This is a genomic window from Streptococcus mitis (assembly GCF_009496155.1).
In the GTDB taxonomy this organism is placed as follows: Bacteria; Bacillota; Bacilli; order Lactobacillales; family Streptococcaceae; genus Streptococcus; species Streptococcus mitis_BQ.
Map to the genome: position 1 here is coordinate 1 of NZ_WIJP01000006.1, position 57,671 is coordinate 57,671.

Sequence of the window (57,671 nt, forward strand, 5' to 3'; positions counted from 1 at the left end):
AGGTGTCATTTTGTGCCAGAAGCTGTTCCAGTTCTTGTTTCATATAAAGTTTACCTTTCAGTTATAATTTAGCGAAGGACTGATAGGATTCCTTTATTATGAATATAATAAAGGAAGGGTACCCTTCGGGTTTTTCAAATTTTTCTGACTCTATTATAGCATATTTTGAGTCGGTTCTCACAATCTTCTTGTTACTTACCGACTCCCAATTTCTTAAAAAAACTAGAGATAGAAGCAAGCTATATTCTTTTAATAATTTTAAGTTAGATTGGAAGCAAGTTGATGAGAAAAACTTTGAGATGTTTCATGATTCGAGTAACGATAAAATTCCTAAGATGCACTTGTCTGCTTGAATATTCAGATGAAGTAAAATCTTTGAAAGTAGCAATCAACCCACAAAACCTTTGGGTATTGATACCAGAATGGGGCTGCACCGAAGTTGTGGGATACCTACCAGCAATCAACTTACCAGTGTTTATTAACAATCTAACCGTTAAAAACGGCGTTATTGATTTTGCGGTAATAAATTTTGAGTAGTTCATCAAATACACTGAACTTTATGAAATTAACACCACAGTAGAAATCAATCATCAAATGGGTATATTGCTGTATAAAAAGTTTGGCTAACTGCTCAAAAAAAGTATCAGAGGTATGGATATTATACCATAAGGAACAAATCTTGTTTTGCCTTACCTATTTTTGCATCTGTGATTATCAAAATAATCCAATTTCCTCAAAATAATAGTATAATAGAGGTAGAATTTAGAATCGAGGTACACCTATGGCTGTAAAATTTACAAAACGAGACGACTTGGACAAGATGTTTGAAGAGTTTGCGAAACTCCCTGATTTGAAACAAGTCACTTTCCCTGATGACAAAGAGAAAAAAGCCAAAGCAGAAAAGAAAAACTAGATGACTGCTTTCCAACAACTCCCATCTAGTGTGCTTCAGACTGGAGCCATTTTTCTCTCCATTATCATTGAAGCTCTCCCCTTCGTTCTGATTGGAAGTATTGTTTCGGGGCTGATTGAGGTTTATATCACACCTGACAAGGTTTATCATTTTCTCCCTCGAAATCGTTGGGGGAGAATCTTTTTTGGAACCTTTGTCGGGATACTTTTCCCCTCTTGTGAATGTGGAATCGTCCCTATTATCAATCGTTTTCTGGAAAAAAAGGTTCCCAGTTACACAGCCGTTCCCTTTCTTGTGACAGCACCTGTTATCAATCCCATTGTTCTCTTTGCGACTTATTCTGCCTTTGGCAACTCCTTCCATATCGCCCTATTGCGAGCTCTGGGTTCCATTCTTGTAGCTGTGATACTTGGGATTTTTCTAGGATTCTTCTGGCAAGAACCGATTCAAAAAGAAAATCGTTTGGTCTGTCATGAGCACGATTTTTCCCATTTGAGTCCTGCAAAAAAAGTTTTTCAGGTCTTTGTGCAAGCTATAGATGAATTTTTTGATACAGGGCGTTATTTAGTATTTGGCTGTCTCTTTGCTTCTGTGATACAGGTCTACGTTCCAACTCGGATTCTGACCTCTATCAGTGCAACCCCTATTTTTGCCATTCTGCTTTTGATGCTTTTAGCCTTTCTTCTCTCTCTCTGCAGTGAGGCGGATGCCTTTATCGGAGCTTCTCTTCTCTCGAGTTTTGGTTTGGCACCAGTTCTGGCCTTTCTCGTCATTGGCCCAATGCTGGATATTAAAAATATTCTCATGATGAAAAATTACTTGAAAGCACGATTTATCAGTCACTTCATTACGATTGTGACTCTCGTCGTCTTAGTGTATTCTCTCTTGATTGGAGTCATCCTATGATTCGATTTTTAGTTTTAGCTGGCTATTTTGAACTGACCATTTATCTCCATCTGTCAGGCAAATTAAACCAGTACATCAACATGCACTATTCCTATCTGGCCTATATCTCCATGGTACTTTCTTTTATCTTGGCAATTGTTCAATTGTATATTTGGATGAAGCAAGTCAAAACCCACAGTCATCTGAACAGCCGATTAGCGAAGGTAACGAGTATTGCTCTTCTGGCCATTCCGATTATCGTTGGTTTAACTTTTCCAACTGTTAGCTTGGATTCTCAGACTGTTTCTGCCAAAGGCTATCATTTCCCCTTATCAGAAGGCACGGATCAAGCCATTCAGACGATTGAAGGGACGACAAGCCAATATTTGAAACCTGATACCAGTTCTTATTTCTCAAAAACAGCCTATGAAAAGGAAATGCGAACGGCGGCGGATAAATACTTGTCCCAAGATAGCATTCAGATCACTAATGAAAACTATATGGAGGTCATGGAAGCCATCTACGACTATCCAGATGAGTTTGAGGGTAAGACAGTCCAGTTCACAGGCTTTGTCTATAACGACCCCAGTCATGCTAATAGTCAATTTTTATTCCGCTTTGGCATTATTCACTGTATCGCAGACTCTGGTGTGTATGGCTTGTTGACAAAAGGAAATACCCGTCAGTATGAAAATAACACCTGGATTACAGCCAAAGGAAAACTGGTCAATCACTACCATAAAGAACTCAAACAAAACCTCCCAACCTTGGAAATCGACAGCTTTACCAAAGTCGATAAACCAGAAAATCCCTATGTTTATCGCGTGTTTTAAAAGATAAAAAGACAAAACGAACAAGCTCTCTTCTGAATGACAGAAAAAGAGCCTGTTCGTTTTTGTTGAGTCTAGGTAGACTTTGATTCTATATTAATTATCACTATTCAATCACTACCTCATAAAGAAGAATAAGAGAACCACTCATTAATCATACTAGCGATTTCTTTGGGTGCTTCAGTATAAAGCTCATGGCTAACGTTTTCTAGAATAATAGTATCAAAATAATCTGGCAATTCTTTTAAGGCTTCCTCTCTCCATGTAGCTTCATTAGGATAGCGAGGACTGATAAACAAAGTATCTCCCACCTCTCTCTTAAAAGCTTGGATTTTTCTTCGTAGGCTGAGTATCGCTTCTATATTTTCATAATTTATAGCTAACTCATATCTATTATACTCCGCATTCCAGTGATAAGACTGTCTTACAGCTTCCTCCATATTTTCTGACCAATACTTTGCTTCAGATTTCTCTTTAGAAATAAGAAGAGCTAAGTCTGAAACGACTTGAGATTCGATATAGTTTTTAGTTTCCTCTAATTCCGCATCTAAAGTTAAAATCTTATCTAAATCTAGATAGCCACCATCCAAAAGAATCAGTTTCTTCACTTCTTGAAATTCCGATGCGAGATAACGAGATAAATCTCCTCCAAGAGAATGCCCTATCAGACAGATAGATTCCTCCTCTACAATCTCATTTTTAAACCATGATTTCAATTCTGTTTTATCTCGAAGATGCTTTTTATATGGATTTAGAAAGTAAACCTGCGAATCTAGTTCTTGAAGAAAATCCTTGCTATGATAGACATTGCTTCCCAAACCGCCAATAAAATATTTTTTCATTCTCTACTTAATACTATGCTTATTCATCTTTTGTTCAAAGATAGTTGTGATAATCTGACGCAATTCTTCGCGTTCTTTTTCTGGAATTTCACCACTTGTTTGAGCTGCAGCGTAGAGTTCAGGGTGTTCAATTGAAATGCGTTTAATCGTACGTGTCGTAGCATGTTTTCTGACAAAAAACGGAATTCGCTTAATCAAGTCTTGTGGTACTAGCGCAAGAATCTTCTCAGCAGTTTCCTTGTCACTAATCTTAGACGTCGTAAGTCCCTTCTTAATCATTTCCTGTTCTTTTTCTGTAAAATCTTTTAATTCCATTCGATAAATCCTCCTATTTTCTTTACCTTAAATTATATACCAATTGTAGAAAGACGACAAATAGTCTGTTTGTAAAATCTTCTCTATACTACAACTTTCCTGTCGCTCATAATTGCTCTTTAATGAAAAATCACAAATCCTTTTGGAGAAATCACAAGCTGATTCTCCGATTCTTGGCAATTGCTTCCTAGTGCTACGGTTTCTTTCTCTACAATATAATCTTCTTTTGATTGGTTAAAGACGGCTTTAAGAACATGGTCTTCGTATTTCCATTCCAAGGCAACTACATTTTGTTTGATTTCTTTTAGACTATACTTACCATTCTGAATAGTTGATAATACGTGTTTGCGAATTTTGATTAGATTCTTCATGAAATTCAGCATATCATTGTCACTTGAGGCACGCTCCCAAGGCATACAACGACGACAATCTGGGTCTGGACCGCCAGTCAAGGCTAGCTCGGTTCCATAATAGATGCAGGGTGTTCCTTTTTGTAAAAAGAGAAAGGCTAGAGCTGATTTAACCAGTTGAACATCCTCATTGGCCGTCCACAAGATTCGTTCTGTATCATGAGAATCCAAGAGATTAAACATAACCTCTGAAATCTGCTGTTTGTAATACATAGATTGGCCATTGATTTCATTGATGAACTGGTCTGTCTTCTTAACACCTCGTAAGAAATAGTGCTTGATGCTATCAGATAAAGGATAATTCATGACCGCATGGAACTCATCTCCATTTAGCCAAGGCTGAGCCGTATGCCAGACTTCTCCTAAAATATAAAGATCAGGCTTTTTAGCTAAAACTTCCTTTCGAAAATCCTTCCAGAACTGATGGTCAATCTCATTAGCTACATCCAAACGCCAAGCATCAATATCAAACTCTTCAATCCAATAAGTCGCAACCATTAAAAGATAGTCCTTGACCTCTGGATTGGCAGTATTTAGCTTAGGCATATAGTTCTCGAAACCAAAAGCATGATAGGGTAAATCTCTCTTATTGGCTAGCTTTTCAGTTGTCACTGGGAATTGTTGAATATGGAACCAATCCCTATAAGCAGACTGTTTACCATTTTTGGCAATATCTTGCCATTGAGGAGATTGCGAACCAATATGATTAAATACCGCATCCAGCATGATTTTCATACCTCGCTGATGCGCTTGCTCGACCAGCTCCCGAAATGTCTCCTTATCTCCAAAATGACGGTCAATTTCAAAGTAATCTGTCGTATTGTACTTATGATTGCTAGTAGATTCAAAAATCGGACAAAGATAAAGTCCAGTAATGCCCAAGTCTTGCAAATAATCCAGATGGTCTATAATCCCCTGTAAATCACCACCAAAGAAATCATCACTCTTTGGTGTGACAGATGAATCCCAGTCTAAAGTCCCTTCTGGGTTTAATAGAGCATTTCCATTGGCAAACCGCTCAGGAAATATCTGATACCATACCGTATCTGAAACCCAGGCAGGAACTAGGCATGCATCAATCTCATGTATATAAGGCAACTTAAATCCATTTCCAATAGCATGAAGATTTTCTAGAGAATTTTCCACACACCCTTTATCGCCATGCAAAATACTTTGACCTTCTGTATCCGTGAGTTCAAAGAGATACTGGATACGTGCAAAGTCAACTGACACTTCAACCTGCCAATAGTCAAATAAGGCGTCAGAAGTTATCTTGGACATTTCCTTTGTATCCTGATAAAATTCCTCCATAAAGATAAAAGGGTCACCATAATACAAGTTGATGCTTTCGATGTCCCCTTTCTTAGTTCGAATCCGAATATGAAGTTTCTTATCCTTATAAAGATAGGCATACTCCGACTCTGGTCTGTGGTAAATGGCTGTTAATTCCACTGTATTTGTCTCCTAGTTTACTTTCATCCGTATACAACGCAAACGTTTTCACAATTGTTAATCTAGTATACTACTTTCGTATTTTATTTGCAAGGTTTGTCCATAGTTTCGAGTGGTTTAGTTCTATAAATAAAAAAGCAGCCAATCTTACAACTTGCTACTTTTCAAATGATGATTTACAAATGTCTTTCCAGCCACTCAATTTTTTTAAAATCCTTATTGTTATTGTGCTCATTTCGATAAGAATCTTGGGAAGAAGCCTTGTAAATACTTAAAAACTGTTCTAGATTTGGAATGCGAAAAGTGATGTTTTCGAGATGAATCAACTCTATATCCGATTCCGAAACTCCTGCAAAATCAGGTAAAGAATCGATACTTCCGAATTCAACACTCAGACCATCTTTTTTGAATTCATGCTCATGAATATCTATTAAGGCATAGTCTAAGTGTTTCATCACTTTCATTATCTTGTCCCACTCATAAATTCTGAGATGATCAGGTGCTTCCCAACCTCTAGGGTCACCAGGCACATGAATGTCAATGTCAGACGGCTCCCATTCTTCATTTGATCGGTATTCAAACCCCAAAGACCCCATGAGCGTCGGAGTGATTCCGACTTGGTTTAAATGAGAACAAATTGTTCGAAATTCATCAAATAGAGAATTCATTCCTCCTCCAATCGTTGATATAGAACTTAATTTCGTTGTGAATAATAAACTAATTTTTACCTTCTACTCTTTCGGTTTTGAAAATACTTCTACTCGCTGAGCTAGGACTTTGATTTCTACAGGTAGGTTATCCGATTTATCGCCGTCAACATCTGACTCCAATTCACTATCTGAAGATATCTTAATATTACGCGCTTTGATATACTCGATATTATCATTTGCGACAACATCGCCTTTCAATAAATCAGGAATGACTGATAATTTGGAAAATATTGAAGCATCTTTCAGAATCAAAATATTAGCATAGCCGTCTTTGTTTTCTTCAAAGATTTTCTTATCAGCGAAGTAATTTGTCAAGAGAACCAAAACATGGCTCGCTTCACCAACATAATTTCCATTTTCTGTCTCCACCTTAATGTTAAAGACCTGATCTGTCATGACAGACTTCATGGTATTAACAGCATAGGCTAAAATACCAAATTTTGTCTTGTCCTCAATCTCCACATTGTGAATCGCCTCAGGCAAAGAACCGATACTAAAGATATAACCAAAATAATTGTCATTTGCTTTACCGATATCAATCTTGTTGGTTAAGTTGAAATCCAGTTCATCAATTGCGCCATCGATGTCTTGATTGATTTCCAACAGTTTTGTAATGAGGTTACCCGTACCGCCTGGGATAATCCCTAACTTAGGAATGTAGTCTCTCTCAGCAATACCCGAAATGACTTCATTGACAGTCCCATCTCCACCGAACACAACCACTGCATCGTACTGCTCACGTGAAGCCTCTTCAGCAAAATGTGTTGCATCCAGTGCTTTTTCAGTAATTTTGGTTTCCACGTGCTCAAAGTATTCTTTTGCTTTATTTTCCAGCTTATCTTTGTAATCCAAAGCCTTCTCGCCACCAGAAGTAGGGTTGATAATTACCATTGCTTTTTTCATTGATTTTCTCCTTAATCTTCGTTAGAAATCTTTATATTTCATTATATGAAACTAAATGTACCCCTATTATACAATGAAAATATAGAAAAGAGAAATCTGACGTACTGGAGATTAATACGCTTTTATTCTATTTTCCCATCGTATAACTACATCCTTTAAGTGTTCATCCAAGTAAGAATAGGCCTTTTCCTTTATCCAATAAGGAATACCATAAGCTGCCTCTGCCACCAAGTGAGAAGGCGTTTCTACTTACCATACTCTTTTATTTTATCAGTATATTCAGTCAAAAGATTTTTTGAATAAATTTTTTCATTACTTGAATTTCTAACTTCTTCCCAAAGAATAGATGCAACTTTTAACTTGTTTGAGTAGTTACGACTATTTTCGTCTGCACAGAAATCCTTTAAAAATTGATTCCATTGACAAACTGAATGATCATACTTGGCATAATCTGAATTTCCATAATAAACTTTTAGCATATCTTGGATTGTAAAATTCAAATCGTGTTCCTTTTTTACTTTTCTCCAAGCAGTCGCCATATCAGCAGTAAATTTAAACGGTGAAACCTCTGTTAAAGTTGCGAAATATTCTCTAAAGTGTGAGTTAAAGGAGAATCCACATTCAAGTAAGGGCGTATTTAAGGTGACGACTTCTACTTGTTTCTTTTTCCTTTTTATTGATGATTTTTTAATCAAATTCCCCTTAAAGTACTGCTCAATAATATGATTGAGTTCTTGTTTAGTACCTCTATATTCAAGTCCTAATGACTTGCATATGTCTGAAAGTTCATCCCGATACCAATAGTATTTATTGAACTCATAAAAGGATGTAATTTTATTAAAATCAGGTCCGTTTTCTATCAATATTTTACCTCCTTAAAACCAATTTAGGTTGTCATCTCAAAATAATGGGGTTTTAGTTTCATTGTTTTGAGGATTAGCTACGTTTCTCTAACAAACTTACACATTCGGCATGTGATGATATTTTACTTTTATACTAGTAAACAAAAGGCAATGAAAATTATTTTTAAATGATATTGTGGAACGGAAAGATTATTACCACTTCCAAAAGAAACGACATCCATTCTATAATTTAAAATCTTTTTCCTTACTAATTCTATTACTAGCCAATATAGTATAAATTAAATAACCAACAAAAATAATAATAAAAATAACATTAATTTTTAATACAAAATAGAGATTTAACAAATTTGCGAACGCATGAAAGAGAATACAGTAGCCCACAGATTTCGTTTGACGGTAAAGAAGGCCTAAAACAAAACTTAAAAATAATGTATATATAAAAAATAAAATAAAAGAAAATCCTTGATGACTTTCTCCAACTATAAACCATAAAGGCAGATGCCAAATTCCCCAAATGGATCCTACAATCAAATTAGATTGCCAATAAGTATATTTTTTATCAAGTAACGGTTGTAATATTCCTCTCCATCCTAATTCTTCATGTCCACCACCAAAAAAAATTAGTTGTATAAAGAATAGTGGCATCAGATAAATTGACACTCCATTTAATTCTAAGGAAGATATAGAAAATAGTATCAAAATTGCTAACATATGAATAATGAAATAAATACTACTATTTTCTCTCTTATTAAATAAAAAATGTTTAAATTTTATATTTTTACTTTTCAAATAAGATCCACTTGCAATAGCTGGGCCAAGTGCACCAACTATATGTAATGTTCTCCCAATAAACGTCTCTAATCCCAAAATATTAAATTGTGTAAATATAGTAAGAAGCCCCCAAGCTATATAAGTAATTCCAAATGTAAAACAAAGATAATTTTTCAAATCCTTTTTTTCAATTTCTGTCATTTTATCTTCCTTATTGATTCATTCCAAGGTTTCTAAGCTTTAACGAGCAGAGCAACACACTCAACATAATGCGTCTGCGGGACTCAAAAGGTTTGGGGAACCTTTTGAGGATTAACTACGTTTCTCTAACAAACTTACACACTCGACATGATGCGTTTGCGGAAACAAGTCCACTGGCTGGACTTTCTTCAATTCATAGCCTAGCTCTTGGTAGAGTTTAATATCACGCGCCATGGTTGCAACATTACATGAGATATATGCGATGCGGTCTGCTCCTGTTTGACTACTTGCCTTGATAAAGCTTTCGGTTAAGCCCTTGCGTGGAGGATCAACCAAGATAACGGTTGGCTGAATCCCTTCTTTAAGCCAATTTTTCATAGCATTTTCAGCTGTGTCACAGACATAGTGGGCGTTTGAAATATTGTTCAGTTGGGCATTCTTCTTGCTATTCTCAACCGCTTCTGGAATCACTTCAACACCATAGACTTCTTTGACGTGTTTCGCAACAGAGAGACCAATCGTCCCGATACCAGAGTAGGCATCAATAACCACATCATCTGATTTTAATGCTGCAAACTCAATGGCTGTTTGATAGAGCTTCTCCGCCATTTCAGTATTGACTTGGTAAAAAGCTGGTCCAGCGATTTGGTAGTCATTTCCCAACATCTGGTCAGTGATAAAGTCCTGCCCATAAAGGGTGCGCCATTCCTTACCAAAAATTGCATTAGTATTTTGGTCGTTGATATTTTGCATAACAGACACAATCTCTGGGAACTGCTTGATTAGTTGTTCAATCAATTGCTCCACTCGGAAAATTTTAGGACGAGTTGTCACCAAAATAACCATGATTTGTCCTGAGTAGTGACCACGACGCACCACAAGATTCCGAATCAAGCCAGCTTGTTCCTTTTCATCATAAGGTTTCAAATCATAACGGCGGAGCAAGTCGCGTAGGGCTACTACTACCTCGTCAATTACAGGATCTTGTATAAAGAAATCTTCCAGTGGCATGAGGTCGTGGGAATTCTTACGGAAAAATCCAGTTTCCAAAATACCATTTACTCGACGAACAGGCACCTGCGCCTTGTTACGATACTTAACTGGATGTTCCATACCTAGCGTTTCAGTAACTTCTACATCTGCAATTCCAGCAATCTTGTAGAGACTGTCCTTGACTTGCTTGGTTTTAAATTTGAGCTGTTCTGGATAGGCAAGATGACCTAAATCAGCGATTCCTGAACGCAGGTAAGCCAAATCTAGATCTTGATTACGGTGTGGTGATTGGACAAGGTATTCTTCTACTTTTCCGAAACCAATCTTTTTATTAACCTTGAGAACTCGCATGAGGATTTTTTCACTCGGTAAAGCATTCTCAACAAAAAATACCAAACCATCCACCTTGGCAACTCCTGCACCTTCATGAGTCAAATCAATAATTTCAACTTCTACAATATCATTTTTCTTTAACATTCTCTTCTCTTTCTATTGGCCGACAAAAAAGACGGCAACGTTACTGTTACCATCTATTATACCATGAAATTTCTTAAGAACCAAAACTCTTGAAGAAGTTGACAATGGCTTGCCAGAGGGAGCTTAAAAAGTTCCCGCCGTCCTCTATCGCCTTATCCGCATCAAAGTTAAGGTTGATATTTTTAAAACTGTCGCCAGCTTGTGAAACAATACTTTGTTTAAGGTCATTCAAGGTTTTAGTGAAATCTGCATTGCTGAGGATATCACTTTTTGAGAGATTTAAAGCAAAATTGATGATGATATTGATCTGGTTTCCTGTTATAATCTGATCAAGTTTGTAATTTTTTAAGGTATCTTCAACGATTTTACGGACATCTTCCTCTGTCAGATTTCCCTTACTTTCTTTAGCTTTGGCGAGTCCTGACTTGATATCGGCTAGGGCAACGTTTAATTTATTAGCATCATAGCCAGTTTTGTCCTTGTTTTCAGCATTGATATCTGACAAAGCCTTTAGCTCTTCTTGAGCCAAATCTTTATTGGCTTGCGGCACCTTGGCTCCATTAGCTTCTAGCGAATAATAAATCCCGGCTAAGGCACTCTCACCTGTTACTGGAATGGGTGCTGCTACAGTGATTTTGGCGTGTTCCACACCCAAGGTTACTGCTGCATTTCGGTACATATCCTGCGTCACCTTAGTGATGTTTTCTGGTGTTTCAATCTTGACCTCAAGTGGTGATTTGTCACCTAACTTTTGAATCTTGGCTGATGAATACAATTGTAAGCTAGAGTCATTGGCCACATTCATAATCTTAGAATAGACATCAGGTGTCATGGTCTTGAGTTCTTTGGTGTCTGTTGAGGCATTGTAGCCTAGTTTTTTAAGGGTTTGATTTTTTTGATCTTCAGACAATGATGAACCTAGGACATATTCAGGTTGGACATAGGTTTCATCAATGACTTTTTGAACATCAGTTGCTGCATGGGCGCTATTCATAGCTGTTACTGCCCACAAGACCGCAGCACTGGTCAGAAAAAGTTTCTTTCTCATAGGGAATTTCCTCCTTTACCTTTCTAGAGTAATATATCTATCTTAAAGAAAACTTATAACAAAAACACCTGGGCTAGCCAGATGTTGAAAAGAGAGTAAAAGTTTTGATGATGTAAAGGTTGAGTTGCACCTGTCTAGAATAATAATAGTTTCCTCCATTTACATAGAGTTCAGCACCGTGAAAAATGGAAATGGGGTGAATATAACTATAAGTCTTTCCAGTGGTATTGCCAAGCAAGGGAGCAACCGTCTCACGAGAGTATTGTTTGGCCAGTGCTAGGGTGTTTTCCTTGCCATTTTGGGCGATAAAATCGATATAGGCAGGTCCAAAATTATAGGCTTGAACAGCCGTCCAGACATCCACCCCCTTCTTCTGGGCCAGATAGAGATTATCTGTCAGAGTTTGAACGCCTTGCCGAATGCTAGAGACATTATCATTGATGGTATTGGTGGAACCACTTGCAGACTCACTAGACTGCATAACATCACCTTCTTTTCCTTTTGTTTCGGTATAAATCATAGCGAGCACAAGCTCTTCGTTTGCTGGGGTGTCTTTTTCACTCAAAATTTCTCGCACCATGGGTTGATAGGTCATGACTTGCTTGACATCTTGGTGAACGCGGTAAGCTTTATAGCCAGCAAAAAGGAAGACTGCTAGTACAAGCACTCTTCGAATTCGTTTAAACATTATTTACTTTGGATATCCTCGATATTTTTGATTAAGATAGAGTAGGTTCCATTATCATTTTGGATAAACTCAACAGACTCGGCGTCTTGATAGACGTTATTGGGAACGATGAGCTCAATTCCATTTGACAAGGAGAGTTTTTGGTTTTCAAATTTCTTTAATTGGCGACTGGCATCAATTTCATCAAATTGAACAGGTTCTGGTACAGCTTCCTTGACTTGATCAATAAAGCTCAAACGAGCCGTCAGATTGTTATCAAAAAGGTCATTGGCCAATTTTTCTGGTGACAATTCATTGCTTTCTTCTAGGTTGTTGAAAATGGCTGATTTGACCTTAGATTGAAATTGAAAATCATCTGTGTTAAAAGTCTCAGCAATTCTCTGGGCCGTTTTTTCCAGCTCCTTGATAGATTTCTTAGGAGAAATCTTAGGAGCGACAGCAAGAAGATTATCTGAAAAATAGTTCAAAAAAGTCCCGTTGTACTTGATTCGTTTTTCAATCAGATGGTACTTGCGACTCTGAAGATTGACCACCAAGGCCTCATCAGCCCCTGTTCCAAATCCAGGCAAGTTATTTTGAGTTAGCTTGATTGGATTATCAACTTCTCCACCGAGGTGGGTCAAGGTCTCCCGCAGGGCAATTCGTAAGAAAGCGAAATGTTCTACACCTTCTTTAGAAAATTGCACAAAAATCAAGTCATTAGTCTTGAGATTTTCTGAAATACTGAACTCTTCTTTCCAGAGATTAGCCAGTGTTACCGAAGTCTCCAACAAATCGTCTGTGATGTGATTGAAGAAGGGATTTTCTTCTTCGAAAATCCCAGTCTTGGCTTCATCTGAATACACACGTTCAATTTTCTTGCGCAGGTATTCTTCGATTTTTGGAGTGATATTGAGAAACTTATCCGCTAGAAATAGCTCGGTATCATCCGGGCTAAACTGATGGATAATGGCTTTCTTAATATAAATGTCCATAAAAGTTTTAGTCCTCGTATAATGGGAAGGCATCTGTCAATTCTTTAACTGCACTTCTCACTTCTTCTAAGACAGCTTCATTTTCTGCATTTTTAAGGGTTTTAATGATTAGTTCAGCCACTTTGCGACTTTCTTCTTCACCAAATCCACGTGCAGTAATGGCCGCAGATCCAATACGAATCCCACTTGTCTTGAATGGCGACAAGGTTTCGTATGGGATTGAGTTTTTATTTAGGGTAATATTGACTTCATCCAGCAAGTTTTGAGCAACTTTTCCGTTTTCTACAACCTTAGTCACATCAACAAGGAAGAGATGGTTTTCAGTCCCTCCAGAAATGATACGAAAATCAGGGTCTTGCAAGAAGACATCTGCCATAGCCTTGCTGTTCTTGATGACATTGGCAGCATATTCCTTGAAGGCTGGATCCAAAACTTCTTTGAAGGAAACAGCTTTAGCCGCCACAACGTGCTCCAGAGGACCACCCTGAATACCAGGGAAAATAGCTGAATTGATTTTCTTAGCTAAGTCTTCATCATTGGTCAAAATCAAACCACCACGAGGTCCACGAAGGGTTTTGTGGGTCGTTGTTGTAGTGATATGAGCGTATGGCACTGGGCTTGGGTGAAGACCAGCTGCAACCAAACCAGCGATATGGGCCATATCCACCATAAGCTTCGCACCAACAGCATCAGCAATTTCACGGAATTTTGAAAAGTCGATAATTTGAGAATAGGCTGAAGCACCTGCTACAATCAGTTTTGGTTTTACTTCTTGGGCTTGTTTCAAAATAGCATCAAAGTCCAAGAGTTCGGTCTCAGGATCCACACTATAAGAAACAAAGTTGTAGGTTTGACCAGAGAAGCTGACAGGAGCTCCGTGAGTCAAGTGACCACCTGCTGCCAAATCCATCCCCATAACGGTATCACCAGGCTCAATCAAGGCCATGTAAGCTGCACAGTTAGCTTGACTTCCTGAGTGTGGTTGGACATTGGCAAATTTAGCACCGAAAATTTCTTTTGCGCGTTCAATGGCTAGAGTCTCTACCACGTCTACCACATCAGTTCCACCATAATAACGGCGTCCAGGGTAGCCTTCGGCGTATTTATTCGTCAAGATAGACCCTTGAGCTGCCATAACTGCCTTGGAAACCACGTTTTCCGAAGCAATCAACTCAATGTTGTTTTGTTGGCGTTCTTCTTCTTTGGAAATAGCATTCCAGAGATCAGCATCATATGCTTTAAAATCATCTTTGTCAAAAATCATAGGTCTTCTCCTTTATAGTGTGACTGGTCCTTTAGTTTGTTTTACAACAAGAAAATAAACTAAAAGATGCGAATAAACCGTTTCTGCACTTTATCACAAGTATAACCAACTTTTTCATAAAATGCATGAGCACCCAGACGATGATCGGCAGAGTTCAAGCGGATAAACCCATAACCGCGTCTTTTTGCTTCTTGTTCCAACCCTTGTAGTAAGCTTTTACCAATACCTTGACCTTGTACTTGAGGTGAAACTGCTAAGCCTAAGATGTTAAATCCTGCTTTAGAATAAAGGGATTCATAAACCTCAGCGTGGACATATCCAAGTAAGGCATGACTAGCTGCATCCTCATAGCCAAGTATAAAATGATGGGAATCCTGAGACAGTCTAGCAAGTTGACTAGCCGTTTCCCCTGGACTAAAAGAATAACCCAAAGCCTCTTGGTTAATCTCGCATATAGCATTTATATCTGTTTCTTGCAAATCTCTTAGCATCTCATTCCTCCTCAAAAGAAATCTCTGGCAACCGAGCAAGAATATCTTCTCGCTTAATGGCCCCTTGGCGTAAGATTTTCACCTTGTCTCCAGACAAATCCAAAATAGTCGAATCCTGTCCAGTTAGAAAAGCATCGTCTTCCAGCCCCAGAACCTCTTGGTCAAAATCCTCTAGAATTTGATTAAAGCTCACTCCACTTACCTGACCTGAGATATTGGCAGACGGTCCAATCAGAGGACCTGCCTCTCGAATCAAATCAAGGGTAACGGGATGACTAGGCATCCGAAATCCAACAGTTGCAAGACCAGAATTGACCCAATAGGGAACTCGGTCATTAGCTTCGAGAATAATGGTTAAGGGACCTGGTAAAAAGGTCTCTACAAGTTTTTGTAGATAAGTTGGCTGATTCTTAGAAAAGTGCAAGATGTCCTCTAGAGAGGCGATATTGAGGTTAAGCGCCTTAGCTCTTGGACGACGTTTGAACTGGTATACATGATCAACTGCTTTTTCGTCTAGAGCCTTGGCAAAAAGACCGTAAACTGTCTCAGTAGGCAGAACAACAGCCCCTCCCTTTTCTAATTCTTGTCTAATCTTGTTTATCATCAACTACAACCATCCTATCTTGACCAAATTGGTCCTTGAGTGTTCGTACTCTTTTTTCAGGAAGGTATTTCCTAAAAAGCTCAGGAACACTTTGACCTTGCTTGTATCCAATTTCAAGGTAAATCTTACCACCATCTTTGAGATAGTCCTTTGCATCTTCCGCAATCCTACGGTAAATAGCTAGGCCATCCTCGTCTGCAAAGAGAGCTAGGTGAGGTTCCGAATGCAAAACATTCAAACCGACCTCTGACTCATCTTCACGAGAGATATAGGGTGGATTGGAAACAATTATATCATATTTTTCAGAAATTTCTGTAAAACAGTCAGATTTTTTTAAAAATATTTGAAGATTTTGATTTTTAGCATTTTCGCTAGCTAAATCTAAAGCATCTTGAGAAATATCTGCTGCTGTCACTGACCAATCTGGTCTAGCTTTTGCTAATGCAAGGGCAATGGCTCCACTTCCTGTTCCAATATCAAGAACCGAAAGATTTTCTTCATGATTTTCATCCAGAATAATCTCCACTAACTCCTCTGTCTCTGGACGAGGAATCAAAACCCGCTCATCAACTTTTAACTGCATGCCATAAAAATCTGCATGACCGATGATGTACTGGGCTGGTTTATGAGCTGCTAATTTGTGGTAAATCTCTTCTACAAATAATTCTTCCTCTTTTGTCACTTCTTGCTGTAGGGCAAAAACGAAATCTGTAAAAGAAAGATTTTTCAGGCTACGATAGACAAAAGAGAGGCTTTCTGCTTCCTCTCCTTGTCTTATCAACTCTTCTTCAAAATCTGAAAATAATTGAGCTAATTTCATTATTTGTTTAATTCTTCTAATTTCTGTGTTTGGTCATAGAGCACCAAGGCGTCCACAACTTCATCCAATTTACCAGACAAGATGGTATCTAGTTTTTGGAGAGTTAAGCCGATACGGTGGTCTGTGACACGGTTTTGTGGGAAGTTATAAGTACGAATCCGTTCTGAACGGTCACCAGTACCGATTGTTGACTTACGCTCAGCGTCTTGTTCGTCTTGTGCAATCTGAGCAAAGTGATCAGCAACACGCGCACGGATGATTTTCATGGCTTTCTCACGGTTCTTCTGCTGAGTACGTTCTTCCTGCATCTCAACCTTGATATTGGTTGGCAAGTGAACGATACGAACTGCTGTCGCAACCTTATTGACGTTCTGTCCACCAGCACCAGAGGCGTGATAGATGTCAACACGAAGGTCTTTTGGATCAATATCATATTCAACCTCTTCAACTTCAGGCATAACAAGCACTGTCGCTGTCGAAGTATGAACACGGCCTTGACTTTCTGTCACAGGGACACGTTGCACACGGTGGGCACCTGATTCGTACTTGAGTTTAGAGTAGACTGACTGACCTGAAACCATGGCAACCACTTCTTTAAACCCACCGACACCATTCATAGAAGCTTCCATGACTTCAAAGCGCCAGCCTTGGGCTTCAGCATACTTTTGGTACATGGTTAAAAGGTCTCCAGCGAAAAGTGCTGCTTCATCACCACCAGCTGCTCCACGGATTTCTAGGATGATATTCTTGTCATCGTTTGGATCTTTAGGAAGGAGCAAGATTTTTAGTTTTTCTTCGTATTCTTCTTTTTCAGCCTTGGCATCTTTGAGTTCTTGCTTGGCCATTTCTTCCAAATCCGCATCTCCGCCTGATTCCTTAATCATCTCTTCAGCATCAACGATGTTTTGAAGGACTTGTTTGTATTCTCGGTAAGCCGTCACCGTATCACGGCTTGAAGCTTCTTCTTTTGAAAGCTCCATGAAACGCTTGGTGTCAGAGACCACATCTGGGTCACTCAGCAATTCTCCTAATTCTTCATAACGGTCTTCTACAGCTTGTAGTTGATCATAGATGTTCATTTTTTCTCCTTATTTCTCAATTGTTAAATCATAGATTGCCACTACTTCGTTCTCGGATATTTCCCCAGTTTCTTTAAATCCATAACTGAGGTAACAAGATCTTGCATGTTCATTTTCTGGTTCATAAGACAACCAAAGTTTATTGGCTAAACCTGCTGGCGCTGTCCGAACATAGTCTAGCACATTATCCATTACTGGTTTAAAATATCCTTGATCTTGAAAATGCTTGTCAATCATGAAACGAAATAGTAAATAATTTCCATTACTAATTCCGATTTTTTTGTCATAAGCTAACATCGCAAAACCTATAATTGCATCATTATCATAAACTGCCAATGGAGCTACAAAATCTCCATTTTTAGTGTAGACGTATGCTTCAGCTAAACTAATTGCGTTGGTTGCAATGAATTGTTTTTGATATTCCTTGACATCCAAATTCAAAACATCAAAATAATTTTCCATTGTAACATCTCTTAGTTCAATTGTCATAGTTTTGCTCCTTGTTAGAGGTTATCATTGGCGCAAAATAATGTTTACGACAAACCGAGATATAGGTTTCATTGCCACCAATCTGTATCTGCTCTCCATCATAAACGGGCAGTCCATCCTGTGTTCGCAAAACCATAGTCGCCTTTTTCTTACAATACTGACAGATGGTCTTAATCTCATCGATTTTATCTGCTAAAAGCAAGAGGTATTTGGAACCTTCGAACAATTCATTGCGAAAGTCATTTTTCAAGCCAAAAGCCATGACAGGTATGTCTAACTCATCAACAACACGAGCTAGATCGTAAACATGATGACGCTTAAGAAACTGGGCTTCATCGACCAACACACAGTAAGGTGTTTCTGGTAAATCACGGATAAATCCAAAGATATCAGTCGTTTCCTCAATCGCAAGAGCAGGGCGTTTCATGCCAATCCGACTCGACACATAGCCAACACCGTCGCGAGTATCAAGAGCTGAGGTCATAATGACAACACCTTTTCCTTGCTCCTCATAGTTATAGGCCACTTTGAGAATCTCAATCGTCTTACCAGAGTTCATGGTCCCATAACGATAATACAACTGTGCCATGTTTCTTGCTTCACGTCCATTTCTAAATTTTTGCTACATTCTAGTATATCATAATTTTCTTAAGCTTTAAACGGCAAAATGTGGTAAAATAGAAGAAATCAAAAACTAGTGGAGGAAGCTATTATGCCATTTGTACGCATCGATTTATTTGAAGGACGCACGCTCGAGCAAAAGAAAGCTCTTGCTAAGGAAGTAACGGAAGCGGTTGTCCGCAACACTGGAGCCCCTCAATCTGCTGTCCATGTCATCATCAACGACATGCCAGAAGGAACTTACTTCCCACAAGGGGAAATGCGCACCAAGTAAGCTAGCTTAAGCAGAATTGCTTAGGCTTTTTCAATCTCCAAGTAGCATCCATTGAAGAAATAGCCTAAATTTGTTACAATTTGAAAAGAGACTTGGGAAAATTTCCAAGAAAAGAGCTATTAATTAAAGGAAATATTATGATTACACGTGAATTTGATACCATCGCTGCCATCTCTACTCCACTAGGTGAAGGGGCTATTGGTATTGTCCGCCTGAGCGGAACAGAAAGTTTTGCTATTGCGCAAAAAATATTCAAAGGAAAAGACTTGAGCAAGGTTGCCAGCCACACTCTAAACTACGGTCACATTGTTGATCCTCTGACTGGGAAAATCATGGACGAAGTCATGGTTGGAGCCATGAAATCTCCAAAAACCTTCACTCGTGAGGATATTATCGAGATTAACACCCACGGTGGGATTGCGGTGACCAATGAGATTCTCCAGCTAGCTATCCGTGAAGGAGCTCGATTGGCTGAACCTGGTGAATTTACCAAACGTGCCTTTTTAAACGGTCGTGTAGACTTGACACAGGCTGAGGCAGTGATGGATATCATCCGTGCTAAGACTGACAAGGCCATGAACATTGCGGTCAAACAATTGGACGGTTCCCTTTCTGAGCTGATTAATAATACCCGCCAAGAAATCCTCAATACACTTGCCCAAGTTGAAGTCAATATCGACTATCCTGAGTATGACGATGTTGAGGAAGCCACTACTGCCGTTGTCCGTGAAAAGACTATGGAGTTTGAACAATTGCTAACAAATCTCCTTAGGACAGCACGTCGCGGCAAAATCCTCCGTGAGGGAATTTCCACTGCTATTATCGGACGTCCCAACGTTGGGAAATCAAGCCTTCTCAACAACCTCTTGCGTGAAGACAAGGCAATCGTCACTGATATCGCTGGTACTACACGTGATGTCATCGAAGAATACGTCAATATCAATGGTGTTCCTCTCAAATTGATTGACACAGCTGGTATCCGTGAAACGGATGACATCGTTGAACAAATTGGAGTTGATCGTTCGAAAAAAGCTCTTAAGGAAGCTGACCTAGTTCTACTAGTTCTAAACGCTAGCGAGCCATTGACCGCCCAAGATCGCCAACTCTTAGAAATCAGTCAAGAGACCAATCGCATTATTCTACTTAATAAAACAGACCTACCTGAGGCCGTCGAAACCGAGGAACTTCCAGAAGATGTCGTCCGCATTTCAGTTCTTAAAAACCAAAATATTGATAAGATTGAAGATAGAATCAACGACCTCTTCTTTGAAAATGCTGGTTTGGTTGAGCAAGACGCTACTTACTTGTCTAATGCTCGTCACATTTCCCTGATTGAAAAAGCAGTTGAAAGCCTGCAAGCTGTTAATGAAGGTCTTGAACTGGGGATGCCAGTTGATTTGCTTCAAGTTGATTTGACTCGTACTTGGGAAATTCTAGGTGAAATCACAGGTGATGCGGCTCCTGATGAACTCATCACCCAACTTTTTAGCCAATTCTGTTTAGGAAAATAGGAAAATCCATGATCGTTGTTGCGGTCATGGATTTTATTGTCTTCATTAATAATCTGGTCTTAAAACCCCTGTTACAGTTGCCTTAGTCGCTTCGTAGTCGCCATCTACGACAACTTTGATAATACGTTTGGCATCTTCTTCTGGTGCTGGAACTAGAGGTAGACGAGTTGGTCCAGCTGCAAATCCCATATAGTTCAGAACGGCCTTAACTGGAGCAGGGCTTGGATAAGAGAAGAGGGCATTAACCTTAGGAATGAATTTACGCTGAATAGCTGCGGCTTTCTTCATATCACTCTCGGCAATGGCAGTAAACATCTCGTGCATTTCATCCCCATTTGTATGAGAAGCAACAGAAATAACCCCATCCGCACCAAGGTTCATGGCATGGAAAGCATCTCCATCCTCACCTGTATAAATCAAGAACTCCTCTGGCTTGTGCTCAATCAAGTAAGCCATATTAGCCAAACTAGTACATTCTTTAACACCGATAATATTTGGATGGTCAGCCAAGCGAAGCATGGTTTCTGGAGTTAATTCTACCACTACACGCCCTGGAATATTATAGATAATAATGGGTAGGTCAGAAGCATCTGCAATGGCCTTAAAGTGCTGGTACATTCCTTCTTGCGAAGGTTTGTTATAGTAAGGTACGATAGCAAGCCCAGCTGCGAAACCACCAAATTCTGCTACTTCTTTGACAAACTCAATAGAGTCACGTGTATCATTGGTACCAACACCTGCAATCAAAGGAACGCGTCCATTGACAATCTTTTGTACAGCCGCAAAGAGTTCCAACTCCTCATCGTGGGTCAAGGTTGGACTCTCTGCAGTCGTTCCTGCGAGAAGAATACCATCCGTATGATGCGCCAATAAATGCTCAATCAAGGCTGGAATGGCATCAAAGTTGATGGAACCATCCTCGTGGAAAGGGGTAATAAAGGCTGTGATGATTTTACACTCTTTTAAATCTTGATAAGACATGAAAACACCTCTCTATTTCAAAGAAGGAGTTCATCTGAACTCCTAAACGATATGACTATTTTAATTCAAATTTCAATTCAGCTGTTGGACGAACCAATCCACGTTCGTGCAAAGTTTCAGCAATCTGAACTGAGTTCCAAGCAGCACCTTTGAGAAGGTTATCTGAAACAACCCACATGTGAATTCCTTTTTCTGCATCCAAGTCTTTACGGATACGACCAACAAAGGTATCACGTGAACCCACTGCATTGATGGCTTGAGGATAGATTTGATGGGCTACATCATCTTCAAGAACAGCACCTGGGAAGGCTGCGATAGCTGCTTTTACTTCTTCGATTGGAGCCACTTCTTTTGTTTCGATATAAACTGACTCAGAGTGGGCTGACAAGACTGGAATACGCACACATGTCGCAGATACTGCAATACTGTCATCTTCCATGATTTTCTTCGTTTCCTTAGTCATCTTCATCTCTTCGTAAGTGTAATCATTGTCAGTGAAGACATCGATTTGTGGAAGAGCATTAAAGGCGATAGGATAGTGTTTCTTGTCCCCACCTGAAGGCAAGATTTCCGCATGCAAATCACGTGGTTTCACTCCATCATTCAACACTTCACGAAGTTCACGTTGTGTCTCAAGAATTGCTCCCATACCAGCACCTGAGACTGCTTGGTAAGTTGAAACGATGATACGATCCAAGCCCCATTTTTGACGGACAGGTTCAAGCGCCACCATCATTTGGATTGTTGAACAGTTAGGGCAGGCAATTATACCATTGTGGGCATCAAGTGCATGAGCATTGACCTCTGGAACAACCAAAGGAACATCTGGATTTTGACGGAAGTAAGATGTATTATCTACTACTACCGCTCCAGCTTTAACTGCATATGGTGCATACTTAGCTGATGTAGAACCACCTGCCGAAAAGAGAGCAATATCAACTCCTTCAAAAGCTGTTTCAGTCGTTTCTTCAATCGTAATATCTTGCTCTTTAAACTTCAAAGTCTTACCTGCTGAACGTGCAGAAGCAAGTAAACGGATTTTATCGATTGGAAGTGTTGATTCTTCCAACATTTTTATCATCTGAGCACCGACAGCACCTGTCGCGCCGACTACAGCAACTGTATATCCCATAAATAACCTCTTTCGGAATTTTCTAAAAATTTCTATAATAGATGTATTATACTACTTTTTCCATGAATTGCAAAGCTTTTTCATCAATTTTTGGAAAATAAAAATCCCCGGTAACTTCTCAAAGTAACTTCCATCTCTCTCCCAAAACTGGAAGTTACTTTGAGAAGTTACCTTTTTTGAAAAGTTTGTGTTTGTATTTTGTCTTGATTTCCGCATCAAAAAGAGAGAATCAAGTTGATTCCCTCTCTATGTTAGTTTTTACTTATTTTCCCTATAGGAAAGCTAGAATCTATTAAAAACTTCCTTTTTCCGTGAACTTCCCCATCTTTCGATAAATAGAATCCCCACTAACAAAAGGATAATCAGGCAAGGAAGTAAGACCATCCCCATGCTCCAATTTAGATTGACATTATCAATCAGCTTAGGTAATCTTCCAGATAAAATCTCCACTGAACGTAAGTAAGTAAAGGGAATCAGATGTGCAATCCTTTGAAGAGGCTGGATTGTTTGGATGCCAAACAATAAGCCAACAATCCCAATGAGTGAAAGAAAGAGGACAGGCATTTTTTGCTTGAAAAAGTAAGCAATCAAGTACACTACTTCCACAATGATGATAAAAGCTAAGAAAGCTAGTAACAAGCCAGGAAATAACATATCTTGTATCTTTCCAATAGTTACCTCTTGATTCACTAAGCTATAAATCGGGTAGGGATAATCTAACTGTCCAAAACCACTTATCAGACTTCCCACTAGAAAAGAAAATCCGCTGATTCCGATAAACAACACAGTTACATAACCCACTCCAACTCCAAGAGAGGATATTGCAAATGTCACTTTTGAAAAAGGATATAACTGAGCTGTATCCAGATGATTTTGATATCTTTCTGCGAACAGTTGCGTTAGCATAAAAATAATAGCAACCACAAACAAGCTTGGGATGATAACCTCTAAAATCCAGACAATCTGATCAATCCCGTAGGTCGGATAAACTAAATTGTGCGCTTTTATGTTCAAGGGATATAGGACTTGGTAAGTCTTTCGTTCGCGGTCAACCGCCATTTTTAAGTCAGAACTAGCAGTCGGTTCCTTTGATAAAATTTCATAACTCTTCTCTACATCTTGCCACTGCAAATAGTAGGCTTCTTTCCAGCGTCCTTCTTTTAACAAAGCCAGAATTTCTTTCTTTTGCGTCAAAAGATTTTTTTGCGAGTCTAAATTTTCTTTAGCAAACTGGTATTCCTCCGAGCTGGTGTCAGATATTTGGGAGAGTTTCTCTTCATATTCATTGATGACTCTCTCATCTTTTACAAGACGGGTTTCCAACTCGCTCTCCAAGCTGACGGAGTTTGCAGTCTGACTATTAAAATAAAAGGTAACACCGAGTCCAGATACAAATAAAGCTAAGATAATCCAGTTTAAGCGACTTTTGAAAACTTTTTTTAATAAAAATAGACTAACATCTTTCATAAACTAAACCTCTTCTATTTGCCCCTGATGAATGGTTACTACTCTATCGCAGACATCAAGCAACTCTTCCTTATAGTGGGAACTTAAAAGAACCAGCTGTTCTTGTCTATCGATTTGTGCTAGCCTATCAAAAAACTTCTGACGATAATACTCATCTAAACCATTTGTAATCTCATCCATAAGCCAGCATTTCGCCTGACTGAGGAAATACATGGCAATCACCAAGCGTTGCTTCATACCTAAGGAATACTTGCGGATGGGAAGGCTGATATAGTCAGACATTTCCCAGTAATCAATTTCATCCCTCAAGTTCAGACCTGACTTCCAGATGTTTTTGATAAGGCGAAGATAGTCCATCCCACTTAAGTTTCCATCCAGCCATTCAATACTCTCATAATAAAATAAAGAAGGAGTGGCTGCGATATTTCCACTACTTATAGGAATTAAATTGCTAATGGCACGGAACAGGGTCGTCTTTCCAGAGCCATTTATAGCAAGAATACCATAAATCCTACCCTTTTCAAATGTAAAATCAACATCTTGTAAGATGACTTGTCGCGTTTTTAAGGTCACATGAGTAAGCTGCAACATATCTAGCCCTCCTTTTTGGATTAATAGCCTCCGCTGGAGTAGTTTATTACCTCATAACGATTGTAATTCAAACCAGAACCAACTTTATACTCTGAATAGCTGTCATAACGATACCATAACAGGGAATTAATATAGTTATATCTCTAGCAATTCATACTAGACTTATAGTAGGTATTCCAATCATACCGATAAGTTTTAAGAACGCTCACAGCAGATACACTGGACTGAAAAAGACCAACAGATAACAAACTAGCTAATAAAACAACTTTTGCTAATTTTTTCATGGTTTTCACCTCACTAACGAAAGCGCTTTAATTATATCATTTTTTCCTCTGTTATGCAATAGTTTTTTTATTTGTTATGTAATAATTTTTTTATCCGAAAAATCTCACACTAAACGCTAGCAACTGGAATTTACTCTAAGACGACTCTGGTTTAGGGCTATTTGTCGTGCACTTTTTTCTAAGTCTTTTCGCTTTTGAACCCTTATATATCAAGAAAAAGAAAACCAGTGGAAGTTAGTCTAAGACGAATTTTCACTGATTTTACGCGTTTTTCTCATACTAAAAGCTAGGTTGTGGGAAACTGGAAGTTAGTTTTAGAAGTTACCAATAAAAATCCCCAGTCGTTAGACCAGGGACTAAGAGGCATCTTCATGTGATGAGCAGGTTCACACAACTCATCAAGGTCCGCTCCTGCGTTATGACCTCCTTATGCTCAATAGTAGTCCGAAGACTACCTATCGACTCATCGCATCTACTATTCTACTAAAGAGAATGACTTTTGTCAACAGACTTACACTCTTTAGTTTTATTTACACAGGTGCATAAGAAATATAGTAAATTGAAGTTGGAATAGTGCACCACAATTGCTAAAATATTTCTAGAAATTAATTTGATTTCCCCAATCAATTTGTTCACATCTTATTTCAATCTACTATATCTTTGAAAAATTTGGGGCAGACATAACAAAAACCCTTGTAAATCAAGGGCTTTTCTGTTTATTTCATGCTAATTGCCGGGATTGAACCGGCGACCTCATCCTTACCATGGATGCGCTCTGCCAACTGAGCTAAATCAGCTTACCTAAAAAGTATACTACAGATAGAAAAACTTGTCAAGTTTCCTTAGACATTTTCCATAAGAAAAAGCCAGGTAAGAGCTACCTAGCTTATCTTCTTCTATTTGCTTAAATCGATTCGACGACCAATTTTACCGATAATAATCGCTCCAATAATCAATGAAGCAAATTCACCAATTCCTGTTGTGAACCAAGTAAGGAAAAATGGTAATTGCGCTACGATATTCAACTCGGCAGCAATTGTAAACATGGAAATTGAAAAGAGGATTGAAAAGAAGAAATGATCTTTTCGAATCAATCCATTGAAGAGGTAGTCTTTACTGTATTTTGCAAAAAGCCAAACACCTAGACTGAGAAATACCAAGGTTGAACCACCACCAACAAAAACATCTAGCAGTCCGAAGCTAAAGAAATTAGCAATCATACAACCGATGGTAACTCCGATGATGTACTTAGGATTGTAAAAAGCCATAAAGTTCATCATTTCTGAAATACGAAACTGATAAGCACCATAGCTAATGGCATTTAGGGGCGGTGTGACAGTCAAAACGACGTAGATAGCAGCGACGATTGCAATATCTGCTACATCACGAATAGTTAATTTTTTCATCTTTTCTCCTTTGGCGGGTTACCCACGTGTAATATGCTTGGTGAAAGAAGCTAAGCACCAAGGGTTGATTCAATCAACCTTATTAGTATAGCACAATAACTTGCTTTATGCTATACTTAATACATGGAAAAATGTATTCAAAAAATTTTTAACAATGAGATTTTTGCCTATCTCTTCTTTGGTTTTGCGACGACTCTAGTTTCTATTCTCTCACGACTAGTCATTTATCAGCTAACTCATAAAGAACTCCTCGCTACTGCTTTAGCAAATATTATCGGTATCCTCTTTGCCTTTATCACAAATGATACGATTGTGTTTAAACAAGCAAGGAAGAATCGACTTATCCGTTTAGTAAAATTTTCTCTTGCCCGCCTTTCTACTTTTCTGTTAGATTTGCTCTTTACTTTTCTGTTTGTGACTCAGTTTCCTCACATCATAGGACAATTCGTAAATGAAAGTCTTGACAAAATCAATGCAATCGAAACAGTTCTTGCACAAATATCAATAATTATTCTTAATTATATTCTAAGCAAGCTATATGTTTTTAAAAAATAAAAAAATTTGAGCATATATCTTGCAAGCTCTTCTTAATTAATATATAATTAAGAGTAAAAATTTTTTGAAAGGGAAAATGAAAATGTTAAAAGATCTTAAAGCATTTTTGCTTCGTGGTAATGTTGTTGACCTTGCTGTCGGTGTGATCATTGCCTCTGCTTTTGGTGCTATCGTTACTTCATTTGTTAATGATATCATCACTCCACTCCTATTGAACCCAGCCTTGAAAGCTGCGAAAGTACAAAACATCGCTGAGCTTGCATGGAATGGTGTTACATATGGTAAATTCTTGAGTGCTATTATCAACTTCCTTGTTGTAGGTACTGTTCTCTTCTTCGTTATTAAAGCTATGGAAAAAGCTCAAAGCCTTACTAAAAAAGAAGAAGTTGTTGAAGAGGAAGCACCAGCTGCACCAACTGAATTGGAAGTACTTCAAGAAATCAAAGCTCTTCTTGAGAAAAAATAATCGATTAAAAGGATCTAGCGCAAAGCTAAATCCTTTTTCTTTACTCTTTTGGTAACTTACCTGCTTTCTCAAGCATTTTCTTAATAAGATAAGGCATCTTAACATTTTCCCGACCTTTTTTCTCAATCAGTTTTTTCACAAATTCTGGCATTTGTAAATCTTGAGATTCAGCCAAGATATTTTTAGTCTCATCTGAAGGAACTAATTCATCAAAGGTTTCTTCTTCTGGGAGAAATTCCTTAAATTCTTGATGTTCATTAGCTCTGACCGTATTAACCAAGGCATCAATCAAACGAGAATCTGTATTTGGCATTGATGGACGATGGTAGTTGACTCCCAATTCTTGACACAAGTCATAACATTCCACATCGTTGTCAAACAAGACTTCAATATGTTCACTGATGAAACTGATAGGAACAAAAATATAATGGTCTGGATGTTCTGTCTGTTCTCTGAGATACTCCAAAACATCTGGTTTAATCCATGGAATACCGATATCACTCTCACTCTGCCAGGTATTGGTATATTGTTCTGAAGTCAAGCCTAGTTTTTCAGCGACTAGCTTGCTATTTTCAAAAATTTGGTCGATATAGGGGTCACCAAAATCCAAGGCAAAAATGGGCACACTGTGGGCTGAAAAGATGACTTTAAAGCTATCCTGCTTTACTTCTTCTTTTAAAATCTTACCAATTTCATCTGCCCAATAGTTTAGCAAGTCCTCTTCTTGATACCAGTCCTTAATGACCAAAAATTGAATTTGCTTGCTTTCTAAAAATTTCTCATAACCCATGACAGAGTAGAAAGAATAATGGGGCTCCAAAATCAAGCAAATACACTGCTCAACTCCGTCTGCTTCCATCTGACTAATCACATCTGGAATAAAGGGTCTTGAAAACTTATTGGCAAAATAGACACTATACTCATTCCCCAGTCTAGCCTCTACCAAGGCAACTTCTTCACGGGTAATTCTTTGCAGAGGCGTACCTCCAATAAGTACATAATTATCATAGAGTGTTTGAATCTCGTGGTCTTGAGGTCTCACTCCACGACGAATATTTGTGAAAAAATCAGCCACACCTTCAAAGGTAATCTCTTCTGGCGAACCGAAAGTCATCATTAAAATTGCTTTTTTCATAACTGCTTCCTTGTGATATTCTTATCAAGTATATTTTATCATTAATTTATTGATAAGTAAACGCTAACACAAAGAATTTCCCTAACTTCTGTCTTTTGTTTTTCTCTTCTTTCTATGATACAATGGAAAAAATGAATTCAAAAGGAGTTTTTTATGACTTACCCAAATCTCTTGGATCGCTTCTTAACCTACGTTAAGGTCAACACGCGCTCTGATGAACACTCTAGTACTACTCCAAGTACGCAGAGTCAGGTTGACTTCGCAACCAATGTTCTAATTCCTGAAATGAAACGTGTTGGACTGCAAAACGTCTACTATCTACCAAATGGTTTTGCTATTGGTACCTTGCCAGCAAACGATTCATCGTTAACACGTAAGATTGGCTTCATCTCCCACATGGATACCGCTGACTTTAATGCCGAAGGGGTCAATCCCCAGGTAATTGAAAACTACGATGGAGGTGTGATTGAACTAGGGAATTCTGGTTTTAAACTGGATCCAGCTGACTTTAAGAGTCTTGAAAAATATCCAGGACAAACACTCATCACAACTGATGGAACAACCTTGCTAGGTGCTGATGACAAGTCAGGAATCGCTGAGATTATGACAGCCATTGAATATCTGACTGCTCATCCTGAAATCAAACACTGTGAGATTCGTGTTGGTTTTGGTCCAGATGAGGAAATCGGTGTTGGTGCTAATAAATTTGATGCAGAAGATTTTGATGTGGATTTTGCCTACACTGTTGATGGTGGTCCACTAGGTGAACTTCAGTACGAGACCTTTTCAGCAGCGGGTGCTGAATTGCATTTCCAAGGACGCAATGTCCATCCTGGGACTGCCAAAGGGCAAATGGTCAATGCCCTTCAGTTAGCAATTGATTTTCATAATCAACTTCCAGAGAATGATCGACCTGAGTTAACTGAAGGTTACCAAGGTTTCTATCATCTTATGAATGTAACAGGTAGTGTAGAGGAGGCGCGTGCAAGCTATATCATTCGTGATTTTGAAAAAGATGCCTTTGAAGCGCGTAAAGCAGCTATGCAGTCTATCGCTGATAAGATGAATCAAGAACTTGGTAGCGACCGTATCACCCTAAACTTGACAGACCAGTACTACAATATGAAAGAAGTCATTGAAAAAGATATGACTCCAATTACCATTGCCAAAGCCGTGATGGAAGATTTAGGTATCACTCCTATTATTGAACCAATCCGTGGAGGGACAGACGGCTCTAAGATTTCCTTTATGGGAATCCCAACTCCCAATATCTTTGCGGGTGGCGAGAATATGCACGGACGTTTTGAATACGTCAGCCTTCAGACCATGGAACGTGCCGTTGATACCATCATTGGTATCGTAGGTTATAAAGACTAAAAAGACGAGGTAGCTCAGCTACTTCGCCTTTCTTTTTATACCACTGGTATTTATTGATTTCCAGTACTTGTTGTAGATTCTGTTGTTTCCTTTTCTGAAGATGATTCAGCAGGTTTAGAATCTCCTGTGTTGCTTGGTTTGTTTTCGTCGCTTGCAGTTTCACTGTTAGATTTCGCAGTTGCTGATGTTTCCGTTTCGGTACTGGTCTTCTCAGTATTTGTTGCTGGAGTTGCTTCTTCACTTGCGCTAGATTTTGACTTGATTTCTTGATTCAAGACCAGAATAGCTTTTGTCAATTCAAGTAAAGCGGCTTTATCCTTACTCTTAGCAGACAGTTGGTCTAGTAGAGCATCTACCTTATCAAAGTCCGCATCAGAACCCTTATTGTTTTCTAAATAAGCATGAAGCGACATAAGAATATCGTAGAGTTTTTGATAGAGTACAAGCGTCTGAGGGTCTTGTTCAGCATTTTCCTTCTCTTGTTGAAGGGCGCTGGCAATACGAGTCAAGACGTCTTTCACCTGACTATTTACTTCATCAAAGTCTGCATCAGCCTTGTTTGTAGCAGCTTTGAGATTTTCTACTTCTTCTGCCAAGGATTGTCTGATTCCTTCTTCTTGAATTTGTTCCAAGAGTTGAGTTGCCTTGCTCAAAAGACTTTCAACTTGTTCCTTGCTAACATGATTGACATGTTCTTCAGGCATAAAGTCTCCGTACAATTCTTTCAAGAAGCCATAAATAGCTGTCTTGGCACTTTGGTTATCTACTTTTTCAGTATCTAGAACTGTCTGAGTCGATTTAGCAGTAGTTGGCTGAGCTTTCAAAGCTTCTTCTACTTCTTGTTTTGCTTGATAGATGCTTGGGAATAATTTGTTCAATTCTGCTGCCTTAAGGAAGGATTGAGATTGATACAAGGTCCAAGTAAGCTGAGCGACCTTGTTTCGAAGTGCATCACTCAAACGCCCGTCATTGACGTGTTCGTAGAAATACTTTATGTATTCCACTGTTGTAACACCTGTTCGATCATTAAAATCTTGCAAGGCTTGAAGTTGTGATTCAACCGCTGCTAAAGCAGCCTCATCTTTTGCCAACTTAGCTTCTTGGAGTCGAACGAGAAGGTCTTTCTTAGGAAGTCCATAAGAATCTGTATCTAGTGTATTGATTTTATCAATCAAGGCTTGATATTTCTTATCTAGAGCGCTTGTTTTAACAGGCTTAACACTTTCATCAATATGGATATATTGCTTATCAAAGAGATCCAGTGTTGCAAGATAACCTGCTGTAGAGTTAGTTGCCAATTTCTTCATGTTTTCAGTAAACTGACCTAAAGCTAACTCAATCTGTCTTTGTTCGATAGGCTTGTCTTTGTAGATACTTCTGCTATCAGCTAGAAGCTGATCTACTTTTTCCAAGACTGCCTTCTCGTCAAAAGCTCCAGGTTGATAGTTGGATTGCAGGGCTGGAATTTTGTTTTTCAAAGCCACTTCATATCCCTTCGTTTGAACCTTGATGTAGTGATTGTGGTCGCCATGAGGAATCACAAAACTACCATTTTCTACCTGCAAACTATAAGGAGACACACCATCACGTAAGGCAGTGGTATAGAGTTCATTTAGGAAATCAAGTTCTGGATTTCCAGTTTGAAGAGGAATCCGAACGTGTTCCTTACGAACAGCATATGGATGGATATGAGTTGGATCGTAGGCTTGGTCTGGATTTCCAAAAACAAAGAATCCGTTTGAAATCCTAATAGCTTCAAGTGGAACTCCGTATGTTTTAGAAATATAAGCAATCTTTTCTTCATCGCTAGCATCTCTTGAGAAAGACTCTACTGTTTTAGCAAGAGGTTTTACAGGCTCTGAATCATGATGTGTTTTTAAATGGTCTTGTGCTGCCTTAATTTGCTCAGCTGTCAAATCCTTCTTGAAGAAGTAATGATTGTGATCACCGTGTGAGATGACAAAACCTTGATCATCCTCACTAATGACGCGATCGGCATCAAAACCGTGATCATGGTCTTCATCATGATGGTGGTCATGTCCATCTCCATCATGTCCATGCTCTTCATGCTTAGGGTCCTGACTTCCATGGTCGCCATCTTGCTCATGATGATGGTTTTGCTGAGTAGGTTTTTCTGCTGGTTTGCTTGGATTCTCCAATGGTGTTGGTTTCACACTGTCACTAGCTAGAGGAATCATTCTGGCAATCTTTTCTTCTAAAGGAGAGAGTTTGCTGTAAGGAATAAAGTGATAATGGTCGCCATGCGGAATCGCAACTCCATTTGGTGTACGACTGATAATCTTAGCAGGGTCAAAGACTAAACCATCTGATTCACTGTAACGTTGGTCGCTAGGTGAATCGTAGAGTTCTTTCAAAAGACTTTGGAGATTTTCAGCTTTATTTGCTGGCTTGCTAGTTGAGCCTTGTGCTACAGATTGCGTGTTATTGTCACTAGCTGCTGAAGAATAGCTTAACTGACTCGGTTGCGTATTTTTCCCAGCTAGAATAGCTTTAGCGGCTGCTAATTCACTAGCAGACAAATCACTTTTTGGAATGTAGTGATAGTGTCCTCCGTGAGGAACGATATAAGCATCACCCGTATCTTCAATAATATCAGCTGGATTAAAGACATAACCATCATCTGTCGTATAGCGTCCCTGAGATCTTGCTACAGCAACATCTGAGCTGACCTTCTCATTATCTTTGACATGTTCTTGTTTTTGACGATTGATTTCATCCTTGGTTCGAACATTATCAGCATGTGCTACATCTTTCAGGTAGACATAATATTTTCCATCGACCTTAATGATATAGCCACCCTTGACTTCATTGACAATATCAGCGTCTTTAAGTTGGTAGTTTGGATCTTTCATCAAGAGTTCTTCACTAAAGAGGGCATCATAAGGAACTTTCCCGTTATAGTAATGATAGTGGTCACCGTGTGACGTCACATAGCCCTGATCTGTGATTTTGATAACAATTTGCTCAGCCTGAATTCCTTCTTTTTGACTAACCTGATTTGGCGTCAAGTTTTCAGCTTTCTGACTTGACTGGCTGCCATCCACATAAGAGACACGCTTATTGTCCTTATTTTCCTGCGAACGATGCTGATTTAGCGCATAAGCGCAAAGACTCAAGGATACGATAACAGCTGATCCAGCTGCTATATATTTTTTACTTAATTTCATAAATCCCTCATTTCAATAAATGATGAAGTTTTTTCTTAACTTCTTTTCTCGGTTAAACAGTTTTTTCATAAACTGGTTATTTAACCAATTAATTAACCAGTAAATAGTTTACCTTTTTTAAGCTTATCTGTCAAGATTTTTATTACATTTTAAAAAATAAAAGCCAGTATTGCTACTGACTCTTACATCATTTTCATTTAACAAGATAAAATTTATGCTTCTGGTTTCGTCGTAACTGACTCACTACCTTTTAACAAAGCAAGCAATTTTTCTGCTTCTGCCATGATACCATTATTATCCATGGTTTGAAGACTCAAATTATTTCGTAAACCAGCTAGACTCTCTGCCACATTGTCTTTCAAACTAGCATCGGTTACTTTAGCAAGTAGAGCTTCTACTTCTTTGAGTTTGGCTTCTACTTTTTCAGTCTCTACTTGAGGAACTTTAGCCTCATCTGTAGTATCCTCAGCTTCTTCCTCTGTCTCTTCCGTATCAGTGCTTGGTTTATAAAGATTATCTGCTGAAGGATTTAAACCTGCGTGATTCTCTTTTTCATCAGATTCAGGTTGAGTTGGCTCACTTACTTCATCATGTTTACTATCTTTGTCTACTTGATTTTTACGAACATGGTCACTTGCGTTTCCCCATCCATTATCTGAATGCGGACGTTCGTTTGGATGTTCTACATAGTATTTTACAGTCGCAAAGAGATCCTCAAGGCTATAACCCTTAGGTGCCTCATAGAGTCCTTCGTCAAACCAACCAAATTTAATGTTATGGTAATGATCATAATGGGGAATAATCAAGCTTCCGTTTTTGACTTCAACAGTATGTTGGAGATTGTAAGGCATGTGATCAAGTGGAACCTTCTTAGCTGCCTTCACTTTATTATAGATTGCTTCTACTCCTTTAACTTCAGTATTTCCTGACCCCTGATTATCTGTTGAAGGAGGCGTCAAACCTTTCTCTTTAGCATAAGCCTGAGCTGCTGCTCTTTCAGCTTCAGACAAGCTTTCTTTCTTAATCCAATGACTATGGGTCATATGTGGAGTTACATAGGCATCGCCTTCATCGCTAGTTATATCACTAGGATTAAAGATATAGCCATCTTCTGTTGTATACTTACCTGCTAATTTCGCTAATTTAATTTCATCGTCCGTATAAGCAATCTGAGAATTTGGTTTGCCAAGTCGCTCTGGGTGGGTAATTGATGCTAGGAATGCTAATAAATCATCTACTAATTTTCCTTTATTAGAAGATTCATCATTCAAGTGTTCTGCTAATTTATCCAAAGCTTGGAAATCAGAAATACGACCCTTATTTTCAGACAAGGCTTTATGAGCCTCGGCCAATAAATTATATGCTTTATCATAAAATTCTTGGTCACGAGGTGGTACATTTTCTTTCTTCGCAACTAGATTATGTGTTTCTTGAGTTTTCTTAGACAAGAGATTTTCAATAGCATCAATCTTATCCTTGGCCAAATCTTTAGCAAGAACATAACGACTGACTCCCTTATCCTCGAAAACATAACCGTCGCCAACTTTTCTAACAACCTGGTTGACATCAAATTCAGTCGGTTTATTTTCCGCTGGCGCTTGAGGTTTGGTAGTAGGGACTGGCTTCAAAGGAGTGACACTTGGCAAGACACTACCATTTTGTCCCTTAACAGCTATCATACGAGCCAATTTTTCTTCCAAAGGTGACATTTGTGAATAAGGAATAAAGTGATAATGGTCTCCGTGTGGCACAGCAACACCGTTAGCTGTACGTTTGATGATTTGTGCCGGATCAAAGACGAGTCCATCAGATTCTACATGTCGTTCTGATAAAGGCTTGGCATACAATTCACGTAAAAGTGTTGGAATATCTTCCCCTTGGTCTTGATGATAAGTTGGAGTGACAGTAAGATTAGGAGTCTCTGATAAACTTAGTTGGGCTGGTTTTACATCATTACTATTTGGTTTACTTGAACTTGTAGAAGCATGAGAACCCTGTTTACCATTCCAATAAGCTTGGGCAGCAGCCAATTCACTGGCAGACAAATCACTCTTAGGTATATAGTGGAAATGATTTCCATGCGGTACGATATAGGCATCACCCGTGTCCTCGATGATATCAGATGCATTAAAGATATAACCATCATCCGTTGTATAACGACCTTGAGCTCTGGCAGCAACTACCGCCTGATCGTTAGAACCGCCTCCATGATTATGACTGTGTTCCTGCTTCTGACGCTTAATCTCTTCTTTTGTACGAATATTATCCGCGTGGGCAGCATCCTTGAGGTAAACATAGTATTTCCCGTCTACCTTAATGACATAGCCACCCTTGATTTCATTGACAATGTCGGAATCCTTCAACTGATAATTCGGATCTTTCATCAGCAGTTCTTCACTGATGATGGCATCATAAGGAACCTTGCCATTATAGTAATGATAATGGTCTCCATGAGAGGTCACATAACCTTGATCCGTAATCTTGATGACGATTTGTTCGGCGTTTATACCTTCTTTTTTACTGACTTCATCAGGTGTCAAATTTTCTGCCTTTTGGCTTGGTTGGTTGCCATCGATGTATGAAACACGGTTATTTTCTTTTACAATTTGAGCTTGATGCAAACCTAGTTCATAAGCACAGACACTTAAAACAAGTGCAGCTGCTGACCCAGCTAGATATTTTTTATTGATTTTCATTCTTTTCTCTTTTCTTAAATCTATTTGATTCACCACAAGATGATGAACTAGTTAATTAACTAGTTCATAGTTTACTCTTTTTAGTATTGCTTGTCAAGAATTTTACATATCCACATAATAAAAATAAAAGCCTCTTTATCGAGACTTTCATTTTTCATTAGTTTATTTTTTCCTTACTTACAGATGAAGGATTACTACCTTTTAACAACGCAAGTAATTTTTCTGCTTCTGTCATGATGCCATTATTATCCATGGTTTGGAGACTTAAGTTATTTCGTAAACCAGCTAGGGTTTCAGTTGCATTGGCTTTCAAACTCGCATCAGTCACTTTAGCAAGTAAAGCTTCTGCTTCTTTGAGCTTGGCTTCTACTTTTTCAGTCTCTACTTGAGGGACTTCTGGCTCAGCAGGTGTTTCCTCTACTGGCTCTTCATCCGCTTTGAAGTTCTTATTTGGATCTTCACTGTGGTCTTTCTTACCTAAGACATGCTCGCTGGCATTGCCCCATCCATCATTAGAATGTGGACGTTCGTCAGGATGTTCAACATAGTACTTAATCGTCGCAAATAAGTCTTCCAAGGTATAGCCATTTGGAGCTTTGTATGAGTGGTCGTCAAACCAAGCAAATTTAATGTTATGGTAATGATCTTTATGAGGAATGATCAAATTCCCGTTTTTAACTTCAACTGTATGCTCTACCATGTATGGAAGTCGAACGAGTGGAATTCGTTTCTCACCTTTCACACGATTGTAAATGGCCGCTGCACTATCTCCAGTTGGATTTGCTTGAGCGTCTGCATCTGGAGACGGAGGTAGGATACCTTTTTCTTTAGTATAAGATTGAGCAGCTGCTTTTTCCTTATCAGAAAGACTGTCTTTTCCAATCCAGTGACTATGACCCATATGAGGCGTTACATAGGCATCTCCTTCATCACTGATAATATCATGTTCGTCAAAAATGTAGCCATCTGAGGTTGTATACTTATCAGCTAATTGTGCAATACGGACTTCGTTTTCGGTATATTCAATTTGAGAATTTGGCTTACCAAGACGTTCTGGATGGGTAATTGGTGCTAGGAATGCCAATAAATCATCTACCAATTTTCCTTTATTAGAAGATTCATCATTCAAGCGTTCTGCTAATTTGTCTAAGGCTTGAAAATCAGAAGTACGACCCTTATTTTCAGACAAGGCTTTATGAGCCTCGACCAATAAATTATATGCTTTATCATAAAATTCTTGGTTACGAGGAGCGACATTTTCTTTCTTCGCAACTAGATTGTGTGTTTCTTGAGTTTTCTTAGACAAGAGATTTTCAATAGCATCAATCTTATCCTTTGCCAAATCTTTAGCAAGAACATAACGACTGACTCCCTTATCCTCGAAAACATAACCGTCGCCAACTTTTCTAACAACCTGGTTGACATCAAATTCAGTCGGTTTATTTCCCGCTGGCGCTTGAGGTTTGGTAGTAGGAGCTGGCTTCATAGGAGTAATACTTGGCAAAACACTGCCATTTTGTCCCTTAACAGCTATCATACGAGCTAATTTTTCTTCCAGCAGTGACATTTGGGAATAAGGGATAAAGTGATAGTGGTCTCCGTGAGGCACTGCAACACCGTTAGCTGTACGTTTGATGATTTGTGCCGGATCAAAGACGAGTCCATCAGATTCTACATGTCGTTCTGATAAAGGCTTGGCATACAATTCACGTAAAAGTGTTGGAATATCTTCCCCTTGGTCTTGATGATAAGTTGGAGTGACAGTAAGATTAGGAGTCTCTGATAAACTTAGTTGGGCTGGTTTTACATCATTACTATTTGGTTTACTTGAACTTGTAGAAGCATGAGAACCCTGTTTACCATTCCAATAAGCTTGGGCAGCAGCCAATTCACTGGCAGACAAATCACTCTTAGGAATATAGTGGAAGTGATTGCCATGAGGGACGATATAGGCATCGCCCGTGTCCTCAATGATATCAGATGCATTAAAGATATAACCATCATCCGTTGTATAGCGTCCTTGGGCTCTCGCTGCAGCAACAGCATTATCTGTGCTTGCATTATGATTATGGCTATGTTCCTGCTTCTGACGTTTAATCTCTTCCTTTGTCCGAATATTGTCCGCATGAGCCGCATCCTTGAGGTAAACATAGTATTTCCCGTCTACCTTAATGACATAGCCACCCTTGATTTCATTGACAATGTCGGAATCCTTCAACTGATAATTCGGATCTTTCATTAGGAGTTCTTCACTGATGATAGCGTCATAAGGAACCTTACCATTATAGTAATGATAATGGTCTCCATGAGAGGTAACATAACCTTGATCAGTGATCTTGATGACGATTTGCTCGGCATTAATACCTTCTTTTTTACTGACTTCATCAGGTGTCAAAGTCTCTGCCTTTTGGCTTGGTTGGTTACCATCGATGTATGAAACACGGTTATTTTCTTTTACAGTTTGGGCTTGATGCAAACCTAGTTCATAAGCACAGACACTTAAAACAAGTGCAGCCACTGAACCTGCTAGATATTTTTTATTGATTTTCATTCTTTTCTCACTTTAATTCTTCTGCTAGAACACTCATATTTTCTTCTAGATTTTCTAGGTAAGTCTTGTCATTTTGTGGGTCTGCTTCTAAAGGATTCAAAGTTTTAAGCCCCACACCTGTTGATTTGACAAGAGTTTCAGCTACTTTTGAAGAAGCATTGCTTTCTGTAAAAATTGTTTTAACCTTATAGGTTTTAACAAATTCCTGAATTTCTGTTAGTTGTCGTGGACTTGGTTCTTGTTCAGGAGAGATACCTGCAATACCAAGTTGATTAAGTCCAAATCTCTTAGCTAGATAAGAAAAGGCTGTATGTTGTGTTACAAATGTTTTCTGACTCGCTTTTTCAAATTTAGGCTGGAATTTCTTAGTCAATTCTTGAGCTTTTTTGATAAAGGCTTGCGCATTTTTCTGGTAAGTTTCTTTATGCTCACTATCAATCTCCGAAAGTTTATCAGCGACAATTTGAGCTTCTTCTCCAGCTTTTTCCGGATCTAGCCAAGTGTGAGGATCATAGAGCGTTTTTTCATCAACTCCATCACCTACTTCCACATCTTCTAGACCAGGGACACGTTCCAATGTCATTCCTTCAGAAGCCTCTAAAACCTTAACCTTAGATTTTTTTAGATTTGGATCCAGACTTCCTGCCCAAGATTCGAGCGTATGCGAATGGTAAACAAAGACATCTGCATCATAGATGGCAGCAATGTCATTTGCTGAAGGTTCAAAGGAGTGAATCCCACTACTTGACTGAATCATCCGAACATCATTCAAGTCACCTGACACTTCCTTTACCATAGCGTAGATAGGGTAGAAACTGGTCACAATTTTCATCCCTTTCCCTGTCTGGCTTTCCTTTTGACCACAAGCCCCTAAACACAAAAGAAAGACACTTAACAATACTAAAAATAAACTTTGTTTTTTCATGGATAACCCCTTAACTATTTAATTAACTGGTAAACATTCTACTCCTAAAAATTTAATCTGTCAAGCTATTTTTAGAAAAAATTTGAAATTTCTTTCACATATAAAAATCTGCTGAATTTCAACAACTCAACAGATTCTCACTTTATATACTCAATGAAAATCAAAGAGCAAATTAGGAAGCTAGCCGCAGGCTGCTCAAAACATGTTTTTGAGGTTGCAGATAGAACTGACGAAGTCAGTCACATATATACGGCAAGGTGAAGCTGACGTGGTTTGAAGAGATTTTCGAAGAGTATTATTCTTCTATGGTAGAATGATTATAACCATAAGTAAAGTAAATAAAACTTCCTATCAACAAAGCAATCAAGAAAGCAATCCATGTTTCCATATTATACTGCAACATAAAGGATAGACAAATGATAATTGATAAAATGGGTAACAGGGGTACCAATGGTGTTTTAAATTCTCCAGCTTTGGGGATTCCTTTTTCTTTCCGTAAGCGAATCAGACCATAAGCCAGCATAATCAAGTAGGCCAAGGTACAAATGTTTAAGAAAGCTGCAATACTAGCTAATGGAAACATTCCTGCTGCTACTGCTGAAGCTAGACCTGTCAAGATAGTAGCATTCTTTGGCACCTTGCTAGTCTTCGTTAGTTCTTTAAAGGCGGCAGGCATCAATCCGTCACGCGCTAAACTGTAAATCATACGTGATAGGGCATAGGTCATCGAAATACAAACTGTAATCAAAGTTAAGATAGCCACTAATGACACATAGTTGGCTGCCCAACTAATCCCAACGCTACGAAGAGCAAAGGCAACGGCATCATCAACATTTAGATGACTATAGTGAACCACACCAGTCAAGACAAGTGTCACCAAGGCATAAAGAATGGTTACGATAGAAAGCGATAAGACAATTCCTCTAGGAATATTTTTTTGAGGAGTCTTGACTTCATCTACAGCCATAGAGATGGATTCAAATCCCAAAAAACCGAAGAACATCAAGGACGCACCAGCCATAATACCAGTATTAGCACCATAGATTTGTCCAAAACCGTAAGGAGCAAAATTGCTCCAATTATCAAGTTTGATATGCCAAATTCCTACTAAAACAAAGAGAGCTAAAGCGGAAAATTTCAAAATAACTAAAATAGAATTAAAGCGTAAGGCTGCCTTGGCATTTAGTAAAACAAGCGAAGTCACCAAGACTAAGACAAGAATAGGTAATAAATCAACAAATGTCCCTGCTTGAGGATTAAAGGTACCATTTAAAGCCTGAGGAAGGGCTATCCCGTATTGAGAGAGCAAGCCTTTAAAATAAGCTGCCCAACCCGAAGCCACACCTGATATGGCTGTCATGAACTCCATCATGGTTAACCAACCAGCCAACCAAGCTGGAAATTCTCCTAAGATAGCATAGAGATAACTGTAGGCACCACCTGTAGCAGGTACTCGCGAGGCAAATTCTGCAAAAAAGAGAGCTGATAATCCCACACACAAGGCAGAAATAACAATTGAAATCACTAGGGCTGGACCAGCAAGTGTTGCAGCTGCAGTACCTGTAATTGTAAAGACGCCTGTCCCTACCATGGCTCCGATACCCAGCAAAATCAAATCCCATAACTTCAAATGCCTGTGCATTTCCGTTTTATCCAAACTTACATTCTTTGTTCTAAATATATTCATATTTCTCTCCAAAATAAAATGATGATTCTATTTTACCATAAATATAGGAAATTTGTGAATATTTATAAAATAATTTTCTAAAAAAATCTGACTACACTCTTGTAATCAGATTTTTATCTATTCTAGTTCATTTCTTTAAATGCTGCTTCTGCATCCGCGTTGCTGATGACACCAAATTGAATCTTTCCAATCTTTCCTTGACTGTCAATCAGGTATTCTGTAGGAATGCTTCGAATTTGATAAGCTTGGAAGGTAGTTGCTTTGGTATCATAAAGAACTGGGATATCCTTATAACCTTGATCTTGGAACCATTGTGGGAATTGCTCGACAGTTTTTTCACCTTGAATTCCTGGTGCAATGACACTAAGAATTTCAAAATCACGATCTGGTTTCGCAGCTAATTCCATCAACTCAGGCATACTTTTCTTACATGGACCACACCATGAAGCCCAAAACTTCAAGTAGACTTTTTTTCCCTTATAATCAGATAACTTGACTTCTTTGCCATCCATAGATTGCAAGGTAAAGTCTGGAGCATCTTTTCCAACAGCAATTTGTTGTACAGGCGTTTGTTGCTGTTGTTTTGGGGCTTGTTGTGGAGCTTGAGTCTTTTTAGTCTCTTCCTCACCACAGGCCATCAATACGACTAATGACAAGAGGCTTAAGCCAGCAAACATTACTTTTTTCATCTTTTTCTCCTTTATTCAAAAATTCCAGCTAGAACATTTACTTGTCCTAATAGTAACAAAATTCCCATTAAAATAATAAGGAAACCACCAATTTTCTTTAGTAGCATCATATGACGTTTGATTTTACTAAAATAAGGCATCACTACACCAGAAGCTAGAGCCAAAACCAAGAAAGGAATAGCCATCCCCAGAGTGTAAATAAGAGTATAGATAGCTCCTTGCCAAGCTCCATTGCCTCCAGAAGCCGCAAGCGCTAAAACAGAACTTAAAACTGGACCAATACAAGGCGTCCAACCAAAGCTAAAGGTAATACCAAGTAAAAATGCTGACCAATAACGATTGGTTACTGATTTCTTAAAAGTAAAACTTTTTTGAACCTCTAATTTCTTAAAATGAAAAATTTCCATCTGGTGAAGTCCCAAAATGATAATAATTGTTCCCATAACATATCGAAACCAATTTGCATAGAGAATATTACCAAAGTAACCTGCACCAAAGCCTAGAATAAAGAAAACGAGAGAGATACCCACGATAAAGCAAAGTGTTCGAATCAAACCTGACCAGAGAACCTTTCTCCCAAACAAAGAAAAACTTTTTGCACTTTCTTGATCATCCAATAAAATCCCAGCATAAACTGGCAAAAGAGGAAAGATGCAGGGAGAAAAAAAGGATAAAACGCCTGCTAAAAAAACGGAGATTGAAAATACTATCGTTTCCAATGAAGAACCAACTTTCTTAATAATTCTATTACTATTTTACTATAATCAAGTTTATTTGTATGATTTCTGCTACGCAAATTAAATTAGCCTGTATTTAAAAGATCTTTTCTGTCACTAGCTAATTCAGATTTTGGCTCTAAAGCCCAAAAAAAGCCTACTGACCAAGCTAGAAAGCTTGATACAATAGGCTTTTTAAATTCAAATTATTTAACAGCGTCTTTAAGAGCTTTACCAGCTTTGAATGCTGGAACTTTAGAAGCTGCAATTGTGATTTCTTTACCTGTTTGTGGGTTGCGACCTTTACGTGCAGCACGCTCACGAACTTCAAAGTTACCAAAACCGATCAATTGAACTTTTTCACCAGCTGCAAGGTAGTCAGCTACTGCTGCGAATACAGCTTCAACTGCTGCTGCTGAGTCTTTCTTAGTCAATTCTGTAGCTTCTGCTACTTTAGCGATCAAATCTTGTTTGTTTGCCATGTTAATGATTCCTCCAAATTAATTTCTAATTAACAACTATAATCATATCCTAAAATCCCTTTTAGGTCAAGTTAAAAACGCTATTTATTCGCATTTTCTTTATTTTTTTAGGAATTGTAACGAACTAAAATAGCCCAAGCGTTCTCACCCGTGTGAGTTTGAATAATAGATCCTGTCTCCAATACTGAAATTGGCTTTTCAACATAAGGTTGCAAATTGTCTTTCATCTCTTTTGCCCAATCAGAACTACCAGAATATGAAATTCCAATCTCTGCTACAGAACGGTCAGAGAGCAATATTATCAACTCATCCAACCATTTTTTAAAAGTTTTAGCTCCACGCCCTTTAACCATTGGTTGCAATTCATGGTCCTTCATCTGCATGACAACACGTATATTGAGAAGTGAGCTCAACAATCCCGTTACACGGCCAATTCGTCCACCTTTTACTAGATTTTCTAGAGTAGAAACGCCAATATAAAGCTCCGTATGGTTTTTTACTTCTTCTACATGAGATAAAATTTCCTCCATATCTTTGCCTTCTTGTGCTAATTTAGCAGCTTCAACAACTTGGAATTTCAAGGCTTGGTCAGTGAAGGAACTGTCAATAACTGTTACGTCAGCAGTAGATAAACTAGCACCTTGGCGCGCTGCTTCTACAGTACCTGAAAGGGCATGGGACATATGAATAGCAAGAATCTGACTGCCATCCTTGCACAAGTCTTCAAAAACTTCAGCGAAAACACCTACAGGTGGTTGACTTGTTTTCGGAAGGTTCTTACTTTCTTGCATCAACTGAAGAAACTTACCTTCTTCTTTTAAATCAGCATCCGAATAAACAACATTATCAATCATTACAGATAGAGGAACTACCGTGATATCTAATTGCTTTACTAATTCTGGCTCAATAGTAACAGATGAATCGGTAACAATCTTAATTTTTGTCATAGTATCAATCTTTCTATTTTAGGATTCAGATTGGTTTTCTTACTTTTAATTATATCAAAAAAAGATTAAAAATCCTAATGGAGTCAATCAAATTTTCCTTAAAAATTTGATATAATCAACTTATAAGAAAAGAGGTGTCCTATGATTAAAAAAATCTATCCCATTTTAACTATTTTACTAGGTGCTGGCATTTACGCTTTTGGTCTAACCTATTTTGTAGTTCCCCATCATCTCTTCGAAGGAGGGGCTACAGGCATTACTCTTATTACCTTTTATCTTTTTGAAATTCCTGTTTCCCTCATGAATCTGCTGATTAATATTCCTCTATTCATCCTAGCTTGGAAAATATTTGGAGCAAAATCTCTCTACTCTAGTTTGCTCGGAACCTTGGCTTTATCTGCCTGGTTAGCTTTTTTTGAGCGTATTCCCCTTCATATTGACCTTCAAGGTGATTTACTAATCACTGCCCTCATAGCTGGAATTCTGTTAGGAATTGGTCTTGGAATTATCTTTAACGCTGGAGGTACAACGGGTGGAACTGATATTCTAGCTCGTATCCTCAACAAATACACTCATTTATCCATGGGGAAACTACTTTTTATCTTAGATTTTTGTATTCTCATGCTCATTCTCCTTATTTTTAAGGATTTGAGATTGGTTACTTACACTCTACTCTTTACTTTCATTGTATCCCGAGTGATTGATTTGATCGGGGAAGGAGGATACGCAGGTAAAGGATTTATGATTATTACCAAACGTCCTGACCAACTTGCTAAGGCTATTAATGATGACCTAGGAAGAGGTGTTACTTTTATCTCAGGGCAAGGCTACTATAGTCAAAAAGATTTGAAAATCATCTACTGTATTGTCGGAAGAAATGAAATTGTTAAAATGAAGGAAATGATTCATCGAATCGATCCTCAAGCCTTTATCACTATTACAGAAGCTCACGAAATCCTTGGAGAAGGATTTACCTTTGAAAAAGAATAAAAAGAGGTAGTGTAGTGACCTCAGAAGTTAGACTAAATCATCTATCTTTCAGGTCACAGACAACCTCTTTTTTGTCTACTTATACTCTTAAGACCAATTCCGAGCTACTTCTTCATCAGCCTTTAACTGATCCACTAATTGGTCGACTGAGTCAAATTTGGTCATATCTCGAATGCGATCAAGCCAATAAACCATGACGGTCTCGCCATAAATATCTTGATTAAAATCAAAAATATTGATTTCAAAACGTGCTTCTTCTCCATCGAAGGTCACGTTTTTCCCGACACTAGCCATAGCACGATACTTCTGTCGTTGAATCTCAACATCAACGACATAAACACCATCTGCTGGCATATAAGTACGGTCTAAAAGCACCAAATTCGCTGTCGGATAACCGATCGTACGACCACGAGCATTACCATGAACCACCATGCCTCTTGATGGAAGCGGTGCCCCCAAAAGTTCTCCTGCTTCTTTCACATTTCCGTCTAAAATAGCTTGACGAATACGTGTTGAACTAATCTTTCCTTTCTCATCTTCTACAGGTGGAACAATAATGACTTCTCCATCAAAGTAATCCTTTAAGTCTTCTGCTGTTTTTTGGTCAGAGCCAAATGTATAATCAAAACCTGCAACAATAATTTTGGCATTCATAGCCTTGATATAAGTCGCAAAAAATTCTTCTGCCGTGAGACTAGCGAATTGACTACTAAAATCAAGGAGATATAATTCTTCTACACCTTCACGTTTTAATTTTCTCTCACGTTCAGAAGGATTCAAAATATGCAAAAATAGGTCAGGATGATAAGGCTCTAAAGCAATCTTTGGAGATTCATTAAAGGTCATAACGACGATAGGCAATAAATCCTTTCTCGCAGCCTTATTGGCAACACGAAATAATTCTTGATGCCCCTTATGTATACCATCAAAATAGCCGAGAACCACGACTGAATCAGATGGGGTGCCAATATCTTTTTGGTTCTTTATAGGAATAGTAATAATCATAAAATAATTATATCATAGTGATAGCTATTTCTGAACCAGAAAATCTGAAATGACATTTTTTTAACCTGAAGTGTACCATTTTAGAAGAATTTTATTTTTGATACTCTTCGAAAATCTCTTCAAACCACGTCAGCGTCGCCTTACCGTACTCAAGTACAGCTTGCGGCTAGCTTCCTAGTTTGCTCTTTGATTTTCATTGAGTATGAAATCATAATAAAGGCCAAGAGATTGAGATAAGAATCTTAAAATCAGAAAAACACATCATATCAGCTAGTTAAAACTTGATACAATGCGTTTTATTATAAAAAGATCTACTGGATTTTTTATCAAAATGAATTTCCAGTAGCCTTTTCGCTTTTTATTAATAAGTTCCTTCTTCACCTTGGCTAGTCAAGATAACAGGCCCATCTTTCGTAATCACGAATTGGTGTTCATATTGACATGACAATCCACCATCAATGGTCTTATGCGCCCAACCAGTTTTCATATCTGTATCAATTTCCCAGTCACCTGTATTAATCATTGGTTCAATGGTCAAAACCATTCCTTCACGGAGACGAAGCCCACGACCAGCAATACCATAGTTAGGAACCATTGGTTCTTCGTGCATGGTTGGGCCAACACCATGACCAACCAAATCACGCACTACACCGTAACCACGACTTTCAGCGTATTCTTGAATGGCTGCACCGATATCACCAATACGGTTTCCAACAACAGCTTGCTCGATTCCCTTGTACATAGCTTCTTTGGTTACATCCATCAAATTTTTTACTTCTTCGGACGGTGTACCAACAGCATAAGCCCAACAAGAGTCTGCTAGACCACCAGAGTAACTCTGAGTGTATTTTTTCATTTGCTCCACATTGTTGAAGTTTAATTTTGAGACATTCAGGTCAGATTTAGCTATAGGACCTCCCAAAACCATATCAACTTTGAGTAAATCACCATCTTTCAAGATATAGTGACGAGGGAAAGCATGAGCTACTTCATCATTAAGAGAGCAACAGGTAGCATAAGGATAGTCCATCATTGCACCATCAACTCCAATCTGAAGCGGAAGGAAATTTTCTTCCTTACAACGACGTCGGACATACTCTTCAACTTCCCACATATCTACGCCAGGCTTAATCAAATCACGTAAGCCGATATGAATACTTGCTAGAAAATCTCCAGCCTTGTCCATAGCTTCGATTTCACGAGCTGATTTTAATGTTATCATCTTTTCTCCTAGTTTCTAATTAATTTTAACAGTCACAGTTGCTTTTGAAACAATCTGATGACCATGATAAATATCGTAATCAATAATAGCTGATCGTCTAGTATGATGGATGATGCGTGCTTGAATGCGCAGTATATCATCTATCTGAACAGCCTGCAAAAAGTAGATTAGCATCTGCTCGATAATGAGATTGCGACCACTATTAACAACTAAATCTTGGGTCATGTGGGTCAAAATTTCTGCCAATACACCATTAGCCAAAACTCCGTTCTTCTCGAGCATAAAGGGTTCAACTGTAATCACTACCTCATCATGGTGATAAGAGAGCTTTTGTCCAATCTGCTCAGAAAAAGTAGGTAGAGCAGAAACTTGGGAACGACTCATCTTCTCCATGACATCTCGTCTGGTTACAACCCCAAGTAAGGTTTGATTATTTCGAACAACTGGTACCATTTCAAAGTCTTCAGCAATCATCCGTTGACTCACATTGGCAATATTTGTCGATAATCCAACCAAAAATAAACTACGAGACATGACCTTATCAATTGTCGTACTTGGTGATTTATCTCCCGCATCTCTCATGGTTACAACGCCAACAACAACCTGATGTTGGTTAATAACTGGAAAACGGCTGCTACGATTCTTACGAACTAAGTCCAAATAATCTTTGACTGTGTCTGTCTCTCTCAAAAAACCATATTCATGACTCGGGCGATAAAGTTTCTCAACTGTCAAAATATCAGTCTTAATTTGGACATTTGACAAGGCTTTATTGATCATGGTCGCAACGGTAAAGGTATCATGCTTACTTCTTAAAACAGGAATCCCTTTTTGATTGGCCAGTTTAAGGACATCATCATGAACCTGAAATCCACCTGTAACCAGAACTGCATTTTCGTTTTCCAAGGCTAACAACTGAATACGGGTTCGGTCTCCGACAATCAAGAGTCCCCCATCATGAAGATAGGATAGGATGTTTTGTTCGGTCATAGCACCAATAGAGAACTTACTAAATTCTCTTTCTAAACCTTCTTGTCCAGCTAACACCTCAGAAGAAGTTACTTCTGCAATTTCTGCATATGTTAATCTTTCGATAGCAACTTTCTTCGATTTAACGCGAATTGTTCCACTACGGGGACGAGTCTCCACAATTCCACGGTTTTCAGCTTCCTTGATGGCCCGATAAGCCGTTCCATCACTGACTCCCAGATGATTGGAAATACTACGAACACTGACCCTTTTTCCAACAGGTAATTCTTCCAAATAGCTTAGAATTTCTTGATGTTTACTCATTAAATTCTCCCTTTACAAAGCGAAATTCAAGATAATCTCGCATTTTCCTTGTATAGCGATCGCTGCCTTTAAACTGACGGAACAAACTAAATCCAGACTTAAGAGCAACCTTTTGGCTAGCTTCATTTTCAAGATGGGTTATAATAGATAATTGTTTTAAATCAAATTCTTCAAAAGAAAGTTGGCAAAGTTTTTTTACAACTTCTGTCATAAATCCTTGTGACCAAGCATCTTTTCTCAAAAAATAGCCAAGCTCTGCTTCTTTTTTGATTTCGTCTAGCTTTTCAAACTTGATTGAACCAATCATTTGTTGATTTTTCTTGTCACAAATAGCCCATACTCCTAATGGAGATTTCATAAAATAATTGGCCAGTGCATATTGACTCTCTTCGAGACTAGCTTGACTTGGAAAAATAAATTGAAGATTTTCTGGATTCGAAGCTATCTCATAAAAGTCCTGGCTATCACTAAAAAAGAAAGGACGCAAATACAAGCGATCCGTTTCAAAAAAAGAAAACATTGCTAATTTGGTCCAAATATTCATAAACACCTCTACGGTTTAATCCTCAACAAGTGTAATATCCGCTCCTAGATTACGTAATTTTTCGATAATATCAGAATAACCACGTAAGATAAACTCGATATTGGTAATTTCAGTTTGTCCCTCGGCCATCAAACCAGCAATAACTAAAGCTGCACCAGCTCTCAGGTCAGTCGCTTTAACACTTGCTCCACGCAAACCACGTCCACCTGTGTATAAAATATGACCATTTGTTGTTGATATATCTGCGTCCATCTTAGCTAATTCAAAAACATGGTTTACACGTTTTTCGTAAATCGTATCAACAATTGTACCACGACCATTAGCTGTTAGCAAAAGAGGGGTAATCGGTTGTTGCAAATCAGTTGCAAAGCCTGGATAAGGAGCTGTCTTAATATTGATTGCTTTCAAATTAGACTGTTCTTCGACAAAAATGCTGTCTTCAGATACTGTCATTCTCACTCCCATTTCTTCCAACTTAGCAATAAATCCTTCTAGGTGTTCGTAAAGAACATTATTTATACGAATTCCCTTACCAACTGCCGCAGCTAAGGAAATATATGTTCCCGCTTCAATACGGTCTGGAATCACCTGATGACGTGTCCCATGTAATCTTTCAACACCATCAATAATGATAATATTGGTTCCAGCACCACGGATATGGGCACCCATATTATTCAAGAGAGTGGCAACATCAATAATCTCAGGTTCACGAGCTGCATTTTCAATAATGGTACGCCCATTTGCTTTAACCGCAGCAATCATCGTATTAATCGTCGCACCGACACTAACCGTATCCATGTAAATACTTGCACCATGGAGTCCTGAATCTTTAGCAGACAACTTCATGTTATCTCCCTCGTAGCTAACAGTGGCACCCATAGCTTCAAAAGCCTTAAGGTGTAGGTCAATCGGACGAGGTCCCAAATCACATCCACCAGGCAGGCCAACAGTGGCTTCGCCAAAGCGACCTAAAAGACTTCCATAAAAATAATAAGATGCACGAAGACTATTGATTTTCCCATAAGGCATTGGAATATTTTGAACACCTCTTGGATCAATCTCTAACACATCGTCATAACGCTTAACGGTAGCCCCCATTAACTCCATGATTTCAACAAGACTAGCAACATCAGAAATATCTGGTACACAATCCAAAGTCACCACATCATCAGCCAAGATAATAGCTGGAATCAAAGCTACTACACTATTTTTTGCGCCACTAATGGTAATCTCACCTTGCAGGGGCAAACCACCATTGATAACAATTTTTCTCATTTTTAATTTTTAATACTCTTTCAAAATTTCTAAAAAGGTCCTGTGTAAAAGTATATCATAAATTCACCCTTTTTTCCATCATTTTCAATTATATTAGCTAAATCGTATTTGTTGGTAACTGAACTTTCTTAAAAAGTTATGCCCCTTTTATGCCCCCTGAACAGAAAAATAGCCCTTCGGAAAAAATCCGATGGGCTAGAAACGTTGTTAAATCAACGGCCGAACTTTTTAATTTCAAGGTTCGGGATAAAATAGCTTACTGAACTATTTTATTTTTTAAGGTTGTAGAATGATTTCAATCCACGGTATTCTGCTACTTCACCAAGTTGGTCTTCGATGCGAAGCAATTGGTTGTATTTAGCGATACGGTCTGTACGTGAAAGTGAACCAGTCTTGATTTGTCCTGCGTTTGTTGCAACTGCGATGTCAGCGATTGTTGAATCTTCAGTTTCACCTGAACGGTGTGATACAACGGCAGTGTAACCAGCTTCTTTAGCCATTTCAATAGCTTCGAAAGTTTCAGTAAGAGTACCGATTTGGTTAACTTTGATAAGGATTGAGTTAGCAGCACCTTCTTGGATACCACGTGCAAGGTAGTCAGTGTTTGTTACGAAGAAGTCGTCACCAACAAGTTGCACTTTCTTACCAAGACGTTCAGTAAGAGCTTTCCAACCATCCCAGTCGTTTTCATCCATACCATCTTCGATAGTGATGATTGGGTATTTGTTAACCAATTCTTCAAGGTAGTCGATTTGTTCTGCAGATGTACGAACAGCAGCGCCTTCACCTTCAAATTTAGTGTAGTCGTAAACTTTACGTTCTTTATCGTAGAATTCTGATGAAGCACAGTCAAATCCGATAAATACGTCTTTACCTGGAACATATCCAGCAGCTTCGATCGCAGCAAGGATAGTCTCAACACCATCTTCAGTTCCTTCGAAACGAGGAGCGAATCCACCTTCGTCACCTACGGCAGTTTCCAAACCACGTGATTTAAGGATTTTCTTAAGAGCGTGGAAGATTTCAGCACCGTAACGAAGAGCTTCTTTGAATGTTGGCGCACCAACTGGCAAGATCATGAACTCTTGGAAAGCGATTGGAGCGTCAGAGTGAGAACCACCGTTGATGATGTTCATCATTGGAGTTGGAAGAACTTTAGTGTTGAATCCACCAAGGTAGCTGTAAAGTGGGATTTCAAGGTAGTCAGCAGCAGCACGAGCTACAGCGATAGACACACCAAGGATTGCGTTTGCACCCAATTTACCTTTGTTAGGAGTACCGTCAAGAGCGATCATAGCACGGTCGATAGCTTGTTGATCACGTACATCGTAGCCGATGATAGCTTCAGCAATGATGTTGTTTACGTTGTCAACAGCTTTTTGTGTACCAAGACCACCGTAACGAGATTTGTCACCGTCGCGAAGTTCAACTGCTTCGTGTTCACCAGTAGAAGCTCCTGATGGAACCATACCACGTCCGAAAGCACCTGATTCAGTGTAAACTTCTACTTCAAGTGTTGGGTTACCGCGTGAGTCTAGGACTTCGCGAGCGTAAACATCAGTAATAATTGACATTTTTTACTCTCCTTATGAGTTAAATTTTTTACACCTCTATAATACCTTAAATACCCTCCTTTTTCAAGAAAAAACGTTATCTTTGTGCAAATTTTCCTTAACTTTATAAAGTAATCGCTTTCTTTTGTCTGTTTTATTCTAACTTTTATGATATACTGTTTTCATGACAGATTTATCAAAACAATTACTTGAAAAAGCTCATGGTGGAGCAAAATTAAATCCAGATGAGCAAAGACGCTATCTTGGTACTTTTGAGGAAAGAGTTCTTGGATATGCAGATATTGATACGGCAAATAGCCCTCAACTAGAAAAAGGTTTTTTATCTATTTTAGAAAATCTTCAGGACAAAGCAGAGCCACTATTTGTGAAGATTTCACCAACTATCGAATTTGATAAGCAAGTTTTCTACTTAAAAGAGGCAAAAGAAACTGATAGTCAAGCTACCATTGTATCTGAAGAGCATACTTCTTCTCCTTTTGGCCTGATTATCCACACCAATGCACCAGTTCAAGTAGAAGAAAAGGACCTTCGACTTGCTTTTCCGAAACTTTGGGAAGTTAAAAAAGTAGAACCAGCCAAAACATCCATCTGGAAGAAATGGTTTGGCTAAATCTTGCGCATATTTAATAAATGCCCTATATTGGCGGCCGTGTGCTCCAAATAGAGACTGGCATTTTTCAAACTATCTTCTAGAGCTTCACTTTTCTCCAAAATTGAAAAGGCGACTTGGATATTTTCAAATGGTAGGGAAGGTAAATCTTCAGCAAGACTACCGCAAATAGCAATGACAGGAACTCCAGCAGGGGTTCTTTTTGCAACACCTATTGGCGCTTTACCAGCCAAACTTTGACGATCTAGCCTTCCTTCTCCTACAACTACCAAGTCAGCATATGCAACTTTCTTATCAAAATCAATCAAATCTAAACAGGTATCAATTCCAGACACGATATTTGCCTGAGCAAAAGCACACAAACCGCTAGCAATGCCTCCACCAGCTCCTTTAATTTCCAATGTTACAGGTGAGGCTTTTTCATAAAAATCTTGGATTGCCTGATCTACGACTGCAAACATAGTAGGATGTAAACCTTTTTGCTTTCCAAAAGTGTAGGTCGCACCTTGAGGACCACATAAGGGACTCACGACATCTGCTAAAATACGAATTTGCAAATCTTCAGGAATTTCATAGCGATTTTCTATTGAAACAGAAGCTAGTTTTAGTAAGGATTGACCGCATGCAGGCAAGACATTTCCATCCTTATCATAAAATTGATAACCCAATCCAGCAGCTATCCCAATACCTCCATCATTACTGGCCGTGCCACCAACGCCGATAAAGATATCTTTAATCTCTTTAACAATGAGGTGGCGAATCAACTCTCTAATACCACAAGTTTGGATTTGAAGTGGATTTCGTTTCTCTAGCGGAATCTTTCCAAGACCAACCAAGTCGGCAACTTCAAAGAGTGCCAGTTCCCCTTTTTGAAAATAGCGCATGGCTTCTTTTTGTCCAAAAGGTCCTGTCACTTGGACACATTTTTCTTCTAGGGCAAGAGAATGTCGAATAGCATCTACAGTACCTTCTCCCCCATCACCAACAGGGCAGAGGAGACAGTCTACATCTGCTATCGATTGTTGGAAGCCTCTTTTTATAGCTTCAGCTACCTGTTGAGATGTCAAGCTTTCCTTAAACGAATCTGGTGCAATTACAATCTTCATATTTTCCCTCATTCTAAAAAGTTAATCAAAGGAAGAACTTCTAAAAAATCCCTCTTGTCAACATAATAAGGTATTTCTTTTTTGAGCACTTCTTTGGCACAAAAGGCGATTCCTATCCCCGCCGACTGCAACATTAATAAATCATTGGCCCCATCTCCGATTGCTATTGTTCTTTTTTTAGAAAGTCTTAGTTCCTTTCTCCATTGTTCTAGGGTTGCTTGTTTGATTTCAGGACTAATAATTTGTCCAACTAATTTTCCTGTTAGAAGACAGTCTTTGATTTCAAGTTGGTTGGCAGAGAAATAGGTAATCCCTAGGGATTTTGCTAATCTCTCAACTATTTGCGTAAAACCACCTGACACCAGACCAACTAGAATGCCATTCTTTTGGAGAATAGAGATAAATTTCTGTGCATTTGGCGATAGATGAATAGAGTTAAAGACTGTATCAAAGACCGAAATAGAAAGGCCTTCCAAGAAGGACACTCTTTTTCTTAAACTGCTCTCAAAGTCCAACTCTCCTTGCATTGCCCGACTTGTAATCTGCGAAATTTCCTCCTCACGACCTGCCTCTCTACCCAAAAGATCAATCACTTCTTCTAGGATTAAGGTTCCATCAACATCCATAACACACAATCCTTTTACTTGAGACATCAGTTCTCCTCTCTAAACAGCCCAAAAATCGTATGAAGTCATCATACGATTTTATCTATTAATTAACTAAACTATGGTACAAGTCAAGATATGACTTGCAGGCTGTATCCCATGAGAAATCACACTCCATAGCTTGTTTTTGTAGGTTTCTCCAAACGTCTGGGTTGTTTCGATACAAGTCCAATGCTGTTTGGAAAGTCCAATTTAACCAATAAGGAGATAGATTGTCAAAGCTAAAGCCAGTACCGCTTCCTTCAATTGGATTGAAAGCACGAACGGTATCTCGTAAGCCACCAACTTCATGAACCAATGGCAAGGTTCCGTAACGCATAGCCATCATTTGAGACAAGCCACATGGTTCGAAACGACTCGGCATGAGGAAAAGGTCACAAGCAGCGTAGATTTCTTGAGCTAGTTTGACATCAAAAGTGATATTTGCTGATAGCTTGTCTGGATAGATTTGAGCAAACCATGAGAAAACTCCTTCAAAGGCTGGATCACCAGTTCCTAAAAGAACAATCTGAACATCTTCTTGCAAGATATGGTGCAGACTTTCCACCACCACATCAAAACCTTTTTGACGTGTCAAACGAGAAACAATTCCCACCAGTGGAACGTCAGCTCTAACAGGCAAGCCAACTCTTTCTTGCAAGTTTGCCTTGTTTTGGGCTTTTCCAGACAAATCTTCCTGATTAAAATGATAGTCTAAAAGGGCATCCGTCTGAGGATTATACAGGTCAGCATCAATCCCATTCACGATACCAGAAACTTTACCAGATTCCATTCGAAGAATCTGATCCAAGTTACATCCAAACTGACTGGTCATAATTTCATGAGCATAACTAGGCGAAACTGTTGAAACACGGTCTGAGTAAAGAATTCCAGCCTTCATCCAGTTCAGACAGTTGTTCCAGCGAAGGGTACCATCAGCATAACGTTCAAAGCCAACTCCAAACAAATCACCCAACATTCCTTCTGAGAATTGTCCTTGAAATTCCAAATTATGAATGGTTAGAACAGTTTTAATGCCCTCATAGGCTTGAATCCAACGGTATTTTTCCTTCAACAAGAAAGGAATCATGGCTGTATGGTAGTCATGAACATGGAGAAGGTCAGGAATAAAGTCAATCCTTTCCATAGCCTCAATGGCAGCCAGTTGGAAGAAAGCAAAGCGTTCTCCGTCATCAAAGTCACCGTAAACATGACCGCGGAAGAAATAATATTGATTGTCAATAAAGTAGAAGGTTACACCATTTAATACTGTTTTCTTAATTCCACAATACTGTCTGCGCCAACCAACACTCACCTCAAAATGAAGAACATCTTCAATCTGATTTCCAAATTTAGCCTCTACCATGTCATAGTAGGGTAAAATTACTGCAACTTCATGTCCCGCTTTTACTAGTGATTTAGGAAGAGCGCCAATGACGTCTCCCAAACCACCTGTTTTTGAAAAGGGTGCACCCTCAGCTGCTACAAATAAAATTTTCATGAATGAATATCCTCTGTTACTTTAGCACCTTTCTTAACGACAACTGGATGTTCTGCAGTGCCTCGAATCACAACGCCATCCGCAACTTCCACCCACTTGTCCAAGATAGCATATTCGACCTGAGCACCTTCTCCAATCACAACACGAGGGAAGAGTAGGCTATCCTTAACCAAGCTATCCTTATGGACATGAATATTACGTGATAAAACAGAATTAGCCACTTGACCTTCAATAATACTACCAGAGGCAAACTGAGAAGTGCCTACCTTAGATGTGTTAGCGTAATAAGTTGGTTCTTCGTTTTTAACCTTTGTATAAATCTTTTGGTTTGGTGAGAAGAGAGAGTAGAATTTTTGCGATTCAAGCATATCTTTGTTAGCTTGGTAATAAGACTCTACAGAATGAATATTTGCAAGGTAGCCTGTGTACTCGTAGGCAAAAGCCCCTTCTTTAGCAGCTAAATCACGTAAAACATAGCGCAACTTCTCTGGATGGTCTTTTTTAGCCTCTTCTTCCAAACGTTCAATCAACCAAGGTGTATCAACAACAAAAATATCTGTAGACATATTGAATATTTCTTCTGTTGATTTTCTATCAAATAGTGTGTGAGAACGAACATGGTCTGTTTCATCTACTTCCAAGATTGCGTTCACTTCTGAAATATCTTTCTTAGGAAGTTTCTTATAAACAACTGTAATAGGCCCCTTCGTTGTGTTATGAAGGTGGAACACTTGGTTCAAATCAATATTAATTAAGACATCACAGTTAAGTGACACTGTTTGGTTTGAGCCGGAACGTTTCAAATAAGTAAGAAGCTGTTGGTAGTATTCTTTTCCTACTGTGCTACTCTCAACGCGTGTATTATAAATTCCTAGATAATAGTGACTAAGAAGAGTGGACAAGCCCCACTCACGCCCTGAACGGATATGGTCAAAAACAGAACTAATATTATCCTGCTGAAAAATACCAAAAACACTGCGAACACCAGCATTGGCAAGACTTGAGAGCGGAAAGTCAATCAAACGATATTTACCGCCAAATGGCAAACTAGCTACTGGACGGTGGTCTGTCAATGTTGACATATCATGAAAACCAACTGTGTTTCCTAAAATGGCAGAATATTTATCAATCTTCATCTGTTGCTACCCCCACTACTTCATTATATCCTACAACTTGTACTTCTTCTGTTCCATCAATTTCGACACCATCAGAAATAACTGCACCTTCACCAATAATGGCACGTTTGATTTTAGCTCCGTGTCCAATAATTGCCCCACTCATGATAACTGAATCAACAACTTCTGCCCCTTCGCGAACTTGCGCACCTGTTGAAAGGATAGAATGTTTAACAGTTCCATCAACGAAACATCCGTCTACAACCAAGGAATCTTCCACATGAGCATTAGCCCCAAGGAAGTTTGGTGGTGAAATTAAGTTTCTTGAGTAGATCTTCCATTGACGATTACGGCTATCCAAGGCATTTTCTGGAGAAATGTACTCCATATTCGCTTCCCAAAGCGATTCAATAGTACCAACGTCTTTCCAGTAACCATTAAATTCGTAGGCATAGACACTTTCACCTGACTCAAGGTAATTTGGAATGACATTTTTACCGAAGTCTGACATATCGACATTGCTCTTTTCTGCAGCGACTAACATATTGCGGAGACGTTGCCAATCAAAGATGTAAATCCCCATAGAGGCTTTGGTAGATTTAGGTTGGGCTGGTTTCTCTTCAAATTCTACAATACGATTATTAGCATCTGTGTTCATGATACCAAAACGGCTAGCTTCTTTAAGAGGAACATCAAGAACTGCTACTGTCAAACTGGCGTTATTATCCTTGTGAGACTGGAGCATAGCATCGTAGTCCATCTTATAGATATGGTCACCCGAAAGAATCAAAACATACTCAGGATTGACACTATCGATATAGTCGATATTTTGATAAATAGCGTGACTAGTTCCTTCAAACCAACGATTTCCTTCACTTGCTGAATAAGGTTGAAGGATAGAGACACCAGAATTAATCCCGTCTAGACCCCAACTTGAACCATTCCCGATATGGTTGTTGAGAGCAAGTGGTTGATACTGTGTGATGACTCCAACATTGTGAATGCCTGAGTTGGCGCAGTTTGAGAGAGCAAAGTCAATGATACGGTAGCGCCCACCAAATTGCACAGCTGGTTTTGCGATGCTTTGAG

55 protein-coding genes, 1 tRNA gene, 1 pseudogene and 1 riboswitch (1 of these 58 running past the window's edge) are annotated in these 57,671 nt (G+C 38.7%); of the genes and pseudogenes, 11 read left to right on the forward strand and 46 right to left on the reverse strand.

The window, feature by feature from the left end; genetic code table 11:
- Positions 1-306: 306 nt before the first annotated feature.
- The 4 genes from GEZ84_RS04580 (at position 307) to GEZ84_RS04595 (ending at position 2,631) form a co-directional block, all read left to right on the forward strand.
- On the forward strand, positions 307-537 hold the full coding sequence (locus GEZ84_RS04580; RefSeq protein ID WP_194252028.1) for a hypothetical protein: 231 nt from the start codon (positions 307-309) through the stop codon (positions 535-537).
- Between the two features lie 244 nt (positions 538-781).
- Positions 782-913: an SPJ_0845 family protein gene (locus GEZ84_RS11020; RefSeq protein WP_000268685.1), complete on the forward strand. Its 132-nt coding sequence runs from the start codon at positions 782-784 to the stop codon at positions 911-913.
- Entirely contained in the window at positions 914-1,819 is a 906-nt protein-coding gene (locus GEZ84_RS04590; protein WP_153223655.1) for a permease, read from the forward strand.
- Positions 1,816-2,631 carry a TIGR03943 family putative permease subunit gene (locus tag GEZ84_RS04595; RefSeq protein WP_049524576.1) on the forward strand — a complete coding sequence of 272 codons (816 nt, stop codon included), beginning with the start codon at positions 1,816-1,818 and terminating at the stop codon, positions 2,629-2,631. Before GEZ84_RS04590 ends, GEZ84_RS04595 begins: the two co-directional genes overlap by 4 nt.
- A 119-nt stretch (positions 2,632-2,750) precedes the next feature.
- Here the strand turns inward: GEZ84_RS04595 and GEZ84_RS04600 are convergent, their stop codons facing one another.
- From GEZ84_RS04600 to GEZ84_RS04690, 19 genes and pseudogenes are all read right to left on the reverse strand, one after another.
- On the reverse strand, positions 2,751-3,470 hold the full coding sequence (locus GEZ84_RS04600) for an alpha/beta fold hydrolase (protein WP_153223656.1): 720 nt from the start codon (positions 3,468-3,470) through the stop codon (positions 2,751-2,753).
- 3 nt (positions 3,471-3,473) lie between these two features.
- Entirely contained in the window at positions 3,474-3,785 is a 312-nt protein-coding gene (locus tag GEZ84_RS04605) for a hypothetical protein (RefSeq protein WP_000420556.1), read from the reverse strand.
- A 119-nt stretch (positions 3,786-3,904) separates the two neighbouring features.
- The gene (locus GEZ84_RS04610) at positions 3,905-5,647 is read right to left on the reverse strand and encodes a glycoside hydrolase family 13 protein (RefSeq protein ID WP_319946420.1); all 1,743 of its coding nucleotides are present in this window, start codon (positions 5,645-5,647) and stop codon (positions 3,905-3,907) included.
- 176 nt (positions 5,648-5,823) lie between these two features.
- Complete coding sequence (locus tag GEZ84_RS04615) at positions 5,824-6,315, reverse strand: phosphoribosylanthranilate isomerase (RefSeq protein ID WP_153223657.1); 492 nt, start codon at positions 6,313-6,315, stop codon at positions 5,824-5,826.
- A 63-nt stretch (positions 6,316-6,378) separates the two neighbouring features.
- A complete protein-coding gene (locus GEZ84_RS04620; RefSeq protein ID WP_153223658.1) occupies positions 6,379-7,260 on the reverse strand; it encodes a diacylglycerol/lipid kinase family protein in 882 nt (293 codons plus the stop codon).
- Positions 7,261-7,371: 111 nt separating this feature from the next.
- Positions 7,372-7,488: pseudogene (locus tag GEZ84_RS04625) on the reverse strand (hydrolase); the annotation flags it as partial.
- Between the two features lie 17 nt (positions 7,489-7,505).
- On the reverse strand, positions 7,506-8,123 hold the full coding sequence (locus GEZ84_RS04630) for an SAP domain-containing protein (RefSeq protein WP_153223659.1): 618 nt from the start codon (positions 8,121-8,123) through the stop codon (positions 7,506-7,508).
- 222 nt (positions 8,124-8,345) lie between these two features.
- On the reverse strand, positions 8,346-9,095 hold the full coding sequence (locus GEZ84_RS04635; protein ID WP_153223660.1) for a CPBP family intramembrane glutamic endopeptidase: 750 nt from the start codon (positions 9,093-9,095) through the stop codon (positions 8,346-8,348).
- A gap of 111 nt (positions 9,096-9,206) precedes the next feature.
- Positions 9,207-10,565, reverse strand: coding sequence for a 23S rRNA (uracil(1939)-C(5))-methyltransferase RlmD (gene rlmD / locus GEZ84_RS04640; RefSeq protein ID WP_153223661.1), 1,359 nt, complete (start codon positions 10,563-10,565; stop codon positions 9,207-9,209).
- A 73-nt stretch (positions 10,566-10,638) separates the two neighbouring features.
- Complete coding sequence (locus tag GEZ84_RS04645; RefSeq protein WP_153223662.1) at positions 10,639-11,613, reverse strand: DUF1002 domain-containing protein; 975 nt, start codon at positions 11,611-11,613, stop codon at positions 10,639-10,641.
- 73 nt (positions 11,614-11,686) lie between these two features.
- Positions 11,687-12,301 (reverse strand): cell wall hydrolase Pmp23, encoded by a 615-nt coding sequence (gene pmp23 / locus GEZ84_RS04650; RefSeq protein ID WP_153223663.1) that lies wholly within the window; start codon positions 12,299-12,301, stop codon positions 11,687-11,689.
- On the reverse strand, positions 12,301-13,275 hold the full coding sequence (locus tag GEZ84_RS04655) for a nucleoid-associated protein (RefSeq protein ID WP_049495770.1): 975 nt from the start codon (positions 13,273-13,275) through the stop codon (positions 12,301-12,303). The genes pmp23 and GEZ84_RS04655 overlap by 1 nt, the downstream gene beginning before the upstream one ends.
- Positions 13,276-13,282: 7 nt before the next feature.
- Positions 13,283-14,539, reverse strand: a complete 1,257-nt coding sequence (glyA, locus tag GEZ84_RS04660; protein WP_153223664.1) for a serine hydroxymethyltransferase — start codon at positions 14,537-14,539, stop codon at positions 13,283-13,285.
- A 59-nt stretch (positions 14,540-14,598) separates the two neighbouring features.
- On the reverse strand, positions 14,599-15,030 hold the full coding sequence (locus GEZ84_RS04665) for a GNAT family N-acetyltransferase (protein ID WP_153223665.1): 432 nt from the start codon (positions 15,028-15,030) through the stop codon (positions 14,599-14,601).
- Position 15,031: 1 nt separating this feature from the next.
- Complete coding sequence (locus tag GEZ84_RS04670; protein WP_153223666.1) at positions 15,032-15,634, reverse strand: L-threonylcarbamoyladenylate synthase; 603 nt, start codon at positions 15,632-15,634, stop codon at positions 15,032-15,034.
- Positions 15,618-16,454: a peptide chain release factor N(5)-glutamine methyltransferase gene (prmC, locus tag GEZ84_RS04675; protein WP_153223667.1), complete on the reverse strand. Its 837-nt coding sequence runs from the start codon at positions 16,452-16,454 to the stop codon at positions 15,618-15,620. Before prmC ends, GEZ84_RS04670 begins: the two co-directional genes overlap by 17 nt.
- Positions 16,454-17,533: a peptide chain release factor 1 gene (gene prfA, locus GEZ84_RS04680; RefSeq protein ID WP_001028807.1), complete on the reverse strand. Its 1,080-nt coding sequence runs from the start codon at positions 17,531-17,533 to the stop codon at positions 16,454-16,456. The genes prmC and prfA overlap by 1 nt, the downstream gene beginning before the upstream one ends.
- Positions 17,534-17,542: 9 nt before the next feature.
- A complete protein-coding gene (locus GEZ84_RS04685) occupies positions 17,543-18,022 on the reverse strand; it encodes a GNAT family N-acetyltransferase (protein WP_153223668.1) in 480 nt (159 codons plus the stop codon).
- Positions 18,012-18,611 carry a thymidine kinase gene (locus GEZ84_RS04690; protein ID WP_000068137.1) on the reverse strand — a complete coding sequence of 200 codons (600 nt, stop codon included), beginning with the start codon at positions 18,609-18,611 and terminating at the stop codon, positions 18,012-18,014. The genes GEZ84_RS04685 and GEZ84_RS04690 overlap by 11 nt, the downstream gene beginning before the upstream one ends.
- A 123-nt stretch (positions 18,612-18,734) precedes the next feature.
- Here GEZ84_RS04690 and GEZ84_RS04695 point away from each other — a divergent pair, with 123 nt between their 5' ends.
- Together GEZ84_RS04695 and mnmE are read left to right on the forward strand one after the other, a co-directional pair.
- A complete protein-coding gene (locus GEZ84_RS04695) occupies positions 18,735-18,917 on the forward strand; it encodes a 4-oxalocrotonate tautomerase (RefSeq protein WP_001117401.1) in 183 nt (60 codons plus the stop codon).
- Between the two features lie 137 nt (positions 18,918-19,054).
- Positions 19,055-20,428 carry a tRNA uridine-5-carboxymethylaminomethyl(34) synthesis GTPase MnmE gene (gene mnmE / locus GEZ84_RS04700; protein WP_153223669.1) on the forward strand — a complete coding sequence of 458 codons (1,374 nt, stop codon included), beginning with the start codon at positions 19,055-19,057 and terminating at the stop codon, positions 20,426-20,428.
- 45 nt (positions 20,429-20,473) lie between these two features.
- Here the strand turns inward: mnmE and dapA are convergent, their stop codons facing one another.
- The 6 genes from dapA to GEZ84_RS04730 form a co-directional block, all read right to left on the reverse strand.
- Positions 20,474-21,409, reverse strand: coding sequence for a 4-hydroxy-tetrahydrodipicolinate synthase (dapA, locus tag GEZ84_RS04705; protein WP_153223670.1), 936 nt, complete (start codon positions 21,407-21,409; stop codon positions 20,474-20,476).
- 55 nt (positions 21,410-21,464) lie between these two features.
- Positions 21,465-22,541: an aspartate-semialdehyde dehydrogenase gene (locus GEZ84_RS04710; RefSeq protein ID WP_083989396.1), complete on the reverse strand. Its 1,077-nt coding sequence runs from the start codon at positions 22,539-22,541 to the stop codon at positions 21,465-21,467.
- A gap of 282 nt (positions 22,542-22,823) precedes the next feature.
- Complete coding sequence (locus GEZ84_RS04715) at positions 22,824-24,008, reverse strand: hypothetical protein (RefSeq protein WP_153223671.1); 1,185 nt, start codon at positions 24,006-24,008, stop codon at positions 22,824-22,826.
- 3 nt (positions 24,009-24,011) lie between these two features.
- Positions 24,012-24,599: an ATP-binding cassette domain-containing protein gene (locus GEZ84_RS04720; RefSeq protein ID WP_153223672.1), complete on the reverse strand. Its 588-nt coding sequence runs from the start codon at positions 24,597-24,599 to the stop codon at positions 24,012-24,014.
- A 1,008-nt stretch (positions 24,600-25,607) separates the two neighbouring features.
- Positions 25,608-25,680: transfer RNA gene (locus tag GEZ84_RS04725), tRNA-Thr, on the reverse strand.
- A 99-nt stretch (positions 25,681-25,779) separates the two neighbouring features.
- Positions 25,780-26,289 (reverse strand): QueT transporter family protein, encoded by a 510-nt coding sequence (locus tag GEZ84_RS04730; protein WP_000737072.1) that lies wholly within the window; start codon positions 26,287-26,289, stop codon positions 25,780-25,782.
- Positions 26,287-26,384, reverse strand: a riboswitch (PreQ1 riboswitch). It overlaps the preceding gene by 3 nt.
- 28 nt (positions 26,385-26,412) lie before the next feature.
- Between GEZ84_RS04730 and GEZ84_RS04735 the strand changes: the two genes are divergently transcribed.
- Together GEZ84_RS04735 and mscL are read left to right on the forward strand one after the other, a co-directional pair.
- Complete coding sequence (locus tag GEZ84_RS04735; RefSeq protein WP_153223673.1) at positions 26,413-26,844, forward strand: GtrA family protein; 432 nt, start codon at positions 26,413-26,415, stop codon at positions 26,842-26,844.
- Positions 26,845-26,926: 82 nt separating this feature from the next.
- A complete protein-coding gene (mscL, locus tag GEZ84_RS04740) occupies positions 26,927-27,310 on the forward strand; it encodes a large conductance mechanosensitive channel protein MscL (RefSeq protein WP_023944241.1) in 384 nt (127 codons plus the stop codon).
- A gap of 40 nt (positions 27,311-27,350) precedes the next feature.
- Here the strand turns inward: mscL and hemH are convergent, their stop codons facing one another.
- On the reverse strand, positions 27,351-28,445 hold the full coding sequence (gene hemH, locus GEZ84_RS04745) for a ferrochelatase (protein ID WP_153223674.1): 1,095 nt from the start codon (positions 28,443-28,445) through the stop codon (positions 27,351-27,353).
- A gap of 153 nt (positions 28,446-28,598) precedes the next feature.
- Here hemH and pepT point away from each other — a divergent pair, with 153 nt between their 5' ends.
- On the forward strand, positions 28,599-29,822 hold the full coding sequence (pepT, locus tag GEZ84_RS04750) for a peptidase T (RefSeq protein WP_153223675.1): 1,224 nt from the start codon (positions 28,599-28,601) through the stop codon (positions 29,820-29,822).
- A gap of 50 nt (positions 29,823-29,872) precedes the next feature.
- Here the strand turns inward: pepT and GEZ84_RS04755 are convergent, their stop codons facing one another.
- The 9 genes from GEZ84_RS04755 to GEZ84_RS04795 form a co-directional block, all read right to left on the reverse strand.
- Positions 29,873-33,010, reverse strand: coding sequence for a pneumococcal-type histidine triad protein (locus tag GEZ84_RS04755; RefSeq protein WP_153223676.1), 3,138 nt, complete (start codon positions 33,008-33,010; stop codon positions 29,873-29,875).
- A gap of 212 nt (positions 33,011-33,222) precedes the next feature.
- The gene (locus tag GEZ84_RS04760) at positions 33,223-35,706 is read right to left on the reverse strand and encodes a pneumococcal-type histidine triad protein (protein ID WP_153223677.1); all 2,484 of its coding nucleotides are present in this window, start codon (positions 35,704-35,706) and stop codon (positions 33,223-33,225) included.
- A 157-nt stretch (positions 35,707-35,863) separates the two neighbouring features.
- Positions 35,864-38,257: a pneumococcal-type histidine triad protein gene (locus GEZ84_RS04765; protein WP_153223678.1), complete on the reverse strand. Its 2,394-nt coding sequence runs from the start codon at positions 38,255-38,257 to the stop codon at positions 35,864-35,866.
- A gap of 7 nt (positions 38,258-38,264) precedes the next feature.
- Positions 38,265-39,182 carry a zinc-binding lipoprotein AdcAII gene (gene adcAII, locus GEZ84_RS04770; RefSeq protein WP_153223679.1) on the reverse strand — a complete coding sequence of 306 codons (918 nt, stop codon included), beginning with the start codon at positions 39,180-39,182 and terminating at the stop codon, positions 38,265-38,267.
- A gap of 295 nt (positions 39,183-39,477) precedes the next feature.
- Positions 39,478-40,869 (reverse strand): APC family permease, encoded by a 1,392-nt coding sequence (locus GEZ84_RS04775; RefSeq protein WP_153223680.1) that lies wholly within the window; start codon positions 40,867-40,869, stop codon positions 39,478-39,480.
- A gap of 122 nt (positions 40,870-40,991) precedes the next feature.
- Positions 40,992-41,558, reverse strand: a complete 567-nt coding sequence (gene sdbB / locus GEZ84_RS04780; RefSeq protein WP_153223681.1) for a thiol-disulfide oxidoreductase-associated lipoprotein SdbB — start codon at positions 41,556-41,558, stop codon at positions 40,992-40,994.
- An 11-nt stretch (positions 41,559-41,569) separates the two neighbouring features.
- Positions 41,570-42,277, reverse strand: a complete 708-nt coding sequence (gene ccdA2, locus GEZ84_RS04785; RefSeq protein WP_153223682.1) for a thiol-disulfide oxidoreductase-associated membrane protein CcdA2 — start codon at positions 42,275-42,277, stop codon at positions 41,570-41,572.
- 203 nt (positions 42,278-42,480) lie between these two features.
- The gene (locus GEZ84_RS04790; protein WP_001284637.1) at positions 42,481-42,756 is read right to left on the reverse strand and encodes an HU family DNA-binding protein; all 276 of its coding nucleotides are present in this window, start codon (positions 42,754-42,756) and stop codon (positions 42,481-42,483) included.
- A 107-nt stretch (positions 42,757-42,863) separates the two neighbouring features.
- On the reverse strand, positions 42,864-43,703 hold the full coding sequence (locus tag GEZ84_RS04795) for a DegV family protein (RefSeq protein ID WP_153223683.1): 840 nt from the start codon (positions 43,701-43,703) through the stop codon (positions 42,864-42,866).
- Positions 43,704-43,844: 141 nt separating this feature from the next.
- Between GEZ84_RS04795 and GEZ84_RS04800 the strand changes: the two genes are divergently transcribed.
- On the forward strand, positions 43,845-44,693 hold the full coding sequence (locus tag GEZ84_RS04800) for a YitT family protein (protein WP_153223684.1): 849 nt from the start codon (positions 43,845-43,847) through the stop codon (positions 44,691-44,693).
- An 87-nt stretch (positions 44,694-44,780) separates the two neighbouring features.
- Here the strand turns inward: GEZ84_RS04800 and GEZ84_RS04805 are convergent, their stop codons facing one another.
- From GEZ84_RS04805 to eno, 6 genes are all read right to left on the reverse strand, one after another.
- Positions 44,781-45,698, reverse strand: a complete 918-nt coding sequence (locus GEZ84_RS04805; protein ID WP_153223685.1) for a bifunctional riboflavin kinase/FAD synthetase — start codon at positions 45,696-45,698, stop codon at positions 44,781-44,783.
- Positions 45,699-46,059: 361 nt separating this feature from the next.
- Positions 46,060-46,920, reverse strand: a complete 861-nt coding sequence (locus GEZ84_RS04810) for a methionyl aminopeptidase (protein WP_000631543.1) — start codon at positions 46,918-46,920, stop codon at positions 46,060-46,062.
- A 15-nt stretch (positions 46,921-46,935) separates the two neighbouring features.
- Positions 46,936-48,213, reverse strand: coding sequence for a CBS-HotDog domain-containing transcription factor SpxR (gene spxR, locus GEZ84_RS04815; protein WP_153223686.1), 1,278 nt, complete (start codon positions 48,211-48,213; stop codon positions 46,936-46,938).
- Positions 48,206-48,757: a GNAT family N-acetyltransferase gene (locus GEZ84_RS04820; RefSeq protein ID WP_153223687.1), complete on the reverse strand. Its 552-nt coding sequence runs from the start codon at positions 48,755-48,757 to the stop codon at positions 48,206-48,208. Before GEZ84_RS04820 ends, spxR begins: the two co-directional genes overlap by 8 nt.
- Positions 48,758-48,772: 15 nt before the next feature.
- A complete protein-coding gene (locus tag GEZ84_RS04825; protein ID WP_153223688.1) occupies positions 48,773-50,032 on the reverse strand; it encodes a UDP-N-acetylglucosamine 1-carboxyvinyltransferase in 1,260 nt (419 codons plus the stop codon).
- Between the two features lie 269 nt (positions 50,033-50,301).
- Positions 50,302-51,606, reverse strand: coding sequence for a surface-displayed alpha-enolase (eno, locus tag GEZ84_RS04830; RefSeq protein WP_000022813.1), 1,305 nt, complete (start codon positions 51,604-51,606; stop codon positions 50,302-50,304).
- A gap of 163 nt (positions 51,607-51,769) precedes the next feature.
- Between eno and GEZ84_RS04835 the strand changes: the two genes are divergently transcribed.
- On the forward strand, positions 51,770-52,216 hold the full coding sequence (locus tag GEZ84_RS04835) for a DUF1694 domain-containing protein (protein ID WP_153223689.1): 447 nt from the start codon (positions 51,770-51,772) through the stop codon (positions 52,214-52,216).
- Here the strand turns inward: GEZ84_RS04835 and GEZ84_RS04840 are convergent.
- The 5 genes in view from GEZ84_RS04840 to GEZ84_RS04860 are tightly spaced (at most 58 nt apart) and all read right to left on the reverse strand, a layout consistent with a single transcriptional unit that may run on beyond the window.
- On the reverse strand, positions 52,213-53,322 hold the full coding sequence (locus GEZ84_RS04840) for a glycerate kinase (RefSeq protein WP_153223690.1): 1,110 nt from the start codon (positions 53,320-53,322) through the stop codon (positions 52,213-52,215). The genes GEZ84_RS04835 and GEZ84_RS04840 overlap by 4 nt on opposite strands.
- Before the next feature lie 8 nt (positions 53,323-53,330).
- The gene (serB, locus tag GEZ84_RS04845; RefSeq protein ID WP_153223691.1) at positions 53,331-53,975 is read right to left on the reverse strand and encodes a phosphoserine phosphatase SerB; all 645 of its coding nucleotides are present in this window, start codon (positions 53,973-53,975) and stop codon (positions 53,331-53,333) included.
- A 58-nt stretch (positions 53,976-54,033) separates the two neighbouring features.
- Positions 54,034-55,467, reverse strand: a complete 1,434-nt coding sequence (gene glgA, locus GEZ84_RS04850; protein ID WP_153223692.1) for a glycogen synthase GlgA — start codon at positions 55,465-55,467, stop codon at positions 54,034-54,036.
- Positions 55,464-56,603, reverse strand: a complete 1,140-nt coding sequence (gene glgD, locus GEZ84_RS04855; protein WP_153223693.1) for a glucose-1-phosphate adenylyltransferase subunit GlgD — start codon at positions 56,601-56,603, stop codon at positions 55,464-55,466. The genes glgA and glgD overlap by 4 nt, the downstream gene beginning before the upstream one ends.
- A protein-coding gene (locus tag GEZ84_RS04860; RefSeq protein ID WP_000787249.1) for a glucose-1-phosphate adenylyltransferase crosses the window boundary here: on the reverse strand, positions 56,593-57,671 show its 3' portion. The gene runs 64 nt beyond the window's last position; only the last 1,079 of its 1,143 coding nucleotides appear in the window; the start codon falls outside the window, past its right edge; the stop codon is at positions 56,593-56,595. Before GEZ84_RS04860 ends, glgD begins: the two co-directional genes overlap by 11 nt.

What these genes read in the sequence shown, in the direction of transcription:
- GEZ84_RS04800 (WP_153223684.1), top strand. Translation starts at nt 43,845, where the DNA reads ATGATTAAAAAAATCTATCCCATTTTAACTATTTTACTAGGTGCTGGC.
- GEZ84_RS04690 (WP_000068137.1), bottom strand. Translation starts at nt 18,611, where the DNA reads ATGGCACAGTTGTATTATCGTTATGGGACCATGAACTCTGGTAAGACG.
- GEZ84_RS04665 (WP_153223665.1), bottom strand. Translation starts at nt 15,030, where the DNA reads ATGCTAAGAGATTTGCAAGAAACAGATATAAATGCTATATGCGAGATT.
- glgD (WP_153223693.1), bottom strand. Translation starts at nt 56,603, where the DNA reads ATGAAGATTGATAAATATTCTGCCATTTTAGGAAACACAGTTGGTTTT.
- mnmE (WP_153223669.1), top strand. Translation starts at nt 19,055, where the DNA reads ATGATTACACGTGAATTTGATACCATCGCTGCCATCTCTACTCCACTA.
- GEZ84_RS04805 (WP_153223685.1), bottom strand. Translation starts at nt 45,698, where the DNA reads ATGATTATTACTATTCCTATAAAGAACCAAAAAGATATTGGCACCCCA.
- GEZ84_RS04835 (WP_153223689.1), top strand. Translation starts at nt 51,770, where the DNA reads ATGACAGATTTATCAAAACAATTACTTGAAAAAGCTCATGGTGGAGCA.
- GEZ84_RS04720 (WP_153223672.1), bottom strand. Translation starts at nt 24,599, where the DNA reads ATGTTGCAGCTTACTCATGTGACCTTAAAAACGCGACAAGTCATCTTA.
- GEZ84_RS04790 (WP_001284637.1), bottom strand. Translation starts at nt 42,756, where the DNA reads ATGGCAAACAAACAAGATTTGATCGCTAAAGTAGCAGAAGCTACAGAA.
- spxR (WP_153223686.1), bottom strand. Translation starts at nt 48,213, where the DNA reads ATGAGTAAACATCAAGAAATTCTAAGCTATTTGGAAGAATTACCTGTT.
- GEZ84_RS04605 (WP_000420556.1), bottom strand. Translation starts at nt 3,785, where the DNA reads ATGGAATTAAAAGATTTTACAGAAAAAGAACAGGAAATGATTAAGAAG.
- pepT (WP_153223675.1), top strand. Translation starts at nt 28,599, where the DNA reads ATGACTTACCCAAATCTCTTGGATCGCTTCTTAACCTACGTTAAGGTC.
- GEZ84_RS04615 (WP_153223657.1), bottom strand. Translation starts at nt 6,315, where the DNA reads ATGAATTCTCTATTTGATGAATTTCGAACAATTTGTTCTCATTTAAAC.
- GEZ84_RS04765 (WP_153223678.1), bottom strand. Translation starts at nt 38,257, where the DNA reads ATGAAAATCAATAAAAAATATCTAGCAGGTTCAGTGGCTGCACTTGTT.
- GEZ84_RS04670 (WP_153223666.1), bottom strand. Translation starts at nt 15,634, where the DNA reads ATGATAAACAAGATTAGACAAGAATTAGAAAAGGGAGGGGCTGTTGTT.
- serB (WP_153223691.1), bottom strand. Translation starts at nt 53,975, where the DNA reads ATGTCTCAAGTAAAAGGATTGTGTGTTATGGATGTTGATGGAACCTTA.
- prfA (WP_001028807.1), bottom strand. Translation starts at nt 17,533, where the DNA reads ATGAACATCTATGATCAACTACAAGCTGTAGAAGACCGTTATGAAGAA.
- GEZ84_RS04645 (WP_153223662.1), bottom strand. Translation starts at nt 11,613, where the DNA reads ATGAGAAAGAAACTTTTTCTGACCAGTGCTGCGGTCTTGTGGGCAGTA.
- GEZ84_RS04685 (WP_153223668.1), bottom strand. Translation starts at nt 18,022, where the DNA reads ATGACAATTGAACTAAGAGATGTTACAATGGAAAATTATTTTGATGTT.
- GEZ84_RS04635 (WP_153223660.1), bottom strand. Translation starts at nt 9,095, where the DNA reads ATGACAGAAATTGAAAAAAAGGATTTGAAAAATTATCTTTGTTTTACA.
- prmC (WP_153223667.1), bottom strand. Translation starts at nt 16,454, where the DNA reads ATGAAATTAGCTCAATTATTTTCAGATTTTGAAGAAGAGTTGATAAGA.
- GEZ84_RS04600 (WP_153223656.1), bottom strand. Translation starts at nt 3,470, where the DNA reads ATGAAAAAATATTTTATTGGCGGTTTGGGAAGCAATGTCTATCATAGC.
- GEZ84_RS04760 (WP_153223677.1), bottom strand. Translation starts at nt 35,706, where the DNA reads ATGAAAATCAATAAAAAATATCTAGCTGGGTCAGCAGCTGCACTTGTT.
- GEZ84_RS04840 (WP_153223690.1), bottom strand. Translation starts at nt 53,322, where the DNA reads ATGAAGATTGTAATTGCACCAGATTCGTTTAAGGAAAGCTTGACATCT.
- hemH (WP_153223674.1), bottom strand. Translation starts at nt 28,445, where the DNA reads ATGAAAAAAGCAATTTTAATGATGACTTTCGGTTCGCCAGAAGAGATT.
- GEZ84_RS04695 (WP_001117401.1), top strand. Translation starts at nt 18,735, where the DNA reads ATGCCATTTGTACGCATCGATTTATTTGAAGGACGCACGCTCGAGCAA.
- glyA (WP_153223664.1), bottom strand. Translation starts at nt 14,539, where the DNA reads ATGATTTTTGACAAAGATGATTTTAAAGCATATGATGCTGATCTCTGG.
- GEZ84_RS11020 (WP_000268685.1), top strand. Translation starts at nt 782, where the DNA reads ATGGCTGTAAAATTTACAAAACGAGACGACTTGGACAAGATGTTTGAA.
- GEZ84_RS04795 (WP_153223683.1), bottom strand. Translation starts at nt 43,703, where the DNA reads ATGACAAAAATTAAGATTGTTACCGATTCATCTGTTACTATTGAGCCA.
- eno (WP_000022813.1), bottom strand. Translation starts at nt 51,606, where the DNA reads ATGTCAATTATTACTGATGTTTACGCTCGCGAAGTCCTAGACTCACGC.
- GEZ84_RS04710 (WP_083989396.1), bottom strand. Translation starts at nt 22,541, where the DNA reads ATGGGATATACAGTTGCTGTAGTCGGCGCGACAGGTGCTGTCGGTGCT.
- GEZ84_RS04820 (WP_153223687.1), bottom strand. Translation starts at nt 48,757, where the DNA reads ATGAATATTTGGACCAAATTAGCAATGTTTTCTTTTTTTGAAACGGAT.
- GEZ84_RS04590 (WP_153223655.1), top strand. Translation starts at nt 914, where the DNA reads ATGACTGCTTTCCAACAACTCCCATCTAGTGTGCTTCAGACTGGAGCC.
- dapA (WP_153223670.1), bottom strand. Translation starts at nt 21,409, where the DNA reads ATGTCTTATCAAGATTTAAAAGAGTGTAAAATCATCACAGCCTTTATT.
- glgA (WP_153223692.1), bottom strand. Translation starts at nt 55,467, where the DNA reads ATGAAAATTTTATTTGTAGCAGCTGAGGGTGCACCCTTTTCAAAAACA.
- GEZ84_RS04810 (WP_000631543.1), bottom strand. Translation starts at nt 46,920, where the DNA reads ATGATAACATTAAAATCAGCTCGTGAAATCGAAGCTATGGACAAGGCT.
- GEZ84_RS04735 (WP_153223673.1), top strand. Translation starts at nt 26,413, where the DNA reads ATGGAAAAATGTATTCAAAAAATTTTTAACAATGAGATTTTTGCCTAT.
- sdbB (WP_153223681.1), bottom strand. Translation starts at nt 41,558, where the DNA reads ATGAAAAAAGTAATGTTTGCTGGCTTAAGCCTCTTGTCATTAGTCGTA.
- GEZ84_RS04715 (WP_153223671.1), bottom strand. Translation starts at nt 24,008, where the DNA reads ATGAAAGATGTTAGTCTATTTTTATTAAAAAAAGTTTTCAAAAGTCGC.
- mscL (WP_023944241.1), top strand. Translation starts at nt 26,927, where the DNA reads ATGTTAAAAGATCTTAAAGCATTTTTGCTTCGTGGTAATGTTGTTGAC.
- GEZ84_RS04730 (WP_000737072.1), bottom strand. Translation starts at nt 26,289, where the DNA reads ATGAAAAAATTAACTATTCGTGATGTAGCAGATATTGCAATCGTCGCT.
- GEZ84_RS04595 (WP_049524576.1), top strand. Translation starts at nt 1,816, where the DNA reads ATGATTCGATTTTTAGTTTTAGCTGGCTATTTTGAACTGACCATTTAT.
- adcAII (WP_153223679.1), bottom strand. Translation starts at nt 39,182, where the DNA reads ATGAAAAAACAAAGTTTATTTTTAGTATTGTTAAGTGTCTTTCTTTTG.
- GEZ84_RS04580 (WP_194252028.1), top strand. Translation starts at nt 307, where the DNA reads ATGATTCGAGTAACGATAAAATTCCTAAGATGCACTTGTCTGCTTGAA.
- pmp23 (WP_153223663.1), bottom strand. Translation starts at nt 12,301, where the DNA reads ATGTTTAAACGAATTCGAAGAGTGCTTGTACTAGCAGTCTTCCTTTTT.
- GEZ84_RS04655 (WP_049495770.1), bottom strand. Translation starts at nt 13,275, where the DNA reads ATGGACATTTATATTAAGAAAGCCATTATCCATCAGTTTAGCCCGGAT.
- GEZ84_RS04775 (WP_153223680.1), bottom strand. Translation starts at nt 40,869, where the DNA reads ATGAATATATTTAGAACAAAGAATGTAAGTTTGGATAAAACGGAAATG.
- rlmD (WP_153223661.1), bottom strand. Translation starts at nt 10,565, where the DNA reads ATGTTAAAGAAAAATGATATTGTAGAAGTTGAAATTATTGATTTGACT.
- GEZ84_RS04755 (WP_153223676.1), bottom strand. Translation starts at nt 33,010, where the DNA reads ATGAAATTAAGTAAAAAATATATAGCAGCTGGATCAGCTGTTATCGTA.
- GEZ84_RS04620 (WP_153223658.1), bottom strand. Translation starts at nt 7,260, where the DNA reads ATGAAAAAAGCAATGGTAATTATCAACCCTACTTCTGGTGGCGAGAAG.
- GEZ84_RS04825 (WP_153223688.1), bottom strand. Translation starts at nt 50,032, where the DNA reads ATGAGAAAAATTGTTATCAATGGTGGTTTGCCCCTGCAAGGTGAGATT.